Consider the following 57,190-nt stretch of genomic DNA (forward strand, 5'->3'; position numbering starts at 1 on the left):
CAGGTATCTATAGCGGTGCGGAGTTGACGCCGAGGGGCAAGTCGATGATGGGGCTGCAAGGTGCCTCGACGAAGTGATCGCGGGTCGACTTCGCATCGAATTCATAGTTTTTCTATCTGAGTCCGGGCGCAGGGCGAACGGCGAGGGGCAAGAGTATGAGGCCGAGCTTATGTCGATTCTGACTCGCCGTTCAACTCCGCCTGCACCCTCGCTGTACCCTTGCCGGCGGGCACCGAGCCCAGCGACCTCAAGAACGTGGGAGAGCCCGCAAAGTTCGTCCCGACGACGTGAAGCCCATGGTTGCAGGGTTCGGGCTGGCGCAGGCAAGAGTAACGAGATGGTGGCGCATGAATCTGCAAAGTTCAAGCGGCCACGAATGAAACACCTGGCAGTGCTGCCCGGCATCGAGCCCTCTGATTCGTCGATAAGGAGAACAATAACTCATGGCTTTTATCAGCAATGCACCGGTGCGCCACCGAACCGTCGGCATCGATCTGGCAATCAGCGCGGTACAGGTCGCGCAGATCTTTGATGATGGCCGTGCGATTGGCAAACCAATCCGCTTTCGTTTGACTTCAACCGACCTCAGGCGTTTCGTGTCAGCCATCAAGAGCGGCGTCGGTGCGGAAACGCCAATCACGGCAGTGATGGAACCAACCGGCATGGCTTGGTTTCCGGTGGCGAACTGGCTGCAGCGTGCCGGAATCAAGGTCATTCGAGTCAAGGGACAGCGCGTGAAGGCGTTGCGCAAATACCTCAGCGAGCATGCCAAGACCGATGCGGCCGATGCGCATGTATTGGGCGCAATACCCGGCTTTGGTGGTCGTGGCCTCGACCCCGTTCATGTGCCCGGGCCCGAGCAACATGCACTACAGCGACTGACCAAGCAACGTCACCGCTATCAGGAACTAGTATGTTCCGCGCGGCGCCGCGTTCTTGACCTCGTCCGCTGGGCCTGTCCGGCCCTTGAGCCTGTGTTACCCGATACAGTGACGCAGATCACGTTGGCAATTCTCGGCGAGCTATTCGATCCGCGCAAGGTTGTCGCCATGCGGCGCGATGTGCTCGCCCGATTTCTGTCGCGACACGCTTCAGGCAATCATCCCAAGAGCGGCCCCTTTATCGATTCGCTGGTTGAGAAGCTCAAGTCAGCTGCCGAGGAGACCATCGAGCTCCACGGTGATAGTGTCGATTTCGTTGCACTGCAATTCGAGGTGGCACAGGAAGTCGAACATTTGCGATTGTGGGATCGTCACGTCAGCGCGATCGAGCGTGAGGTAGAACAGATCTATCAGCGGGTGCATCCGTCCAATGCGCTTCGAACCATCCCCGGCATTGGGGCGACCCTGGCTCCCTTGCTCATCGGCGTACTCGGCTACGCGAAACGCTTCCGTAACGAGGATCACATCCGTGGCTTCTGCGGCATGTTCCCAACCAGAAGTTCATCTGGTGGCATAGAGAAGCCCGGGCAGAGGCTGACAAAGAGCGGTAGCGATCGCGTCAAGCGGGCGCTGTACATCGCCGCGGACGTCGCACGCAAGATCGATCCAGATCTTGCCGCCGTGTACTGGCGCCTCATGGTGAACAAGGGGCATCACCACAAGCAGGCCATATGCGCAGTTGCTACGCGTTTGATCAACCGGATCTATCGTGTGCTGAAGACCGGCGAGCCGTACGTGCTTCGAGATCAGGAGGGTAACGCGATTACCGTTCAAGAGGGCAAGCGTATCGTTGCTGCGCAATTCACAGTGCCACTCGAAGTCCGCCAGTCTCGCAGGAACCAGCCCATGCCAGAACCGGCGTAGAACCTCGTTTCGAGGCCGCGAATAAGCGTTGACAGTCGGTACGAGATCACCTCGCCCGCTTCGACCTCGACAGCGCGCTCGAAGCCGAGCGGCGCGCAGTCGAACTTCAGCCTGACAACCCGGTCGTGCTCGGCAATCACGGGCAGACACTGCGCGAAGCGCAGCAATGGGAAAACGCCGAGCGCTTCACGTTGGCCGCGCACCGCGCCGCGCCGGACACGCCGTCGCACCTGTCCAACCTGAGCATGATCCACCTGCTGCGCGGCAATTACGCCGACGGCTGGCGCGAGCACGAAGCGCGCTGGGACGGATCGAAGGAACTGGCAGGCAAACGACCGGTGCTGGAAGGGCCCGCCTGGCGCGGCGAATCGCTGGCAGGCAAGACACTGCTGCTTTGGGGCGAACAGGGGATGGGCGATCTGCTGCAATTCTGCCGCTATGTTCCGTTGCTGGCCGAGCGCGTGCATCGCGAAGGCGGACGTCTTGCGTGGAACTCGTTTCCGCAGATGGGCGCGCTGCTCGGACGCTCGCTCGCGCAACATGCCGACGAGTTCACACTGGGCGGCGGCGTCGAGCAGTTGCCGAAGTTCGATTATGAAGTCTCACTGCTCTCGCTGCCTTTGCTGTTCGATACGCGCGAAGAAACGATCCCGTCGACTGTTCCATATCTGCAAGCCGATCCGCTAGCCGTCGACGCATGGCGTCATCGCCTCGTCGGCGAAAAGCGGCTGAAGGTCGGACTCGTGTGGACGGGCAGCCACGGACATCAACGCAATCCGTACCGCCGCGTCGGCCTGGAACGCTATGTCGACGCCTTCCGCGAGCTCGACAACGTCGCCTTCTATTCGCTGCAGCCCGGCGCCGCAGCCGAAGTGGCGGCAGCCCGCACGGCAGGACTGGATATCGCCGACCACACGGCCGAATTCAAAACCTTCGACGACACTGCCGCCTATCTCGGCGCGCTCGATCTGGTGGTCACCGTATGCACGTCCGTCGCGCATCTGAGCGGTGCAATCGGGCAGCGCACGTGGGTGTTGCTCGATGTCAATCCGCATTGGGTCTGGCTGCTCGATCGCACCGACAGCCCGTGGTATCCGAGCGCGAGCTTGTACCGGCAGCCGCAGTTTGCGCAGTGGGAGCCTGTGTTCGACAAACTGACGCGCGATCTTGCGGCGCTGGCGGATTCGCGCACATAGCCTCGTACCACGCCCGCTCGCCGGGGATGCTTCAGTCCGGCGCGGGCGCGGCGCTTCCTTCCATTACGCGCGTCCGCGCGATTGCATCGGCGAGACATTCGGGGCATAGGCAGCCGGTGCTGGCGTCGAGCGCGTCGGTGGGCATCGCCGGCATCGATACGCACCAGCACGCTTCACGGCCGCCACGCGCGCCGCAGTCGAACACACGGCGGCAGCGCGGACAGCGAGCGCTCGACGTTGCGGAAGATCCAATCGATTCGGATGGGGACGGGTTCATGACAGCGAGATGAAACCGGTCAGTGGATTCAAACATGATGCCACTTCCGGCGAGTCAGCAAAACGCCTGCCCGCTCGCCGCCGATTCACTCGTTTGCAAAAATGGCCGGCCTTTCCAGTTGCGCGCGCGAACTAACCAGCCGGGCAATGGCCCAAACCTTCCGTTGCACCGCTGCAAATTGCAGCGTGAATCACGCGTCCGTTGGCGGCGAAATCCGCTTTTCCGCACTGCGGCACAACGGCCACGATCCCCGCGACGGCACACATCAGTTTCACTATTGCACCGCGCCAGTTGTGTACAATCCGGCCTTGTTTTCACCGTTTCCGTGTCCGAGCCGCCGCCATGTCCGAGACTCCCGACCTGTCCCAGATCGCCCCCACGCTGAAGGCTGAAATTCTCGCCGAGGCGCTGCCCTATATCCGCCAGTACCACGGCAAGACCGTCGTCATCAAATACGGCGGCAACGCGATGACGGAAGAGCGCCTGAAACAGGGCTTCGCGCGAGACGTGATCCTGCTGAAGCTGGTCGGCATCAACCCGGTGATCGTGCATGGGGGCGGTCCGCAGATCGATCAGGCGTTGAAGAAGATCGGCAAACAGGGCACGTTCATCCAGGGCATGCGCGTCACCGACGAAGAGACGATGGAAGTCGTCGAATGGGTGCTGGGCGGTGAAGTGCAGCAGGACATCGTCACGCTGATCAACCACTTCGGCGGTCACGCAGTCGGTCTGACGGGCAAGGACGGCGGCCTGATCCACGCGCGCAAGCTGCTGATGCCGGACCGCGACAACCCCGGTCAGTACATCGATATCGGACAAGTCGGCGAAGTCGAGGCGATCAACCCGGCGGTCGTGAAGGCGTTGCAGGACGACGCGTTCATCCCCGTCATTTCGCCGATCGGCTTCGGCGAAGACGGTCTGTCGTACAACATCAACGCGGACCTCGTCGCGGGCAAGCTGGCCGTCGTGCTGAACGCCGAGAAGCTCGTCATGATGACGAACATCCCGGGCGTGATGGACAAGGAAGGCACGCTGCTGACCGATCTGTCCGCGCGCGAAATCGACTCGCTGTTCGCCGACGGCACGATCTCGGGCGGCATGCTGCCGAAAATCTCGTCGGCGCTCGACGCCGCGAAGAGCGGCGTGCGTTCGGTGCATATCATCGACGGCCGCATCGAGCATTCCGTGCTGCTCGAAATTTTGACGGAGCAGCCGTTCGGCACGATGATCCGCTCGCACTGAGCGCGGTCGTCACGTCACGCATCACGCAGGCTCACGCATCACGCGAAGCACGGCACGCTGGCCGCCGTGCTTCGCAGAAGGCATACTGGCCTTCGGTCTTTCGCGCAGTGTCCTGCGCTGTCTCAAGCTTTTCCATTGCACGCATCGCGCGCCGCCCGTCTTGCACGGCAGCGGACCGCCTCGCGCGCTTGATATCTACCACGCCGCAACATCATGCGCACTTTCCGTCCGAAGCGCCGTCGGCCGCAGATTCACGCCGGCACGCCCGTCTGGCTGTTCGATCTCGACAACACGCTGCATCACGCGTCGCACGCGATCTTCCCGGCGATCAACACCGCGATGACGCAGTACATCATCGACGCGCTGCAAGTCGAGCGCGACGAAGCGAACCGTCTGCGCACCGGCTACACGCAGCGCTACGGCGCGGCGCTGCTCGGGCTCACGCGCCATCATGACGTCGATGCGCACGACTTCCTGGAATACGTCCACACGTTTCCCGATCTGCGCGCGATGCTGCGCAGCGAACGCGGCCTGAAACGTCTCGTCGACGCGCTGCCCGGCCGCAAGATCGTGCTGACCAATGCACCCGAAGCGTATGCGCTCGACGTGCTGAAAGAGCTGGGCATCGAGCGGCTGTTCGAGCGCGTGATAGCCATCGAGCATATGCGCGACCGCCGCTACTGGCGCGCCAAGCCCGATCACGCGATGCTGCGCCGTGCGATGCGCGACGCGCACGTCCGTCTCTCGGACGCGGTGCTCGTCGAAGACACGCGCAGCCATTTGAAGAACTACCGGCGGCTCGGCATCCGCACGGTGTGGATCGTCGGCCACCTGCCGCGGGCGGCGCGCGCGGACGGCTCGCTTGCGCGACTGCCGGGCACGGGTCGCCCGCACTATGTCGACAGCCGCATTCGTTCGCTAAAATCGTTGAGACTGGGCACTCGCCCAGGAAGGCCGATCGAACCACTCACGGAGCATCCGGCCTGGCGATAACAGGGACGACAGACATGCAGCCTATCCGCAAGCATGACGAGGACGTAACCGAGGATCAAGCCGCCGCACCGCGCTCGACGCGCCTGAAACCGGGCGAGCGGCGCGTGCATATCCTCCAGACGCTGGCCGCGATGCTGGAGGCGCCGAAGAACGAAAAAATCACCACGGCGGCGCTGGCCGCGCGTATCGGCGTGTCGGAAGCAGCGCTGTACCGCCATTTCGCAAGCAAGGCGCAGATGTTCGAAGGGCTGATCGAGTTCATCGAGCAGACGCTCTTCGGGCTCATCAACCAGATCATCGCGAAAGAGCCGAACGGCGTGCTGCAGGCGCGCGCGATCGCGCTCATGCTGCTCAATTTTTCAGCGAAGAATCCGGGCATGACACGCGTGCTGACCTGCGAAGCGCTCGTCGGCGAACACGAGCGGCTCACCGAGCGGGTCAACCAGTTGCTCGAGCGCGTCGAGGCCTCGCTCAAGCAATGTCTGCGGCTCGGCTTGATGGACGCGTCGAGCCACGCCGAACACAGTGCGATCCCGCTGCCCGCCGACTACGATCCCGTGGCGCGCGCGAGCCTGTTGCTCAGCTACATCATCGGGCGCTGGCATCGCTTCGTGCGCAGCGGCTTCTCGCGCGCGCCGATCGAACAGGCCGACGCGCAATTGCGCCTCATCCTCCAGTAGGGCGGCCCAACGCAGACGCAGCGCATTTTCCGCTATACTCTGCGCTTGACCGTTCTTGACGGTCCAGAATTGCACAACGCGCCGATTTGCTGACTCGATTGCGGGCGCGCGAACCAGCGGATGGAGTTCATCCATCCCGGTTCACTATAAATGCGGCTAAAGAGGTCGTCAGCCGCGCACACGCTCCTTCCGCGCCATCGCCGACACCATTTAGCCGCCCCATGTCAGAAGGCGGAATGAATGGAATCGATCGGGATCGTCACTCCACAAACAATGCATTTCTCCGAGCCGCTGCGCCTGCAGAACGGCAGCTCGCTCGCGAACTACGACCTCGTCGTCGAAACGTACGGCACGCTCAACGCCGCGCGCAGCAATGCCGTGCTCGTATGCCACGCGCTCAACGCGTCGCATCACGTGGCGGGCGTCTACGCGGATGATCCTAAGAACGTCGGCTGGTGGGACAACATGGTCGGCCCGGGCAAGCCGCTCGACACCAACCGCTTCTTCGTGATCGGCGTGAACAACCTCGGTTCGTGCTTCGGCTCGACGGGCCCGATGAGCATCGATCCGTCGACGGGCCGTCCATACGGCGCGAGTTTCCCTGTCGTGACGGTCGAAGACTGGGTGAACGCGCAGGCGCTCGTCGCCGACACGTTCGGCATCGAGAAATTCGCAGCCGTGATGGGCGGCAGTCTCGGCGGCATGCAGGCGCTCGCGTGGAGCATGATGTATCCGGACCGGGTCGCGCATTGCATCGTCGTTGCATCGACGCCGAAGCTCTCCGCGCAAAACATCGCGTTCAACGAAGTGGCGCGCTCGTCGATCCTGTCGGACCCGGACTTTCACGGCGGCAACTACTACGCGCACGGCGTGAAGCCGAAGCGCGGCTTGCGCGTCGCGCGGATGATCGGCCACATCACGTATCTGTCCGACGACGACATGGCCGCGAAGTTCGGCCGCGCGCTGCGTCGCGCGGAAGGCGCCGAAGACGCCTACAACTTCAACTTCGACGTCGAGTTCGAAGTGGAATCGTATCTACGCTACCAGGGCGACAAGTTCGCCGACTACTTCGACGCGAACACGTATCTGCTGATCACGCGCGCGCTCGATTACTTCGATCCCGCCAAGGCGTATGACGGCGATCTCACTGCGGCACTCGCGCATACGAAGGCGAAGTATCTGATCGCGAGCTTCACGACCGACTGGCGTTTCGCGCCCGCGCGCTCGCGCGAGCTGGTGAAGGCGCTGCTCGATCACAAGCGCCAGGTCACGTACGGCGAAATCGACGCGCCGCACGGCCACGACGCCTTTCTCCTCGACGACGCGCGCTATCACAACCTGATGCGCGCCTACTACGAACGCATTGCTGCAGAGGTCAACGCATGAACCAGCGCGCTCTCGATTATCTTGCGACGCGACCGGATTTCCGCGCGATTGCCCGCTGGGTCGAGCCACGCGGAACGGTGCTCGATCTCGGCTGCGGCGACGGCTCGCTGCTGTCGCTGCTGATGGAAGAGCTCGAAGTGACGGGCTACGGCATCGAGATCAACGATGCCGGCGTGCTTGCTTCGACGAAGAACGGCATCAACGTGATCCAGCAGAATCTGGAAGACGGCTTGCGCCTGTTCGAGGACGGCAGCTTCGATTTTGCGATCCTTTCTCAAACGCTGCAGACCATTCACCAGACGGCCGCGATCCTGCGCGAGACGGTGCGTGTCGGCAAGGAATGCATTGTTTCGTTCCCAAATTTCGGATTCTGGACACACCGGCTGTCCGTTTTGCAGGGACGCATGCCCGTGTCGAAGTCGCTGCCTTATCAGTGGCACAACACGCCGAACGTGCGCGTGCTGACCATCAAGGATTTCGAGGCGCTCGCGCCGGAAGTCGGCATCGAGATTCTCGATCGAGTCGTGTTGCATGGCGGCCAGCAGGTGCGATGGGGCGTGAACTGGCGTGGTAGTCTTGCGGTCTATCGCGTCAAGAAAAGCTAACGTCACTCATCTCATGTCGAACCCGCCACACGAGGCGCCTGCACTAACCGCTCACGAAGAACATCCCGGCTGGCGCGCGTTTCTCAACGCGCGCATGCTGATCTGCGTTTTCCTCGGCTTCACGTCGGGGTTGCCGCTGTTCACCCTCGTCTATCTCGTCCAGGCCTGGCTGCGCTCAGAAGGCGTGAACCTGAAGGAAATCGGCCTGTTTGCGCTGATCCAGTTTCCCTATACGTGGAAATTCCTCTGGGCGCCGCTGATGGACCGTTACGTGCCGCGTCTGCCCGGCTGGCGGCCAGGCCGCCGGCGCGGCTGGATGCTCTTCACGCAGATTCTGGTCGCCGGCGCGATCGCGTCGCTCGGCATCGTCTCGCCGCGCGATTCGATCTGGACGGTTGCCGCACTGACCGCGCTCGTCGCGTTCTTCGGCGCAAGCTCGGATATCGTGATCGACGCGTATCGGCGCGAACTGCTGCACGACACCGAGCAAGGCCTCGGCAACGCCGTACACGTGAACGCGTACAAGATCGCGGCGCTCGTGCCCGGTTCGCTCGCGCTGATTCTCTCCGACCATCTGCCGTGGGCGACCGTGTTCATCGTGACGGCCGCTTTCATGCTGCCCGGCATGGTGATGACGCTCGTCGTGAAAGAACCCGAAGTACACGGCGCGCCGCCCAGAAACCTGCGCGAAGCGATCGTCGAGCCCTTCCGCGAATTCATTCTGCGCGACGGCTGGCGCGGCGCGCTGTTCGTGCTCGGCTTCATCTTCCTGTACAAGCTCGGCGATACGATGGCGACCACGCTGTCCACGTCGTTCTTTCTCGACATCGGCTTTTCGCGCACGCAGATCGGCGTGATCGCGAAGACGACGGCGTTCGGCGCGAGTCTGGCGGGCGGCATCATCGGCGGGATTGCGCTGATGCGCATCGGCATCGGTCGCGGCTTGTGGATCTTCGGCATCCTGCAGATGGTGTCGACGCTCGGCTTCGCGTGGCTCGCGCATGTCGGGCCGACGTCGCCGGGACTCACCGTCGTGTACGACATCGCCGTTGCGCTCAGCACGGGCACGACGAAACTGCTGTCGTTGCTCGGCGTCGGCTGGACGGTGCAACTCGATCCGATGTCGGTCGCGCTCGCGCTCGTGTACGGCTTCGAGACATTCACGACAGGCCTCACGCTCGCCGCATTCACCGCGTATATCGCGAGCACGACCGACCCGCGCTATACGGCGACGCAGTTCGCGCTCTTCACGTCGCTGGCTTCCGTGCCGCGCACGCTGGCGTCGGCGGCAAGCGGCTTCGCGGTCGCGCAGATCGGCTGGTTCCACTACTTCCTGGTCTGCACGGCGCTTGCTATACCGGGCATGCTACTGTTGTTCCGGATCGCCCCTTGGAGAAAGCAGTCGTGATGGTGTTTGCGTCGCGGCGCGCTGCCATTGGTCCGGCTTCGCGCGCCGTTTCCCGTCGATCGCCTGCATATCGCATGCGCGGGCGCACCCGTGCGCTGCATCTCGCCGTTCTCGCCGCGTGCGCGGCGTTCGGCGTGACGTCGCCGTGGCAAGCGCACGCGACCGAATCGACGTCGAACGTCAGCGCGCCGCCCGCTGCAAACGCGCCTGCTGCGCCATCCACTCCTTCGACGCCTTCCACGCCAAAGTCAGATGCGCCGTCCGCCACGTCCAGCCCATCCGCGCCGTCGAACGCAGGCACGGCGACGCCGCCAACGCCCGTGACGGCTCGCACGCCGGCACCCACGCCCGCGCTGCCACCGCCTTTCATGCCGAACCAGCAACTGCGCTATGGCGGCTATGCGGTGTTCCGCAATCTGATTCCGTCGCCGATGCTCGAAGCGCAATCGGCTGAGGAGTTCGATCAGATCGCACGCGGCGCAGAGCACATGAGCCGGCTCTATCCGTCATCGGACGCGCACGTAAAGCGCGTGCAGGCGATCGTCGACAAGCTGGTTCCGTATTCGCTGAAATGGAACGACCGCGCGAAGAACTGGAAGTGGGATATCGCGGTGCTGCGTTCGCCGGACATTCGTGTGTACTGTCTGCCAGGCGGCAAGATCGTCGTGTATGGCGGCATGCTCGACAAGGTCAAGCCCAACGACAACGAACTCGGCATGCTGCTCGGCCATGAAATCGCGCACGCGCTGCGTGAGCACGCGCGCGAGCGTCTAGGCGAACAGCAGGCCGCGCAACTTGGATCGGGGACGATTCCGCAACTCTTCGGCCTCGCCGATCTCGGCGAAGCGCCGCTCGGCATCGGCACGCAGTTGCTGGAAATGAAGTACGAACGCGCCGACGAAACGGAAGCCGATGTGATCGGCAGCGACATTGCATCGCGTGCCGGTTACGATCCGCGCGCGGCGATCACGCTATGGGACAAGCTGGCCGTCGCGACGCGCAACAACCGCGATCAGGGCTTCATCTACGTACACCCGTACAACCCGACACGCCGCGCCGACATCATGAAGCGGCTCGCCGACATGCTGCCGCTGTACGCGAAAGCCGTCGGCAAGACCGTCGATGCGTTGCCCGACTATGCGGGCATCGGCCGACCGCGTCGTACGACCACGACCGACTGACGCCGCTTTCGTTTATTTCTTCGCGATCTTGTGCGCGTAGTCGACGGTCACGGGCGCGTGATCGCTGAACTTGATATCGCGGAACACGTCGACGCGCTTCGCCGTCGCCGCAATGCCCGGCGTCGCGATCTGGTAATCGATACGCCACCCCACGTTCTTCGCATACGCCTGGCCGCGATTGCTCCACCACGTGTATTGCTCCGGCCGCTGGTCGAGCGTGCGGAACACGTCCACGTAGCCGACATCGTCGAACAGCTTCGTGAGCCACGCGCGTTCTTCCGGCAGGCAGCCCGAGTTCTTCTGGTTGCCCTTCCAGTTCTTGATGTCGATTTCCTTGTGTACGATGTTCACGTCGCCGCACACGATCACTTCGCGCTCTTTCGACAACTCCGTGAGATGCGGCATGAACTCGTCCATGAAGCGGTACTTCGCCTGCTGACGTTCGTCGCCGCTCGAACCCGACGGCACATACACCGAAATCACCGACAGATTGCCGAAGCGCGCTTCCACGTAGCGACCTTCGGGATCGAACTCTTCGCTGCCGAAGCCGATGATGACCTCATCCGGCTCGTGACGCGTATAGAGACCCGCGCCGCTGTAACCCTTCTTCACCGCATGCTGGAAATAGCCGGTGAAACCGTGCGGCGCGAGGAATTCAGGCGTCATGTCGTCCTGCGAGCATTTGATTTCCTGTACGCACACGACGTCGGCTTTCTGCTCGCCGAACCACTCGAAAAAGCCCTTCTTGGCCGCCGAACGGATGCCGTTCAGGTTGGCGGTGATCACACGCAACATGTTTTTCCTTCGTTATGTTTTCGTCTATTCGACAAGGTGAAAATCATTCGACTATCACGCCCTTCAGCGATTCTTTCGCGGGCGGGAATTCGAGCTTCAACGACTCGAACGCGCGCAGCAGCAATTCGCCGACCATCACGTTGCGATGCGTCTTCGAATCCGCGGGAATCACGTACCACGGCGCGTAATCCGTCGACGTCGCGGCGAGCGCTTCCTCGTACGCGTCCTGATACTTGTCCCACAGCTTGCGTGCGTCGAGATCGGAGACGTCGAATTTCCAGTGCTTGGTCGGATCGTCGATACGCGCTTGCAAGCGCTCGCGCTGCTCGTCCTTCGAAATGTGCAGCATGCATTTGATGATCGTCGTGCCGTTCTGCGCAAGCATCAGCTCGAAATCGCGAATGTGCCGGTAGCGGCGCAGGCGTGCATCTTTGTCGATCGAACCGAGCACGACAGGCACGAGCACGTCTTCGTAATGGCTGCGGTTGAAGATCGTCAGTTCGCCGGCGGCGGGCGCCTGCGAATGGACGCGCCACAGGAAGTCGTGCGCAAGCTCGGTGAGTGTGGGCGCCTTGAACGGCACGATGCGCAGACCGAGCGGATCGACTTCATGAAACACCGCGCGGATCGTGCCGTCCTTGCCGCTCGTGTCCATGCCTTGCAGCACGAGCAGAACGCGCTGCACGCGCTGCGCGTGCAGGCGCTCCTGCTGAGCATCCAGCGCCGCGCCGATCTCGGCGAGCCGTTCGCGGTCGGTATCTTTCGATCCCGTCGTAAACGGCTTCGAGGACGGATCGATGCTGGGGAGTGAAAACTTCGCCTTGTCGTTCCCGTCGAAAAAGGGCACGCGATATTCGTCGAGCTCGTTCTTCTTAGCCATCGTTGTTCCTCCTGTGCGCCGTGCAGTCACGTCGAATGGAAAAGCAAACGGGCCGTTGCGCGACTTTCGATGCGACAACAGCCCGTCATGGCCTTCGCATGCGACATGCCGCACACGAAAGCCGATACCACTACGACACTCAGCCCAGCTTCTTCTTCAACAGCTCGTTGACCTGCTGCGGATTCGCCTTGCCCTTGGTCGCCTTCATCGCCTGGCCGATCAGTGCGTTGAACGCCTTCTCCTTGCCCGCGCGGAATTCCTCGACCGACTTCTGGTTCGCGGCGAGCACTTCGTCGATGATCGCTTCGAGCGCGCCCGTATCCGAAATCTGCTTGAGACCCTTCGCTTCGATGATGCGGTCGGCGGCGGTGTCATCCGTGGCTTTCTCTTCCCAGATCGCGAGGAAGATTTCCTTCGCGATCTTGTTCGAGATCGTACCGTCGGCGATGCGTTGCAGAACGAGCGCGAGTTGCGCAGCCGACACCGGGCTGTTAGCGATGTCGAGGTCTTCGCGGTTCAGTTGCGACGACACTTCGCCCATCAGCCAGTTCGCCGCGACTTTCGCCTGCGCTGCACCGACCTTCGCGACAACGGCTTCGTAGTATGCGGCCATCGCCTTGCTCGACGTGACGACGCCTGCATCGTACGGCGTCAGACCGTATTGCTCGACGAAACGCTGCTGCATCGCCGCCGGCAGTTCCGGCAGTTCGCCCCGCACGCGCTCGACCCACGACGAATCGATCACCAGCGGCATCAGATCGGGATCGGGGAAATAGCGGTAATCGTGCGCGTCCTCCTTGCTGCGCATCGAACGGGTTTCGCGCTTGTCGGGATCGTACAGACGCGTTTCCTGCACCACCGTGCCGCCGTCTTCGATCAGTTCGATCTGACGACGCACTTCGTACTGGATCGCTTCTTCGAGGAAGCGGAACGAGTTCAGGTTCTTGATCTCGGCGCGCGTGCCGAATTCCTTCTGGCCGACGGGGCGCACCGACACGTTCGCGTCGCAGCGGAACGAGCCTTCCTGCATGTTGCCGTCGCAAATGCCGAGCCACACGACGAGACCGTGCAACGCCTTCGCATACGCAACCGCTTCCGCTGCGCTACGCATTTCCGGCTCGGTAACGATTTCGAGCAGCGGCGTGCCCGCGCGATTCAGGTCGATGCCCGTCATGCCCGCAAAGTCTTCGTGCAGCGACTTGCCCGCATCTTCTTCGAGGTGGGCGCGTGTCAGGTTGACGGTCTTTTCGTACGCTTCCTTGCCGGCCTTTTCATTGGCCGGCACCTGAATCGTGATCTGGCCGCCCTGCACGACGGGGATTTCGTACTGGCTGATCTGATAGCCCTTCGGCAGATCAGGGTAGAAGTAGTTCTTGCGCGCGAAGATGCTGCGCGGCGCGATCGTTGCGTCGATGGCGAGACCGAACTGGATCGCGCGCTCGACAGCGCCCCTGTTCATCACAGGCAGCACGCCCGGCAACGCCAGATCGACGGCGCAGGCCTGCGTGTTCGGCGCGGCGCCGAACTGCGTGGCTGCGCCCGAGAAAATCTTCGAGACCGTCGACAACTGCGCGTGGGTCTCGAGACCGATAACGACTTCCCATTGTGTTGCCATGCTTAAACTCCCGCCGGCGCCTTGCGATGCCAGTCCGTGACGCGCTGGAACGCGTCCGCCACTTGCAGCATGCGTGCTTCGTTGAAATAGTTGCCGATGATCTGCAAGCCGACGGGGCGCTGCGCATTCGCGCCCGCGCCGAAGCCGCACGGCACGCTCATACCCGGCAAACCGGCGAGGCTCACCGACAGCGTGTAGATATCCGCGAGATACATCTGCACGGGATCGTCGCCCTTCGCGCCAATATCCCACGCGACGGACGGCGCCACCGGGCCCATGATCACGTCGCACTGCTTGAACGCTTCCTGGAAATCCTGCGCAATGATGCGGCGGATCTTCTGCGCCTGCAGGTAGTACGCGTCGTAGTAGCCGTGCGACAGCACATACGCGCCGACCAGAATGCGGCGCTTCACCTCGGGGCCGAAGCCTTCGGCGCGCGACTTCTTGTACATGTCGAGCAGATCGCGATACTCGGCCGCGCGATGGCCGTAACGCACGCCATCGAAACGCGACAGGTTCGACGACGCTTCCGCCGGCGCGATCACGTAGTACACGGGAATCGACAGTTCCGTCTTCGGAAGCGACACTTCGACGAGCGTCGCGCCGAGCGCTTCGTATTGCTTCAACGCGGCATCGATCGATGCGCGCACGTCGTCGGCAAGGCCCGCGCCGAAGTATTCCTTCGGCAAGCCGATGCGCAGGCCCGCGAGCGGCTTGTCAGCCACGTTGCCTGCGCCCGACCATGTCTGGCCGAGATAGCGCGTGTAGTTTTCGTGATCGTGCGTGAGGCTCGTCGAGTCGCGCTCGTCGAAGCCGCCCATTGCGTTGAGCAGCAGCGCGCAGTCGGCGGCCGTCTGCGCCAGCGGACCGCCCTGATCGAGCGACGACGCAAACGCGATCATCCCGTAACGCGACACGCGGCCATACGTCGGCTTGATGCCCGTAATGCCCGTGAACGACGCCGGCTGGCGGATCGAACCGCCCGTGTCCGTGCCCGTCGCGGCGGGCGCGAGGCGCGCGGCGACAGCCGCCGCCGAACCGCCCGACGAGCCGCCCGGCACGGCCTTGCGATCCCACGGGTTCTGCACCGGGCCGAAGTACGAGTTCTCGTTCGACGAACCCATCGCGAATTCGTCCATATTGGTCTTGCCGACGCACACCATGCCCGCGCGCGCGATCCGCTCGACGACCGTTGCATCGAACGGGCTCGTATAGTTTTCGAGCATCTTCGAGCCGGCCGTGGAGCGCCAGTTGCGCGTGACGAACACGTCCTTGTGCGCGATGGGCAGGCCCGTCAGCGGACCGGCGTTGCCGGCGGCGATCAGCGCGTCGGCGGCTTGCGCCTGCGCGAGCGTCTGTTGCGCATCGACGTGAACGAAGGCGTTCAGCGCCTTGTGATCGTCAATGCGTTTCAGATACGTCTGCGCCAGTTCGACCGCGGAGCATTGCTTCGCGTCGAGCGCGGCGCGCAGTTCGGTCAAGCTTTTTTCATGCATTGCGTTTTTCCTGGAAAGCGCGACGGCGCGCTGCGCCGCCGTGAAGGCTTCCGGCCGCCCGCCGGCGGGCCGGGCCGAACAGAGCGGGTTGTGCTGCGCGCCGAGATTCGCACGCGTGACACACAACCCTGTGCTAAATCATTGAAGCGGCGCTTACTCGATGACCTTCGGCACCAGATACAGGCCGTCCTGCACCGCGGGCGCCGGACGCTGGTAATCATCGCGATTCACGTTTTCGGTCACCGCGTCGTTGCGCAGACGCAGCGCCACGTCTTCGATCTGCTCGATGGGATGCGCGAGCGGCGCGATGCCCGTCGTATCCACCGCCTGCATCTGTTCGACGAGGCCAAAGAAATCGTTGAGCTGGGTCAGCGTGTGCTCGGCATCGGCATCGGGCAGTTCGAGCCGTGCGAGGTGGGCGATGCGTTTCACATCGGTCAGAGTCAGGGCCATGCGATCACCGGAAAAGTGGCAGTCTGCCGCAACGATGAAAAAACGATGCTGCGACAGCGGGTTAGGTCATTGGAGCAAGCCCTCGAAATTGGGGCCCGCGAAGGCAAAAAGTGCCATTCGTTTCCTTTAAATCAAGCAAAATTATAAGGTATCATTACGCGTTCGACCCAAACCCGGACCGTCTTACCAAGGGCTTTCTGACATTTTCAGAGATCGCTGAACGACAGTTCGGCTGCCTTGCGATAGCCTCCGGTACGTTCCCTCGCAGTTTCATGCTTCCTACGGCGCACTTGGCCGGACATGAGGCTGCTAATTTTTTTCCGCTGCCGCCCTACGCTTTCGATGCGAGGGCCGGCCCCCAGCGAGACAGGATTTTGCATGTTCGGTTTTTTGCGCAGCTATTTCTCCAACGATCTGGCCATTGACCTCGGCACGGCCAACACGCTTATCTATATGCGTGGCAAAGGTATCGTTCTCGACGAGCCGTCCGTCGTTTCGATTCGCCAGGAAGGCGGCCCGAATGGCAAGAAGACCATTCAGGCAGTCGGCAAGGAAGCAAAGCAGATGCTCGGCAAGGTGCCGGGCAACATCGAGGCGATCCGCCCGATGAAGGACGGCGTGATCGCCGACTTCACCGTGACCGAACAGATGATCAAGCAGTTCATCAAGACGGCTCACGAATCGCGCATGTTCTCGCCGTCGCCGCGCATCATCATCTGCGTGCCGTGCGGTTCGACCCAGGTCGAGCGCCGTGCCATCAAGGAAGCGGCACACGGTGCGGGCGCATCGCAGGTCTACCTGATCGAAGAGCCGATGGCAGCTGCTATCGGTGCGGGTCTGCCGGTTTCGGAAGCAACGGGCTCGATGGTCGTCGACATCGGCGGCGGCACGACGGAAGTCGGCGTGATCTCGCTGGGCGGCATCGTGTACAAGGGTTCGGTGCGCGTCGGCGGCGACAAGTTCGACGAAGCGATCGTCAACTACATCCGCCGCAACTACGGCATGCTGATCGGCGAACAGACGGCCGAAGCCATCAAGAAGGAAATCGGCTCCGCGTTCCCGGGCTCGGAAGTCAAGGAAATGGAAGTGAAGGGCCGTAACCTGTCGGAAGGCATTCCGCGCAGCTTCACCATTTCGAGCAATGAAATTCTCGAAGCATTGACCGATCCGCTGAACCAGATCGTGTCGTCGGTGAAGATCGCGCTGGAACAGACGCCGCCGGAACTCGGCGCCGACATCGCCGAACGCGGCATGATGCTGACGGGCGGTGGCGCACTGCTGCGCGACCTCGACCGCCTGCTGGCGGAAGAAACGGGCCTGCCCGTGCTGGTCGCAGAAGATCCGCTGACGTGCGTCGTGCGTGGCTCGGGCATGGCGCTCGAACGCATGGACAAGCTCGGCAGCATCTTCTCGTACGAGTAAGGTTGCCAGTCTCCATGTCTGCAGCGCGCACTGAAAGGCTGGCTCCGCCAGCCTTTGCGCGTTGGGCGCGCGCCTAGCGCGCCGCCGTTTCACCCAATCGCTCACGCTCCCGGCGACCATGGAATACAGTCCGCCGCCCCTATTCAAGCAAGGCCCCTCGGCTCTCGCACGACTTATCTTCTTCGTGCTGGTAGCGCTCGCCCTGCTCATTTCCGACGCGCGATTCCGCACGCTCGAGATCGTTCGCGGCGTGCTCGGCGCGGGCTTGTATCCGTTGCAGCGCGCGGCGCTGGTGCCGCGCGACATCTTCATGGGCGCCGCCGATCTCGCCGTCACCAGCGCGTCGCTGCGCGGCGAGAACGACAAGTTGCGCACACGCAATCTGCAGTTGTCGCAGCAGGCCAACCAGGCGGCCCAGCTCGACGCGGAAAACGCGCATCTGCGTAATCTGCTGCAACTGTCGCAACGGATGACAACGCAGTCGATCCCCGCCGAAATCCAGTACGACACGCGCGATCCGTTCACGCAAAAGGTCGTGATCGGCCGTGGATCGCAGCAAGGCATCAGGGACGGTTCGCCCGTCGTCAATGAAGACGGCGTGATCGGCCAGGTGACGCGCGTGTTCCCGATGCAGTCCGAAGTGACGCTGCTCACCGACAAGGACCAGGCCGTCCCCGTGCAGATCGTCCGCACGGGCCTGCGCAGCGTGATCTACGGCACGCCGAAGGGCGACGCGCTCGACCTGCGTTTCGTGCCGATCAGCGCCGATGTGCTGGCCGGCGATGAACTCGTGACGAGCGGTCTCGACGGCATCTATCCGCCGGGGCTGCCTGTCGCGAAGGTGGTGCGCGTCGACAAACAGGCGGACACGGCATTTGCGCGCGTGATCTGCCAGCCCATCGCGCCTGTGCGCGGTGCTCGCGATCTGCTTGTTCTACACTACGAGAACAACGTGCCGCCGCGCCCCGCCGACGAACCCGATCCCGCCGCAGCCGCGAAGGAAGCGAAAAAGAAGAACGCGAAAACGCAGGACAAAGGCAAGTCAGGCGAGAAGGACGCGAAGTCTGCTCCGACGGCCGCCGCATCGGCGCCTGCAGCGGCCGCGGCTGCGGCAAAACCGGCTGCGCCGGCTGTCGCATCGTCGGCCAAGCCTGCTGGCAAGGCATCGACCGAAAAGAAGCCGGCCGCTGAAAAGGGCGCGAAGCCTCAAGCCGCTCAAGGGGCAAATCAGGGGGCCAAGCAATGAATCGCCCGCAGTACATCCTGCAGCCCGTCAATCCTTATTTCATCGCGTTCAGCCTCGCCGCCGCGTTCCTGCTGAACATGATGCCGTGGGGCCGTCTGGTCGGCGTGCCCGATTTCGTCGCGCTCGTGCTGCTGTTCTGGAACGTGCATCAGCCGCGCAAGGTCGGCATGGGTATCGCGTTTATGCTCGGTCTGTTGATGGACGTGCATAACGCCAGCCTGCTCGGCGAACACGCGCTCGCCTACACGCTGTTGTCGTACGGCGCGATCACGATCCACCGCCGCGTGCTGTGGATGTCGATCGGTGTGCAGGTTTTCGCTGTGATGCCGTTGCTCGTCGTCGCGCAACTCGTGCCGTTCGTGATCCGCCTGCTGACGGGCGCGTCGTTTCCGGGCTGGGGTTATCTGATCGACGGGTTCGTCGAAGCAGCACTCTGGCCCGTCGCGAGCATTCTGCTTTTGATGCCGCAACGCCGTCCGGCCGATCCGGACGATACGCGGCCCATCTGACCGCCCGCGCCGCCCGTCCGCTGATGAACGCGCCAGGCTTTTCGCCGCCTTCACGAACGTTCGACGACGCAATGCGCTGCGCAACCGGCCGACGCAGCGCAAAACCCGGCAGCGCACCGGCGCCTCGCCGCCGAATTGAATCAAACCGCATAACCGGCAGTTCCTGCCCAACCGCATGACCGAATTCAAGGACACCCAGCAGCAGCTCACGAAATTCCGCCTGCGCGTCGCGGCGGCGGGGCTGTTCGTGTTTGTCTGCTTCGGGCTGATCGCGTTCCGTTTCCTGTTCCTGCAGGTCTGGCACTACAGCAAATACTCGCTGCAAGCCAACGAAAACCGCATCTCAGTCGCGCCGATCGTGCCGAACCGCGGCATCATCACCGACCGCAACGGCGTCGTACTCGCCAAGAACTACTCGGCTTACACGCTGGAAATCACGCCGTCGAAGCTAAACGACACGCTCGATAACGTAATCGACAGTCTCGCGACCGTCATCAGTATCGACGCGCGCGACCGCCGCCGCTTCCGCAAACTGCAGGAAGACTCGAAGAACTTCGAGAGCCTGCCGATCCGCACGCGCCTCACCGACGACGAAGTCGCGCGCTTCACAGCGCAGCGTTTCCGCTTCCCTGGCGTCGAAGTGCGCGCGCGCCTGTTCCGCCAATATCCGCTCGGACCGACGGCGGCGCATGTAATCGGCTATATCGGGCGCATTTCGCAGCGCGACCAGGACAAGATCGACGACGCCAGCGACCAGAACGACAGCGATCCCGAGCACTACGACGCGCGCCTCGACGCGAACAACTACAAAGGCACCGACTACATCGGCAAGATCGGTGTCGAGCAGAGCTACGAGACAGAGCTGCACGGGCTGACGGGCTTCGAAGAAGTCGAAGTGACGGCGGGCGGGCGACCGGTGCGCACGCTGTCGCGCACGCAGGCGACACCGGGCAACAACCTCGTGCTGTCGCTCGATATCGGCTTGCAGCAGGTCGCCGAGCAGGCGTTTGCGGGCCGCCGCGGCGCGCTCGTCGCGATCGAGCCATCGACGGGCGACGTGCTCGCGTTCGTGTCCGCACCGAGCTTCGATCCGAATTCGTTTGTCGACGGCATCGACCAGCAGACCTGGGACGAACTGAACAACTCGCCCGATCACCCGCTGCTGAATCGTCCGCTACACGGCACGTATCCGCCCGGCTCGACGTACAAGCCGTTCATGGCGCTCGCCGCGCTGACGCTGCACAAGCGCACGCCGCAATGGGGCTTCCAGGATCCGGGCTCGTACACGTTCGGTGGCCACACGTTCCGCAACGACGTGCCGCAGGGTCAGGGCTGGATCGACATGAATCGCGCGATCATGGTGTCGAACGACACCTACTTCTACATGCTCGCGCACGATCTCGGCGTCAACGCGATCGCCGGATTTATGAAGCCGTGGGGCTTCGGCCAGATAACGGGCATCGACATCGCCGGCGAAGCGCGCGGCATTCTGCCTTCGACGGACTGGAAGCGCAAGGCGTATCGCAAGCCCGAACAGCAACGCTGGTACGAAGGCGAGACGATCAGCCTCGGCATTGGTCAGGGCTACAACTCGTACACGATTCTTCAGCTCGCGCATGCGACAGCGACGCTCGCGAACAACGGCACGGTGATGAAGCCGCACCTTGTGAAGGAGATCGAGAATCCGATCACCCGGGCACTGCGCGCTACCGTGCCGAAGGACGACGGACGCATCGACGTGAAGCAGTCCGATATCGACGTCGTGAAGCGTGGCATGGAAAACGTGACGATGAACCCGTCGGGCACTGCGTATCAGGTGTTCCGCAATGCCGCGTATGTGTCGGCGGGCAAGACGGGGACGGCGCAGGTGTTCTCGCTGCAAGGCGCGAAGTACCACGGCCACGCGCTCGCTGAACATCTGCGCGACCACGCGCTCTTCATCGCGTTTGCCCCTGCCGACAACCCGAAAATCGCGGTCGCGCTGATCGTCGAAAACGGCGGCTGGGGTGCGCAAGCGGCGGGCCCGATCGCGCGGCGGGTGCTCGACTATTACCTCGTCGACCGCATGAAACCGGGCGTCGAGCAGGCAGCCGTCGTGGCGGCTGCATCGGCGACGGAGGAAACGTCGGCGCCCGTCATCGGTAGCGCGCCGGTAGCGCCCACCGGCGACATTCAGCCTGTCGCCGTCGCGGCTGGCTTCAAGCCACTGCCGTTGCCCGCGGGCGCACCGACGCCGCATGCGGCGCCTGCGTCGGATGCATCCGGCGCCGTCGCGGCGTCGGGCGCAGCTTCGGCTTCGGCGCCTGTCGCTTCGTCAGCTGCGGCGCCGCGAGCCGCTTCGGCATCGAAGCCGGCCAAGGCGCCGCGCGTCGCGTCGGCCACAGTCGCGCCGTCGCCCGCTGCATCTGACACGGCAGCAACCACGGCTGCGGCACCCGTCAAGGCGTCCGACGCCCGCAAGTCCCCACGCAAACCCCGTCCGGCCAGTGAATCGCGGCCGGTCGCTGCCGCGCCGTCGCGTAACGAGGAATCGCAGGCCGCGCCGCGCGGCCCCGTTTCCGGCGGCATCGACGAGTAAGGAGAAAGGCATGCAAATCGACAAGCGCGCCTGGCTCGAACGCTTCAAGAAGATGTTCGCGGGCTTCGATCGACCGCTCGCACTGATCGTGTTTCTGCTGCTGTGCGTCGGCATCGTGACGCTGTACAGCGCGAGCCTCGACGTGCCCGGCCGCGTCGAAGACCAGCTGCGCAACATCATCCTGACGTTCGCGCTGATGTGGGTGCTGGCCAACATCCCGCCCACGACGCTGATGCGCTTCGCCGTCCCGCTCTACACATTCGGGGTCGCGTTACTGATTGCCGTGGCGCTATTCGGCCTCACGCGCAAGGGCGCCAAGCGCTGGATCAACGTTGGTGTGGTGATCCAGCCATCGGAGATTCTCAAGATCGCGACGCCGCTGATGCTCGCGTGGTACTACCAGCGCCGCGAAGGCAACATCCGCTGGTGGGATTACATCGTCGGCATGCTAATTCTCGCGGTGCCAGTCGGGCTGATCGCGAAACAGCCCGACCTCGGCACGGCCGTGCTCGTGTTCGCATCGGGGTTCTTCGTTATCTATTTCGCGGGGCTGAGCTTCAAGCTGATCGTCCCCGTGCTGATTGCGGGCGTGATTGCCGTCGGCGCGATTGCGACGTTCCAGGACAAGATCTGCCAGCCTGAAGTGCAATGGCCGCTGATGCACGACTACCAGAAGCACCGCATCTGCACGCTGCTCGATCCGACGTCCGACCCGTTGGGCAAAGGCTTCCACACCATTCAGGCCGTGATCGCGATCGGCTCGGGCGGCCCGCTCGGCAAGGGCTGGTTGAAGGGCACGCAGGCGCATCTCGAGTTCATTCCCGAGAAGCACACTGACTTCATCTTCGCGGTGTTCTCAGAGGAGTTCGGCCTGGCCGGCGGCCTTGTATTGCTGACGCTCTATATGGCGCTGATCGCGCGCGGCCTGTACATCGCGGCGAACGGCGCGACGCTATTCGGCCGATTACTGGCCGGCTCGCTGACGATGGCGTTCTTCACCTACGCGTTCGTGAACATCGGCATGGTGAGCGGGATTCTTCCCGTGGTCGGCGTGCCGTTGCCGTTCATGAGTTACGGCGGCACCGCGCTCACGACGCTCGGTTTTGCGATCGGGCTCATCATGAGCGTCGCGCGACAGAAGCGTTTGATGCAAAGCTGACCTGGCAGCACCAACAATACGGACATGCAAAAACAAAACGGCGCCTGAGATTTTCAGGCGCCGTTTTTTTATTGCGGCTTCGCTTCGTGCGATTCGCGTAACTGGGTGCTGAGTTGCTGATACTTGAGCCGCGCCGCCGGGTCGCCCTGTGCAGCCGCCGCGGCGTAATAGGCCCGCGCGACGTTCAGGTTCTGCGTCACGCCATCGCCGCCGCGTTCGTAGAACGAGCCCGTCACGTACTGCGCGGTCATGTCGCCGCCCTCGGCCGCCTTCTTGTACCAATAGAACGCCTGCTGGTTGTCACGTGCGGTGCCGCGCCCATCGAGAAACTGGTTCGCCAGCGCCAGCTCGGCCTGGATATGCCCTTGCTGCGCAGCCTTCAGAAACCATTGATGCGCTTCCGCCGGATCGCGCCCGACGAACTCGCCATCGTCGTACATCTTGCCGTACACGTATTGCGCGTGCGACATGTTCGCGTCGGCGGCTTTGCGCAGCCACTTCTTGCCTTCTTCGACATTCGCAGGACCGCCCTCGCCGTTGAGCAGCATCATCGCGTAGTTGAACTCGGCGAGGCGGCTGCCGCGCTGCGCGGCCTTGCGAAACTCGGCGAGCGCAGACGTGAAGTTGCCTGCGTTGTAATCGGCGACGGCCGTTTGGGTTTCCATATCCGACGCGGGTGGCGTCTTACTCTGCGCGTGTGCCGCCGCACCCGCCGTCAGAGCGGTCAGCACGATGGCACGGCTTGCAATGCGCATCGCGCGTAACGACAACAGCTTCATGACCGAGCCTCCTGCAGTGCCTGTCGCGTGGTGCGCAACAGCCACATCACATCGGCGGCCAGCGCGATGAAGCGAAAGCCTTCCGACCGGTATTGCCGCGCGCTCGCGACGTCCATCGCGAAGATGCCCGTCGCGACACGCGCACGATGCGCGACGTCCAGAATATGCTTCATCGCGTCCTGCACTTCAGGGTGTTTCGAGTCGCCGAGATGACCGAGGCTTGCCGCGAGATCCGCTGGTCCGACGAACAGGCAATCGACACCTCGCGTCGCCGCGATCTGCTCCAGATTTGCGAGCGCGTGTTGCGATTCGATCTGCACGATGTTCGCTATCTGCGCATTCGCGTTCTGCAGATAATCGCGCCGCATGCCATAAGCCGCAGCGCGCACAGCGCCGGCGACGCCGCGCAGACCGTCCGGCGCATCGGCTGTCGCGTATTGCGTCAGGCGAACGGCATGGGCCGCTTCATCGGCCGTCTCGATGTTCGGAAACATCAGCGTACGAGCGCCCGCATCGAGCACGCGCTTGACGAGCCACGGCTCGACGGCGGGCAGACGCACGACGGGCTCGGTCGGCAGATGCGCCGCAGCAATCGCGCGCAGTTGTCCGGTGACGTCGCTGCTGTCGTTGGGCGCATGCTCCATGTCGATCAGCAGCCAGTCGAAACCGGCGTGCGCCAGCGCTTCCGCCGCGCTATCGCTGCCCAGCGAGAGCCACAAGCCGAACAGCGGGTCCGGGTCCTTGAGACGCAGCTTGAGGGGATTCGTAAACGTGCTCATCGCGCGCCTCCGTCGATGCGAGGCGCAGCCGCAATCAGGCTGGAGCAAAAGACGACGCGGCCCGAAAGGCCGACGTCAACAACTAGAGGATGGTGGCGGGCGTCGAGCCCGCAGCGTAGCGCGGTGACCGGCATGTCTCGCTCCGTGTGGTTATCGAAACGATCATACCGTGACAATAACCCGTTTAGTCGCGGACGACGTCGGCCCAGCAATTCGGCGTCTCATAGAGACGCACCTTATGCAGCCGCAGATTGACGCCGTAGTGCGCGTCGTAGACGTTCGCGAGAATGTCGAACGCGACGGCGGCGAGGTTTTCGACGGTCGGAATGCGGTCGAGCACGATCGTCTTGTGACCGGCCATCGATTCGAGAAAGCCGCGCACCTGCGTATCGCCTTCATAGACGAGAAACGCGTGATCCCACTTGTCGACGAGGTGCTCGTTCGCGAGCGCCTTCACGTCGGCGAAATCCATCACCATGCCGCGATCCGGCGCACCTTCCGTTTCGACGAGATCGCCTTGCAGCGTGATTTCGAGCACATAGCGATGACCGTGCAGATTACGGCACTGGCTGCGGTGATCGGGAATGCGGTGACCCGCGTCGAATTCGAGTTTTCGTGTAATCGTCAGCACGGCAAATCAGGGAATGTTCAGGTACTTGTGAGTCTGCATCGACAGCCGCCATTGTGGATGACGCTTGCACCAGTCGATGGCGAGCTTCGTATTGATATCGCGCGACGGGCCGTCCATCGGCTGGACGAGGAAATAGTCGAAGTCGAGCTTCGCATAGTCGGCGAGACGCTGGTTTTCTTGCGGCACGACCACTTTCAGTTCGTTGCCTTTGGTCTGCACGAGCGGTGCGTCGGCCTTCGGGCTCACGCAGATCCAGTCGATCGTGTCGAGCACCGGCAGCGAGCCGTTCGTTTCGATCGCGATTTCAAAGCCCTGCGCGTGCAATGCATCGACGAGCGGCTGGTCGATCTGCAGCATCGGCTCGCCGCCCGTACACACGACAAAACGCTGTCCTTCGCCTTCGGGCCACAACGAGGCAATCTTCGCCGCCAGTTCTTCGGGCGTACGGAATTTGCCGCCGTTCTCGCCGTCGGTGCCGACGAAGTCGGTATCGCAGAACTGGCACACCGCGTCGGCGCGATCTTCTTCGCGGCCCGACCACAGGTTGCATCCGGCGAACCGGCAAAACACGGCCGGACGTCCGGCGTTCGCGCCCTCGCCCTGCAACGTGTAGAAGATTTCCTTGACCGCGTACGTCATGCTGCTTTCTGCCCGATGCTCCGTGAAGCTCTGTTGATGTGCGCTTGTGCCGCGTGCTGTTGCTTGTATAAGCCGCTCAAGCGGGTTCCGTGACCTGTTCGCCGTTCAGATACGCCTCGTAACCGCGCTTGCGCAAGCGGCACGCCGGGCACTCGCCACAACCGAAGCCCCACGCATGCAGTTCCGCGCGCTCGCCGAGATAACACGTGTGCGTCTCGACGCGAATCAGCTCGACCAGTTCTTCGCCGCCCAGCTCATGCGCGAGGCGCCAAGTGTCGGCCTTGTCGATCCACATCAGCGGCGTCTCCAGCACGAAGCGGCTGTCCATGCCGAGGTTCAGCGCGACTTGCAGCGCTTTCATCGTGTCGTCGCGGCAATCCGGGTAGCCGGAGAAATCCGTCTCGCACATGCCGCCGACCAGCACGCGCAATCCGCGACGATACGCAATGGCCGCCGCGATCGTCATGAACATCAGGTTGCGGCCGGGCACGAATGTATTCGGCAGACCGTTCGACGCTGCGTGGATCTCGATCTCGCGCGTCATCGCGGTATCGCTGATGGAGCCGAGCACTGACAGATCGATCATGTGATCGTCGCCGAGCCGCTCACCCCACTCGGGGAACGTGCGCGCCACGGCGCTGCGAAATCCCTCGCGGCATTCGAGTTCGACGCGATGCCGCTGGCCGTAGTCGAAACCCAGCGTTTCGACCGTTTCATATCGATCCAGCGCCCAGGCGAGACACGTGGCCGAATCCTGGCCACCGGAAAACAGCACCAGCGCGCTACTTTTGGCGTCTTTGCGGGTCACCGTGAAACTCCGTGTAGGTTGATTGCGTGCGCCAGCGGCCGCGCGCAAGCGGCGACTCGCGCGCCGGCTTCGCGACCTGTTTGAGACCTTCGGCGCGGGCCGGCACGGACACTGGCTCAAGCAGTATAGGCGGCGGCTTTCGCGCGCCAATCTGCTGTGGCTTATACCGTTGATCGTCCGCCAGAGCGTTTCACGCTACACGATGCCTTGGACCTGAAACGAAAAAGGACTTGCGAAGAACACGTGGCAAGTCCTTGATACAGCGGGATTTTATCATGCGCAGCCGAGGCTCGCTCGCGGCCGCTGCACCGCTCATCCCACGCAGCGAACAATATCTTGCCCGCAAATAGGAAAAGCCCCAGGAATCTTGCGATTTCCTGGGGCCGAATCCTGGTGGCCTGGGGCGGAATCGAACCACCGACACGCGGATTTTCAATCCGCTGCTCTACCAACTGAGCTACCGGGCCAACGAAGAAGCGAGAGTATAGCAAGCACTTTTGGCTTTCTCAAGCCCCTCCCGAAAAAAACTTGAGCGGCGCTTATTCGCCCTTGTTCTTGCCGAGATCGACGCCCAGCTGCTTGAGCTTGCGATACAAATGCGTCCGCTCGAGCCCCGTCTTTTCCGCGACGCGCGTCATGCTGCCGTTCTCGCGCGCGAGGTGATACTCGAAGTACGCGCGCTCGAAGGCATCGCGGGCGTCGCGCAGCGGAATGTCGAATGAAATCGACGCCGTCTGCGCGGACAGCATGCCGCCGCTCAGACTGTCCGCCGACATCATCGGCAGCGCAGCCGCCGATGCCACCGCCGAAGCATTCGTCGCCATCGCAGGCTTCGCTGCCACGCCGCCCGCCGCGGGCGCCGCGCTGCCGCGCGCGAGTCCCTGCTCGACGGCCTTCAGCAGCTTCTGCAGCGCGATCGGCTTTTCAAGGAAGTTGAGCGCGCCGATCTTGGTCGCTTCAACCGCCGTATCGATGGTCGCGTGACCCGACATCATGATGACGGGCATCGTGAGTAGCGCTTGCGCGGCCCATTCCTTGAGCAACGTGACGCCATCGGTATCGGGCATCCAGATGTCGAGCAGCACCAGATCGGGTGCCAGGCGTTGCCGGTAGTCGCGCGCCTCCTGCGCGTTCTCCGCGACCTCCACGACATGCCCTTCGTCGCTCAGGATCTCCGAGAGCAATTCCCGGATGCCCATTTCATCATCTACCACCAGGATGGTTGCCATTTAAGCTGCCCTTGTCTGCACTGTTGCTTTTGTCTTTCCCTGCGATGCACCGCCACTGCCGTGTACCGCCTGCGGCCCGCTTCCAGGCGCCGCAGCCTTGTTGTCTGCGAGTTGTAGGAAGAGGATCGAAATTTGCGCGCCTTCGATCACATCGCCCGCCCTCAGGCGGTTGCGAATGTCGATCCGTGCGCCGTGTTCATCGACGATCTTCTTGACCATGGCGAGTCCAAGACCTGTTCCTTTGGCCTTGGTCGTCACGTAAGGTTCGAACGCGCGCGTGAGGATGCGCGCGGAGAAGCCCGGACCGTTGTCCGACACGGTCAAACGCACCGCGACGCTCACTTTGCCCTCTGCATCGGGATCGCCATATTCTACTGTCCTCGTCTCGAGCAACACACGCGGTTGCCCGATATCGGCGACAGCGTCCTGTGCGTTCTGCAGCAGGTTATGGATCACCTGACGCAATTGCGTCGCGTCACCTCGTATAACGGGCAAGTCCGCCAATTCGACGACAATCGGCGTCTTGCCTTCTTCGATTCCGTACAGCGTCAGCACTTCGCTGACCAGTTCGTTCAATTGCAGGTTCGAAAGCACGGCGGGCGGCGTGCGCGCGTAGTCGCGGAAATCGTCGACCATCTGCTTCATCGCGGCGACCTGATTCACGATTGTAGTGGCACCGCGTTTCAATACGTCTGCATCCGATGGCGAGAGCTTGTCAGTAAGCTTCATCTGCAAGCGCTCCGCCGAAAGCTGGATCGGCGTAAGAGGATTCTTGATCTCGTGCGCGAGACGCCGCGCGACTTCGCCCCATGCGATCGAACGCTGCGCGGAGATCACGTCGGAAATATCGTCGAACACGACGACGTAACCGGACGTCTCTTCATCGTCGCTGTCGCTGCCCGCCGCCGACACCAGCCGCGCGCCGCGCACGAGCAGCGTCAGCGGATCGGCTTCGCCCGGAACCTGCAGCGACATCTGCTGCTGCCAGTGCCCCGTATCGCGCTGATCGTCGCCGCCTGCCGCTTCGAGGTCCGCGAACGCCTTGCGCACCATCGCGCCGAATTCGCTCAACACGCTGATGCGATCCAGCGACGAACCGAACAGCGACGCGAACGGCTGACGGAAGATACGCTCCGCGCCGCGATTGGCCGTGGTCAGGCGGAACTGCCGGTCGAACACGAACACGCCTGCTGTCAGGTTCGCAAGAATGCTTTCGAGGTACGCCTTCGAATGTTCGAGCGCGACGCGGTTCGCTTCGACGGCTGCGCGTGCTTCCGACAGCTGCCGTGTCATCGCGTTGAACGACTGGGTGAGGAAGCCAAGTTCATCGCGCGACTTGATCTCACGCTTTGGCGTGTAGTCGCCTTCCGTCACTTCCTTCGTGCCCTGCGCGAGCAGGAACAACGGCCGCGCGAGCTGATTGCCGAGCGCGAGCGCGAGCATCATCGCGATGAAGGTCGCGAGGAACAGCGCGAGCGTCAGCGTGCCGATATACATCTTGCGCAAGCCCGTGCGCCCAATCGCTTTTTCCTGATATTCGCGATACGCGCGCTGCACGGCATCCGCGTTGCGCGCCAATGATTGCGACACGGGCTGCGTGAGTTGCAGGAAGCGCTCGGTCGGCTGCAACTGCGAGGCGTTGGCGTCGGGAATGCGCTGCACGATACGCAGACGCAATGCGCCCTTCGCGCCACGCGCCTTCGGATCGCCGTCCACTTCGCCTTCGATCGATGCAAAGCCACGGCCACGCGCCTGCTCGATCATGATCGGCGTGGGCAGATCGCTGGGCACCAGCGACGCGTAATTGCTGGTCGCCTGCGCGACCACGTGCATCTCCGGCGTCGGGCCCGACATACTGCGCGACGGCTCGACGATCGTCGCATCCTGCACGCCGAACTGATCGCGCAAACGCAACAGCGTGAGCGTCGTGCCGGCGGAATCCGCGCTCGCGAGCTGCTCGGCCATCAGGCGGCCTTTGGTTTGCAGATCGGACAGCGACGCGTCGAGCATGCCGCGTCCGAGATTCAGCCCGGAGGTCAACGCGGTTTCGACATTCACATCGAACCACGACTCGATACTGCGCGACACGAACTGATACGACACGATGTAGATGATGCCGCCCGGCACGACGCCGACCAGCGCGAAGAAGAACGCGAGCTTCGCCAGCAGCCGCGTGCCGAACTTGCCCTTGCGCAATCGCGTGACGATGATGACGACGAGCACCGCGACGATCAGCATGAAGATCAGCGCGACAACCACGTTGGCCGCGTAGAGCCAGCCGTAGTAGCGATCGAAGAACTCAGTATTCGCACTCGCGGCTGCGAGCAGCACGAGCAGCAGGACGGCCGTGACGGCCACCGTCGACACCAGCACCCGCAGGACGAGGCTGCCGACACTGGTGGCGCGGCGTACTTTATTTAGCACGTTCGGTCACCGTGAAGGTAAAGCGCTTCCAGTCGGAAGCGAGGTTCCAGTCGCGGTTGTTGACCGCGTCGATCTGGAACGGCTTGGGCATCAATGCGATATCGAGCTGCATGCGCACCGATGCAGTGTACGTTTCTCCCGGATGAACCTGATTGCGATCGATCACATGCCATGACGTGACATGCTTGATCACGGACAGCGCCTCGTTCAGCGACGCGAAGCCGAGCTGCAGACCGCCCGTCGATACACGGTACTCGCGCGTGAGCGGCTGGAAAGAAAGCCGGATGCTTTGCGAGACGCTCACCGGCTGTTCGTCGAACCAGTACCAGCGTGGTCGGCTCAGTTCGAAGTCCGTCGTGAAGTAAACCGGTATGCCTTTGTTGACGGCGTCTTCGAGATTGCTGTTCAACTCGAACTCGAAACGCGCATCGAGGCTCCAGCCGCTGCCGTCGGATTGCAGAGACGCACGCTGCACGGCGATCGATTCGGCTCGCGCCGGCCCGGCTGCCGTGAGGCAAAGGGCCAGCGCAATCCAGAGCGCGGCCACGAGCCGAAGCGGAAGAAAGCGTTTGATGATCACCGTTTCTGAAAGCGCGCGTAGAAGAATCCGTCGTGGTCTAAGCTCGAACCAGTGCTTTGTCCGGCGCGGGAGCCAGCCGATACGTCGGCGGGCGCGCGGGCGACTGCTGGGAGCAGTTGCCCCGGCGCGTCCAATCGTACCGCATCCGCGTGCTGGTTTCCAAACCACTGAGCCTGCAACTCGCCTTCTTCGGGAAAGATCGAGCAGGTAACGTACAACAACTCGCCGCCCGTTTTGACAAGCGGCCACAGCGCTTCGAGAATGCGGCGCTGTTCTTCGACGAGCGCGGGAATGTCCGACGCGCGGCGCAGCCAGCGAATGTCCGGATGACGGCGCACGATGCCCGAAGCCGAGCAGGGCACGTCGGCGAGAATGCGATCGAAGGGTTGATCGGCGGCGTGGTGCCATTGCGCGGGATTGCCCGCATCACCGACCCGCACATGCGCGTCCAAACCCAAACGCTGCAGGTTTTCGCCGATGCGTCGTGCGCGCGTCGCGTCGCTTTCGAGCGCGATCAGATCGATATCGGCGAGTTCGAGCAGATGGCCCGTCTTGCCGCCAGGTGCCGCGCATGCATCCAGCACGCGCATGCCGTCGCGCACGCCGAGCAACTGCGCGGCCAGTTGCGCACCGGCGTCCTGCACGGAGACAACGCCTTCGCTGAAACCGGGAATGCGATCGACGGGCATCGGCGTGTCGAGACGCACGGCATGGTCGCCCACCTGAGTCGCGGCGGTCTGATGCTCGCGCAACGTTTGCAGGTATGCATCGACGGTGGAGCGGCGCGCGTTCACGCGCAGCGTCAGCGGACCCTGGCTGTTGCCCGCGGCAAGCATGTCCTGCCATGCGTCGGGCCATGCGTTGCGTACGGCGTCGATCCACCAGACTGGGTAATTCCAGTGAGCGACAGCGTTGTTCTGTGCATCGGCCAGCAACGCCTCGCGCTCGCGCAAGAAGTTGCGCAGGACTGCGTTGACCAGCCCTTTCGCGAACGCGATCTCGCGCCGCCCACCGATCGCTTCCACAGCCTGATCGACGACCGTGAAAGGCGCGTAGGCGGCGTTGCTCTCGTCATCGGCCAGCAATGCGAGCGCGCACGCGAGCACATGCGCGATATGCGGAGGCGGTGCCTTGCGCACGAGTTTCGCGACCAGCCATTCGGCTATGCCGAGTCGGCGCATCGTCCGGTATGCGATGTCCTGCACGGCGCCGCGCGACGCCGTCGCGACGGTTTCCGGCAACGACATGAAGATCGACTGCAACGCGGCCGGCAACGCCGCGCCCTGGCGAACGGCGCCGATGGCTTGCGCCGCAGAGTCGAGCGCGAAGCCGAGGGACTCGGGTGCCAGATGCAGCGCCGTCAGACGGGAGTCGCGCGAACGCTGCGGCGAAGCAGGCTTGGAAGGCTTTCGGGTCATTAAGAGGCGAAAAACGGGCGCGCATGGACAGTGTCGCGCAAACGCCACATTGTAGCGTGACACGGGTCGAGGGCCGGCGGCACAAGGCCGTGCGATTCGAATTTGAAAGGAAAAAGGGGCGAGTTGAACTCGCCCCTTTGCGATGCTGCCGCGAAAGTCCGGCCGAAGCCGACCTGCCCGCTTAGTCGAAACGTCCCGTGCGCGCCATCTCCATCAGACGCGCAATGCGCTCCTCCGTGGCCGGGTGCGTCGAAAACAGGTTCGCGATGCCGCCGCCCGACAGCGGATTCATGATCATCATCTGCGCGGTGGCCGGGTGCGCCTCGGCCGTCGGGAACGGGATGCCGTTCGCATAGCGATGAATCTTGTCCAGCGCCGACGCAAGCGCCTGCGGGTCGCCCGAAATCTGCGCGCCGCCACGGTCCGCTTCGAATTCACGCGCGCGGGAAATCGCCATCTGGATCAGCGCGCCCGCGATAGGCGCAAGCAGCGCGACGGCGATACTCGCGATCGGATTCGACGGACGGCCGTTCTCGTCACGCCCGCCGAAGAACATCGCGAAGTTCGCGAGCGCCGAAATCGCGCCCGCCATCGTCGCCGAAATAGTCGAGATCAGAATGTCGCGGTGCTTCACGTGCGCCAGTTCGTGCGCCATCACGCCGCGCATTTCGCGCTCAGACAGCACGCGCAGAATGCCTGTCGTCGCGGCGACGGCCGCGTGTTCCGGATTGCGGCCCGTTGCGAAGGCATTCGGCTGGTCTTCATCGATCAGGTAGACGCGCGGCATCGGCAGACTGGCGCGTGTCGAGAGTTCGCGCACCATCCGGTAGAACTGCGGCGCGCTCGTTTCGTCGACTTCCTGCGCGTTGTACATGCGCAGGACCATCTTGTCCGAAAACCAGTACGAGAAGAAATTCATCCCGAGCGCGATCAGCAACGCGAGCATCATGCCGCGCTGGCCGCCGATCATGCCGCCGATCACGATGAAGAGTGCCGTGATCGCGGCCATCAGCATCGCGGTTTTCACCCAGTTGAACATTTCAAAGACTCCTTGCCCGCCACGCGGTTCTATATCCGTGCCGCCTGTTCGCGGCGAATGATTGTAAGCAATTTGTTAGATATGGGCGAGCGCGAAAAATTCAATCACCGCGTTGCCGTGGCGAGCCTGATTCCAAGCCCGACGAATGCGCTGCCGACAGTGCGGTCCAGCCACTTCTTGACGCCGGGCTTGCCGGAGAACCGGCGCGTGACGCTGCCCGCAATCCACGCGACAAAGCTGTTCCACGCCATGCTCATCACGACGAACACGACGCCGAGGGTGAGGAAGGCCAAGCTCTTGTTGTTGCTGTCGGCGGACACGAACTGCGGGAAAAACGACACGAAGAACAGCACGACCTTCGGATTCAGCACATTGGTCCAGAAACCCTGCATGAAAAGCTGGCGAAACGACTTCGGCGCGCCGGGCGCGCGCGTTTCGCCCGTGGCCTGACCGGCTTCGGGCTTGACCAGAAGGAGGCGCACGCCGAGATACACGAGATAGATCGCGCCGACGAACTTGATCACGGTGAAAGCCGTGGCCGAGGCGGCCAGCAGCGCGGTCAGCCCGAATGCGCACGCGAGCGAATGGACGCAGCAACCGGCCGAGATACCGAGCGCCGACATCAGCCCCGCGCCGCGCCCCTGCGCGACGCTTCGGCCGACGATATAGGCCGTGTCGGGCCCGGGCGTGACGTTGAGCAGAAAGACAGCGACGACGAAAAACTCGAAATGGGTGATGCCGAACATGAAATCCTCTTCAGGCAGAGTTGCACCGAAGATTTTAACGCGCCGCACGAATGCGGCGCGCCCTGGCCGAGCGGCATATGGTGCGACGGAACACGCGCCGTTATTGTGATTGCGTGAGGTCGAACCGCTGGCCCGTGGCGAGCGTCGAACCGGCAAGGAAATCGCGCACCGGCAGGCGTTTGCCGCCCGGTTTCTGCAGTTGCGTGATGCGCAACGCGCCGTCACCGCATGCCACGACGACGCCTTCGGGCGAAATCTCGACGATCGTGCCAGGTTCGGCCTGGCGCGGAGCGTCAATCGACATGGCGGACCAGATTTTCAGCACTGAGCCGTCGAGCGTCGCCGCGCCACCGGGGAACGGGTCGAACGCGCGAACCTGGCGCGCGAGCTCGACCGCCGGCCGCCGAAAGTCCAGCGCCGCTTCCTGCTTGCCGATTTTTTCGGCGTAGGTAGCGCCGTCGGCGGGCTGTGGCGTCGCGCCGAGCTTGCCGCTGCGCTCCAGTTCGATCAGCGCGTCGACGATCAGCTTCGCGCCCGTTTCGGCGAGACGGTCGTGCAGCGTCGCTGTTGTGTCGGTGTCGTGGATCGGCGTGCGGACTTCGGAAATCATCGCGCCCGTGTCGAGGCCCGCGTCCATCTGCATCAGCGTGATGCCCGTTTCGGCGTCGCCCGCTTCGATTGCGCGGTGAATCGGCGCCGCGCCGCGCCAGCGCGGCAGCAGCGAAGCGTGAATGTTGATGCAGCCGTGCGGTGCGATGTCGAGCACTTCCTGCGGCAGCAGCAGGCCGTAGGCGGCCACGACCATGACGTCGTGTGGGGTGGCGCGCAGCTGGTCGATGGCGGCCGCGGCTTCCGCCGGGAATTTGCCGTTACGGCGCAGCGAAGGCGGCTGCGCGACCTCGATGCCGTGCTCCTGCGCGTAACGCTTGACCGGGCTTGCCTGCAATTTCATGCCGCGGCCCGCCGGCCGGTCCGGCTGGGTCAGGATAAGCGGCACGGGAAAACCGGCCTCGTGGATCGCGGCGAGTGCCGCGGCGGCGAATTCCGGCGTGCCGGCGAAGATGACGCGCAACGAATGACTCATGTGCTGATAGCGGAAGCGGTCGGAAAGCGCGTTACATCGCGTGCGCGAGCTTTTTCATCTTGCTCTTGATACGCGTCTGCTTGAGCGGCGACAGATACTCGACGAACACCTTGCCCATCAGGTGATCCATTTCATGCTGGATGCAGACGGCGAGCAACCCTTCGCAATCCAGTTCGAACGTTTCGCCCTTCTCGTTCAGCGCGCGCACGCGCACCTGCTCGGCGCGCTCGACGTTGTCATAGATGCCCGGCACGGAGAGACAGCCTTCTTCGTGGATCTTTCTCTCGTCGCTCGACCAGATGATCTCGGGGTTGATGAACGCGCGCAGTTCGTCGTGCGCATCGGATACGTCGATCACGATCACGCGCTCATGCACGTCCACCTGCGTCGCGGCGAGGCCCACGCCGGGCGCGGCGTACATCGTCTCGGCCATGTCGGCGACGAGCTTGCGGATACGGTCATTGACCTTTTCAACCGGCTTCGCGACCTTGTGCAGACGCTTGTCCGGGTAGTTGAGGATGTTAAGTAAAGCCATGGTCCTGAAATTGATTGGGCGCCGACGCGGTTGAACAAGTCGCGCGATTGGCCATTCGGCCAGGTTGTTCGCAAGGCGCGACACGCACAGGATAGATAGTGGCCGAACCGTGTTGATTCAACGCCAGTTCGACGTTCGAGCGCATGTCCGCAGGCTCGCGCGGGCGCGGCGCAGCAGTGGTTTCGGAATATTTCGGATGATGAAAATTTTAGCATGGCGACTGAAAGGCCGGTTGCCGTGCGCGAGGACGCCAGCCATGCAGACGCTTCCCCTGACAGACCAGGAACTCGCCGCCTGGTTGCGGCTTTCGACGGCGCCGGGTCTGAACCCGACCGCCCTTCGCCGCTTGCTCGCAGCCTTCGGGCTACCCGAAGCCGTGCTATCGCAGACATTCGCGGCACTCGCCGAAGTCATCGATGAAGCCACCGCCCGAGCCGCGCTCGCGCCGCCGTCCGCGGACTTTCCCGCGCAGCTCGACGCGGTGCGGGCGTGGCGCGAGTCGCCCGGCAACGTGCTCGTCACGCTCGACGATCCCGCTTATCCGCCTCTTTTGCTGACCATGCCCGATCCGCCGCCGCTGCTATATGTAAAGGGACGGGTCGAACTCCTGCACACGCGCAGCATCGCCGTAGTCGGCAGCCGCAGCGCGACGCCGCAGGGTATCGAAGATGCGACCCGCTTCGCCCGCGCCTTTTCCGATGCGGGGTTGACCGTGGTGTCGGGGCTTGCGTCGGGCGTCGATGGCGCGGCGCACCGCGGCGCGCTTCAAGGGCGTGGCAGCACGGTCGCCGTCATCGGCACGGGCGCGGACCTCGTCTACCCCAGCTCGCATCACGCTCTCGCGCACCAGATTGCCGGACACGGCGCGCTCGTGTCGGAATGGCCGCTCGGCACGCCCGCCCGGTCCGCCAATTTTCCGCAGCGTAACCGGCTGATCGCAGGGCTCGTCGGCGGCGTGCTGGTCGTCGAAGCGGCGATGCGCTCCGGCTCGCTGATTACGGCTCGGTTCGCGAACGAGATGGGCCGCGACGTGTTCGCGATTCCGGGTTCCATCCACGCGCCGCTCGCGCGCGGCTGCCATCGGATGATCAAACAGGGCGCGAAACTCGTCGAAACGCCGGAAGAGGTGCTTGAAGAGCTTGGGTTTGCCGCTCCGCCGCCGCCCGCTCCGGTGCAGCCGCCACGGCTCCGGGCAGTCGCGAAGCCGTCTCCCGCAGAGGACGAAACCCTGCCAGAAAGCGGGACGCCAGTGCCAGCGGAGGACAGACGCCTGCTCGACGCGCTCGGCCACGCGCCCGCCACGCTTGAAATCCTGGCCGAACGCACCGACATGGACGACACGCTGCTGCAAAGCACGCTGCTGCGGCTCGAACTGGCGGGCGAACTCTGTGCGCTACCCGGCGGCCGGTACGTCCGCGCGGCGCGCAACGGGTGACGCCTCGTGCTACATTCGCGCCAAATAACCCATGCAATACCGAAGGAAACCGCCATGCCCGCGCTGAACCTGGACACCGACGCGAAACGGATCGCCGAACTCGTGAATGACAGCGAGACGCTTTTCGTTGCGTGTTTGTGTGCGGAATGGTGCGGGACCTGCCGCGAGTACCGCACCGCCTTCGACACGCTCGCGGACAGGCATCCGGATATCTGCTTCGCATGGATCGATATCGAGACTCACGCCGACCGTTTCGACGACCTTGACGTTGAGAATTTCCCCACAATTCTTATAGAAGACAGCGTGACTACCCGTTTTTTCGGAACGGTCTTGCCGCAGGCGTCGATTGTCGAGCGGATGCTGGTCGATCTGACCGCGCTGCCAGGCGTCAAAGGCGCGCCGAAAATGCGCCCGGCTCTGCTCGAAGCCTGAAACGTCTGTGAAACACCGGGATTGTCCCGGCCCCGTTTTTAAAAATACGGGTGAGCGCAGCACAGGGCATTTGCAAAAATCGTTGCGCGACACGGGAAAACCGGCTCGCGATCGACGCGAAACCGCCCTCTGTAGCGCCTGTCACGCGCTTGGCCAATTGATCTGGGCGCAATTAAGATGACCCGCTTTTTTGGGCCCACCGGTTGCCGTTGCGGCGGCGTGTGCTATAAAGCGGTCGTTAATGGGTGCCAAACCCGGGTTGGAAAACCCGAGGTCCCGGCCCGAATCCACCAATTTATTTTCAGTCATGTCCAAAGCACTGATCATCGCCGAAAAGCCATCCGTCGCGAACGACATCGCGCGGGCTTTGGGCGGTTTTACCAAGCATGACGAGTACTTCGAAAACGACGATTTCGTCCTTTCGTCGGCGGTCGGCCATCTCGTGGAGATCGCTGCGCCGGAAGAATATGAAGTCAAACGGGGAAAATGGAGTTTCGCCAATCTCCCCGTTATTCCGCCGCATTTCGATCTGCATCCAATCGCGAAAAGCGAGTCGCGGCTGAAAGTCCTGAACCGGCTGATCAAGCGCAAAGACGTCGATCGCCTGATCAACGCATGTGACGCGGGGCGCGAGGGCGAGCTCATTTTCCGCCTGATCGCGCAGCACGCAAAAGCGAAGCAGCCGGTGCAGCGCCTGTGGCTGCAGTCGATGACGCCCGCCGCGATCCGCGACGGCTTCGCGCAACTGCGCAGCGACAACGACATGCAACCGCTCGCGGATGCCGCACGCTGCCGCTCGGAAGCGGACTGGCTGGTCGGCATCAACGGCACGCGCGCGATGACCGCGTTCAACAGCAAGGGCGGCGGCTTCTTCCTGACCACTGTGGGCCGAGTGCAGACGCCGACGCTGTCGATCGTCGTCGAGCGCGAAGAGAAGATTCGCCGCTTCGTGCCGCGCGACTATTGGGAAGTGAAGGCGGAATTCGTCTGCGCGGCGGGCTTCTACGAAGGCCGATGGTACGACCCGAAGTTCAAGAAAGACGAGTTCGATCCGGAAAAGCGCGATTCGCGTCTGTGGAGCCTGCCGGCTGCCGAAACGATCGTCGCCGCCTGTCGCGGCCAGACGGGCATCGTGACGGAAGAATCGAAGCCGACGACGCAACTGTCGCCTGCGCTCTTCGACCTCACCAGTCTGCAGCGCGAAGCCAACGGACGCTTCGGCTTTTCGGCCAAGAACACGCTCGGGCTCGCCCAGGCGCTGTACGAAAAGCACAAGGTGCTGACCTATCCCCGTACCGACGCGCGCGCGCTGCCGGAAGACTACCAGGAGACGGTCAAGCACACGCTGGAGATGCTCAAGGAGAGCAACAACTATCTGCCGTACGCGAAGCAGGTGTTGGACAAGGGCTGGGTGAAGCCGAACAAGCGCATCTTCGACAATTCGAAGATCAGCGATCACTTCGCAATCATCCCGACACTGCAGGCGCCGAAAGCGCTCTCCGAACCCGAGCAGAAGCTGTACGACCTCGTCGTCAAGCGCTTCCTCGCGGTGTTCTTCCCGGCTGCCGAGTTCCGCGTTACCACGCGTATTACGGAAGTCGTCGGCCATCATTTCAAGACTGAAGGCAAGGTGCTCGTCGAGCCGGGCTGGCTGCAGATCTATGGCCGCGAGACGGCCGGCGAGGACGCGAATCTCGTCCCCGTTCAGAAGGGCGAGAAGGTCAAGACCGACAAGATCGCCGCGCAGCAACTCGTGACGAAGCCGCCCGCACGCTACAACGAAGCGACGCTGTTGTCGGCAATGGAAGGCGCGGGCAAGCTCGTCGAAGACGACGAACTGCGCGAGGCAATGGCCGCAAAGGGTCTGGGCACGCCGGCAACGCGCGCGGCCATCATCGAAGGTCTGCTCGGCGAAAAGTATCTGGTCCGCGAAGGGCGCGAGCTGATTCCGACCGCGAAGGCTTTCCAGCTGATGACGCTGCTGCGCGGCCTCGACGTGAAGGAACTGACCGCGCCGGAACTGACGGGCGAATGGGAATACAAGCTGTCGCAGATGGAGCGCGGCAAGCTGCAGCGCGATGCGTTCATGCAGGAAATCGCCCGCATGACGCAGACCATCGTGAAGCGCGCGAAGGAGTACGACTCCGACACGATTCCCGGCGACTACGCGACTCTGCAAACGCCCTGCCCCAACTGCGGCGGCCAGGTGAAGGAAAACTACCGGCGCTTCGCCTGCACGAAGTGCGAGTTCTCGATCTCGAAGATTCCGGGCGGCCGGCAGTTCGAAATCGAGGAAGTCGAAGAGCTTATGCAGAAGAAGCAAATCGGTCCGCTTTCCGGTTTCCGCAGCAAGATGGGTCGCCCGTTTTCGGCGATCCTCAAGCTCTCGTTCGACGACGAAACGAAGAACTACAAGCTCGAGTTCGACTTCGGCCAGGATCAGGGCGGCGAAGACGGCGAGGCGCCGGACTTCTCCGAGCAAACGCCTGTCGGCGCGTGTCCGAAGTGCGGCGGCAAGGTGTTCGAGCACGGCATGAGCTATGTCTGCGAAAACTCGGTCGCGAATCCGAAGACGTGCGACTTCCGTTCGGGCAAGGTGATCCTGCAACAGGAAATCGCCCGCGAGCAGATGGCGAATTTGCTGGAGAACGGGCGCACCGACCTGCTGACGAACTTCAAGTCGTCGCGCACGGGCCGCAACTTCAAGGCATTCCTCGTCAAGCAGAGCGACGGCAAGATCGGCTTCGAGTTCGAAAAGAAGGAGCCGAAGGAAGGCGCAGCGAAGAAGACGGCCGCGAAGTCCGCAGCCAAGGCGGCGCCCGAATCGGCAAACGACGAGGCAGCGAACGAAGCACCGGCGAAGAAGGTTGCAGCGAAGACGGCTGCTGCCAAGAAAGCGCCTGCGAAGAAAGCGGCTACCAAGACGACAGCGGCGAAAGCCGCAGCGCGCAAGACGGGTTCGTAAAGCCTGTTCGGCGCGCGCCGCCTGATGCGCGTAGCCACGCACGCAAGCAAGCGCGCAGCAAAAAGCGCAGTCACCTTTGACGGTGACTGCGCTTTTTTTATCGTCTATCCGGAACGCCGCGGAGTGCGCCTCAATGCGTCGGCGAAACGATGCCACGTGAACGGTTCAGCGTGCGCGTCGCCGGCTTGGCCGGGATCTCGCCATCCAGCAGGCTCGACAGCGGCTCGGCCCCGTCAAACGCTTCCGGTGGCATCGACACAGCCGTCGATTCGAGCATCGACGGCGCGCGCTCCACGCCGTCCTTCACCCATTGTTCGCCAAGCTTGCTGTTCGGCGTCTGGTTGAAATGCTCGACGAGGTGATCGATAAACGTGCGGACCTTTGCCGGCAAATGCCGACGGCTCGGATACGCGATGTTGATCTCGACCTGCGGCAAACGGTAGTCGCTCAGAAGCCGCACCAGCTTGCCGCGCGTCGTGTCGCGCCCGATCAGATAGCTCGGCAGGATCGCGATGCCCATACCGAGCAACGCGAACTGACGCAGCATTTCCGTATTGTTCGCGACGATCACGTTCGTCGGACGCACGCGCACTTCGCCGTCCGGGCCAGTGAACACGCGCTCGTCGCCCCAGTATTCGGACGGCAACGACAGGCAGGGATGCTCCAGAAGCTGCTCAGGCCGCGTCGGCGTGCCGTGCTTCTCGAGATACGCGGGAGTCGCGCAGACGGTCATACAGCCCGTCGTGAGCCGCCGCGTGACGATGCTCGCGCTGCGCATATGCCGCGCGATCACGACGCCGACGTCAAAGCCTTCTTCGACGAGATCGACCTGCCGGTCGACCAGCGTCACATCGGGAATCACCTTTGGATAGCGCTCGGCGTACGTCTGAAGCACGGGGGCAAGGTTATGCAGACCGAACACGACTGGCGCGACGATGCGTAGCGTGCCAACAGGCTCGTGATTGCGCGCGACGACCATCTGCTCGACGTCTTCGAGCTCGTCGAGAATCTGCCGGGCGCGTTCCAGATAAACCTGACCGGATTCGGTCAGCGAGAGACTACGTGTGGTGCGGTTGAGCAGTCGGGTACCGAGGCGACCTTCCAGATCGGCAACGTGACGGGTGGCGACTGCGTTTGAAATATCCATCGCGCTAGCCGCGCGGGCGAAACTTCCGAGATCCGCCACTTTGACGAAAACTCGCATCGACTGCAAATGATCCATGGACAACTCCTGCCGTATTACCGCTCCCCCGCGAACAGGAAGCACATTTGGGATTTTCCTACGACTAGGGAAATCCTGCAGAAGTTGCCTAAGAAAGCAGAAATTTTATGAAAATTTGAGTCAATATCTTAAGGGACGGAATAGCACATGGCCTATTGTTCCCATTGTTGAAACAATTTGCTGCATCGCGTCGGAATCGCATCGGTAGCTCGAACAGCGAAAGCGACGCGTCGGTGGTAGAAATGGGGTCGAAAGGTGACACCAAAATGGCAGAAATGACGAAAAAGCCGCCCGGAGGCGGCTTCGTCACTCGTTAGTGAACGCTCACAACATCACGCGGCCAGCTTCTTCTCCAGCGCGTTCCGCGTATCTTGCAGTGCGGCAGGCAGGCCTTGCTTCAACGTGTCGAACAATTCGCTATGCAATGCGAGTTCCTTGCGCCACGCGGCATCATCGACGGAAATTACCTGCTCGAACTGCTCGCGGGTGAAGTCGAGCCCGTTCCAGTCGATATCTTCGTAGCGCGGCGAGACCCCAAATGCATGTTCCTCGCCCTGCGACTTGCCTTCGATCCGGCCGATCATCCAGCGCAGCACGCGCATGTTTTCACCGAAACCCGGCCACACGAACTTGCCGTCGTCGCCCTTACGGAACCAGTTGACGCAGAAAATCTTCGGCGTGCGCGCGTTCAACTGCTCCAGTTTCGCGCCCGTCTTTAGCCAGTGGCCAAAGTAGTCGCTCATGTTGTAGCCGCAGAACGGCAGCATCGCGAACGGATCGCGCCGCACGACGCCCTGCTGGCCGGCTGCGGCAGCCGTCGTTTCCGAGCCCATCGTCGCGGCCATGTAGACGCCCTCGACCCAGTCGCGCGCTTCCGTCACGAGCGGCACGGTCGTCGAGCGGCGGCCGCCAAAGACGAACGCGTCGATCGGCACGCCCGCCGGATTCTCCCAATCGGCGTCAATCGACGGGCATTGCGAAGCGGGCGCCGTGAAGCGCGCGTTCGGGTGCGCGGCCTTGCGCCCCGTTTCCTTTGCGATCGCCGGCGTCCAGTCCTTGCCCTGCCAGTCGATCAGATGCGCGGGCGGTTCGTCGGTCATGCCTTCCCACCAGACGTCGCCGTCGTCCGTCAGCGCGACGTTCGTGAAGATCACGTTTTCCTTCAGCGTCGCCATCGCGTTGAAGTTGGTCTTTTCGCTCGTGCCCGGTGCCACGCCGAAATAGCCCGCCTCCGGGTTGATCGCGTAGAGACGCCCGTCCTTGCCCGGCTTGATCCACGCGATGTCGTCGCCGATCGTTGTGATCTTCCAGCCGTTCATGCCTTGCGGCGGAATCAGCATCGCGAAGTTGGTCTTGCCGCACGCCGACGGGAACGCGGCCGCGACGTGATGCTTCTTGCCTTCCGGCGACGTAACGCCGAGCACCAGCATGTGCTCGGCGAGCCAGCCTTCGTCGCGGCCCATCGTCGATGCGATGCGCAGAGCGAAGCACTTCTTGCCGAGCAGCGCGTTGCCGCCATAGCCCGAGCCGTAGCTCCAGATTTCGCGTGATTCGGGGAAATGGACGATGTACTTCGTATCGTTGCACGGCCACGCGACGTCTTTCTGGCCCGCCGCAAGCGGCGCGCCGACGGAATGCACGCACGGGACGAACGCGCCGTCCTCGCCGAGCACGTCGTACACTTTGCGGCCCATGCGCGTCATGATCCGCATATTCGTGACGACGTACGGGCTATCGCTCAACTCGACGCCGATATGCGCGATCGGCGAACCGAGCGGGCCCATCGAGAACGGCACAACGTACATCGTGCGACCGCGCATTGCGCCGTCGAAGAGACCGTCGAGCGTCGCGCGCATTTCAGCGGGCGCGATCCAGTTGTTGGTCGGGCCGGCGTCCTCGCTGTTCTTGGAGCAGATGAACGTGCGATCCTCGACACGCGCGACATCGGACGGATCGGACCACGCGAGATACGAATTGGGCCGTTTGGCCGCGTTGAGCTTCTTGAGGGTGCCAGCTGCGACCATCTGCGCGCTCAGACGGTCGTATTCCTCCTGCGAACCATCGCACCAGACGATCCGTTCCGGTTTTGCCAGCGCGGCCACGCGCTGCACCCACTCGATCAGTTTTTGATGTTTGACCCAGGCAGGCGCTTCGAGGGTCGAATGGCCTGCAAATGCGGGATGATTCATCGAGCTGTCTCCGTTTTGGTAGAAAAAGAAAAACGGTCCTAGCCCAGCGACGCTGCATGCGAGAGGCGATAATCGGCGCGAAGTGCTTTAAGGCGCGCGCGATCCAGCAGTCGTAAGGGCCGTCCAGCCTGTCGCCGACACGTTGAAACCGTCTGTAAAGCGGCTTGCGTGGACATGCAACAAACTGTTAAAAACGAGGGAACTTGCCTCGCCGTCGTGGCTCCGTCATAGCGGCTCCTTGTACGGTAAGGCATTCACAATAAGCATCATGTGGTCCAGGTCACATGATGGGACACCCGAATAAGACTCTCCGTTCCGCACCCGCATGGTGCGTCGCAAAACATATACGCCATGAAGATTGCCATCCTTGACGATTATCAAGACGCCGTCCGCAAGCTCGACTGTTTCCAAATGCTCGCCGACCACGAGGTCAAGGTCTTTAACAACACCGTTCGCGGTCTGGGCCAGCTCGCCAGCCGCCTGTCGGAAGTCGACGCGCTGGTCCTGATTCGCGAACGCACCCGCATCAGCTCGCAACTGCTCGACAAGCTGCCGCATCTGCGCATGATCAGCCAGACAGGCCGTGCAGGAAGCCATATCGACATCACCGCCTGTACCGAGCGCGGCATTGCCGTGCTCGAAGGCGTCGGCTCGCCGATCGCACCCGCCGAACTGACGTGGGCCCTAATCATGGCCGCGCAGCGCCGCATTCCGCAATACGTGGCAAACCTTAAGCAAGGGGCCTGGCAGCAATCCGGTCTGAAAACCTCGGCGCTGCCGCCGAACTTCGGCCTCGGCCAGGTGCTGCGCGGACAGACGCTCGGCATCTGGGGCTACGGCAAGATCGGCCGGCTGGTGGCGGGTTACGGCAAGGCGTTCGGGATGAACGTGCTGATCTGGGGCCGCGATCACACCCGCGAAGCGGCGCTCGCCGACGGCTATCAGGTCGCGGAAAGCCGCGAGGCGCTGTTCGAGCAAAGCGACGTGCTGTCGCTGCATCTGCGCATGCACGACGACACGCGCGGCATCGTCAAGCAGGAAGATCTGATGCGTATGAAGCCGACCGCGCTCTTCGTCAACACGAGCCGCGCCGAGCTGCTCGAAGAGAATGCGTTGATGGGCGCGCTGTCGCACAACCGTCCGGGCATGGTCGCGATCGACGTCTACGAAAGCGAGCCGATCCTGCAGGGCTACAGCCTGCTGCGAATGGAAAACGTGATCTGCTCGCCGCACATCGGCTATGTCGAGAAGGAAAGCTACGAGCTTTATTTCAGCGCGGCGTTCAAGAACATTCTCGCGTTCGATCAGGGCGATACATCGAGCGTCGCGAATCCGGAAGCGCTGCAGGGCGGACGCCGTCGGTAAATGAATGCATGCGGCCCCGCGCGGGCCGCAGCGCCTTTAAGTACGCGTTTCAGTCGTGCGCGGCGGCGTCGAGCAGTTCAGGCACGCGTTGTAGAAACTGCTCGCCGTCCACGCGTCCGAGATTGTATGCGTGCTGCATCTGCGACGGACTCGTGTAGTCCCAGCTCGAAATGGGCACTTTGCGCGACGGCTGCACGTACAGCCGCTGTTGCGTGCCATGCGGCACGACGAACATCTGCGGACGCGGATAGATCCGCGTCACCATCACCAGCACATTGCCGGGCGCCGGATCGAGCGCGCCGACGGGCACATTGTCGACCATCCCGCCATCCAGCACGGGACGCCCATTGCGCCGCAGGACAGGCGTGAACGGCGGCGTACACGACGACTGGAGAATCAGGTCCGCGAGTTCTTCTACGCTCGTGCAATCCTGCGCGCGAACGAATTCCGGATGAAAGCCTAGCGACTGGCCGAGCGTCGGATGCAGCGTCTTGCGGATGTATTTTTCGATGTTGTAGGCGATCAGTCCGGCCGCGACGGCGCTGCGCGCGCCCAGCCAGCGCGGCACGTGCGACACGCCGATACGGATTTCCGGCGCCTTCGCCAATTGCGCGAACTTTTCACCGTAGATATCGAGCAACGCCTGCCGGTAGATCCGGTAATGCGGAAACACCGATTCGCCGCGCAGCAGATTGCCCCAGTACGCGTTCTTCGTGTTGTTGCGAAGTGCGGACTCGTAATAGCGCATCACCCAATCGGCGTCGCGCGTGTAGAGCATGCAGGCCGTGGCCGCGCCCGCAGAAATGCCCGTGATCACGCGTGGCTTGATAGCCAGTTCCGGCTGGACCACGTCCCAGAATCCCGCTTGCCACCAGCAGCGATTGCCGCCGCCGGCGAATACGACCTGATCGAACATCCGTTGCTTCCTTCGATTGCCGCGGCGCGGGCTCGCGCCGTCGACAGGCGCGCTCAGTTGAGCAGCGCGTAAGTGGTGGTGGCGTGGACGGCCATCTTGCCGTCGTCGTCGGTCAGCTCGACTTCGCCGAACACGAGATTGCGGCCCATGCGCAGCACGCGCGCCGTGATGACCACGTCGCCTTTGCGAACGGCGCGCATGAAGCTGATGTTCAGCGAAACGGTAGTCATCGGTTTGAACCCGCCGAGCGCCGCTGAAATGGCGACGACCATCGCCGTATCGGCGGCTGCCATGAAGACCTGGCCGCAGATCACGCCGCCGCTGTGCCTCAGTTCGCCGGAAAATGGCAAGCGCAGGGTCGCGCTTTCATCGTCGACCTTAATGGGCGTGAGCGACAGCGCGCGCACCCACGGCGCGAGCACACGGTCGAGCAATTCCCGGACTTCGGTTTCGTCCATCATGATTTCCCGTTGGGGCCGCGCGGAAGGCTGCACGGCATGGTGTCGCGACATGATACCGGGACGAACGCCCGTGCGCTTCGATAGTGCTTTCGGTGGATGCTGGCGGTCCCGTCCTTTCTGGCGGGGCCTGCTGCGGAATCTTTTTTTAAGAAATTTGCGAGATACACTTGCCAAGCAAGAAAAACTCCTGCATAATTTCGCTTCTGTTGGGGGCGTTAGCTCAGTTGGTAGAGCAGCGGACTCTTAATCCGTAGGTCGAGTGTTCGAGTCACTCACGCCCCACCAAAGAATTCGAAGGCCGGTCAAGCGAAAGCTGACCGGCCTTTTTGTTTTCCCCGCCGCGCGCCCAACAACTTCAATTCCCCGGCACCGCCGCATCCGATGCCGCCTTGGCCATCTTGTTCGCTCTTTCCGCTTTGGCAAGCGCTTGCTTCTTCAGATATTCGACCGTGCCTTGAAACGCCGGACTGACATCGGGATACGAAGCATCCGTGACGAAGTTCAATCCGTTCTGCTGCGCCTCGATCAACTCCTGATACACCTCTGCGCGCGTCTTGCCTTGCGCGAAGACATTCGTCGAACCAAGTGCAGCGACGGCGACAGCCAGCAATGCGAGCATCTTCATTTCCAACTCCTTTGAAAACGTGCGGTACGCACAATGACGAACCACGCGACGCTGCAATCTATTCCCACTCGCCACACTAAAAAATAAATACGGATATCTAACTATCTAAGCGAAAACAAAAGCGGCCGCATCCGAAGATACGGCCGCTCAACGTCAAACCACCACCAACATCAACCCGGCGTCGCCCCAGTCAACTGCGCATACACATCGTGCGCAATCTGCAACATCACCTTGCGATCGATACCACCCGACACCGCATAGCCGAAGTCACCATCGACCCAATAAAAAACATTCACCGGCCCTTCCTGATAAAGCTTGAACGCTGTCGTATTCGCGTTCACCTTTCGATGAGAAATACAAAGCGTCACGCGCTCGCCATTCGCGTTGTGATACATGAACTGCGCAACGGGCCCATCGTCGCCAGGCAATATACGGCCGCCCGCAAGCTCGAATCCGCTTTTCGTGAGCATCGGCGGATGCACATCGGTGCCAAGTTTGTTCGCGAGGTACTGCACGAAATCCTGCTCGTGGTCCTGGCCGATCTGCGCGGGACGACTAACGGTAGGCATGTACACGACATGCGCCAACGCCGCCTTCTGCGCGAACACTTCCGATGCATCCGCACTCACGGGCCGAGTACTCGAGGTCACCGACGGCGCACTCGCCCCCGGCGCAGCTACATCCTTGCCCATGTTCGTGCCGACACCAATGCCGATGCCCAATACCAGCGCCGCCGCCATACCCGCAAACTGCGGCCAGTTCGCCGCGCTGAGCCAGCGACGTTTCTCCGGCATACGCAGACGCGCGGGCACGGGCTCGCTCAGCACGCGGTCATAGCGCTCATGAAACATGTTGTTCAGCGAAAAGTAATCGCTCACGCGCGCCGCCAGCGCGGGATTCAGTTCGATCGCGCGCTCTACCTCTTCACGGCGCTCGTCGGACAGCGTGCCGTCCACGTACGCATGAACGTCTTCTTCGCTGATGGGAGTCTGTTGATCGCTCATCGCACCACCTTCAGTTTCGCGCCGGGCTGTGCGCCCGCCATCAATGCGCGCAAGCGCTCGCGTCCACGCGAGAGCCTCGACATCACGGTACCCACGGGGATGTCGAGTGCAATCGCCACTTCGGCGTAACTCATTTCCTCTAGCCCAACCAGCAAGACAACTTCGCGCTGATCGGCAGGCAGACGCTGCAACGCGTAGTCGAGATCGCGCACTTCGAGCGAACGCGTCTGCTCACCCGACACCGCAAATTCGCTTTCGACGATGCTCTCATCGTCCACCGAAACGTGAACAGCGCGCGACGACGACTTGCGCACCTGATTGACGAACACGTTGTGCATGATGGTGAAAAGCCATGCTCGCAGATCGGTTCCCGCCTCGAACATCTTCATACGCGTGAGCGCGCGTTCAAGCGTGTCCTGCACAAGATCGTCCGCGAGATCGCGATTGCTGATCAGCGCGCGCGCATAGCGGCGCAATCGCGGCACGTGATCCATCAACTCGTTACGGATGTCCATTTGCTCTACCCATCAAATATCGCTTGGCGCGCATTCCGCCGCGCGCGTCGCCTCTTGAAGCAGAGAACACAACCTGCTGTATTTTATTCCGCTTGTTTCGCGGAAACCGCAAAAGCACGTGCGAATCGACAAGCCGTGCATTTGCTAGCGGATCGTCAGCGCGTCAGCAGCGCGCATCAGACCGTGTGTCGTTGCCTTTCCGGCGAGCACGTAGCGCCGGCCTTTCACCGTCCACGACAGCAGCCGCACCTCGCCGATGCGCTGCGCCGCCCAATGCGGCTGGTCCGTCGCAAATGGCGCTGCGCTTGAAAGCAGCACGACAGCTTCGCCATCGGCATTGCGGTAATCGAGTATGTCAATGCTCGCAAAGGCGTTCGGATGACGCGTCTTCGTCGCCATCAGCTTTAGCCCTAAAGGCGTCAGATCGACCGAGTACGGATCGGAGAGTACAGCGTCCGGCGCAGCAGCGGTTCGCGGCCCCGACTCGCGCATCAGCGCCATGACCGCCGCGGCGTCGAGCATTTCCGGCGATACGCGCGACGCAAAAAACCAGCCGCTCGCCGACAGAATCACCAGCGCGATGCCAAGCAGCGCGACACCGATGCGCCGCACAAAGAATCTGCGCATCGCCGAAGGGATATCGACCGTCCGCTTTCGATCACCACCCGGCGCCTGGATGCCTTGCGGAAACGCGCCTTCAAATGCGCTGCGCATCTGCATGTTCAATTGCCGGTAGAACGCAATCCGATCGGCCTCGCCGGGTCGCGCGCCGAGATATTTACGCACGCGCGCCGCCCGATCCGGCGGCAGATTGCCGTCGGCGAATGCCTGCATGTCCGCTTCGGTAAGCGGCTTGTCGGACGGTGGATGGGTGTGGGACATGATCGTCGGTCGTGCAAATATCGGGCTCTTGCTGCGCTAACAGGATCGTTGCACGCTTTATTCCATCCGCTTTCGACGATTCATTCGTCAGACGTTAGACAAAAAGAAACGCGCCGCATGACGTGAGTCATGCGGCGCGTTGCGCGATGCAGCGAAGGTGCTTACTTCGCCGAAACGTCGATATTGCCGAAGTATTTTTCCGCGAGCGTCTTGACTGTGCCGTCCGCCTGCACCTTGGAGATGGCCGCGTTCAACTGGTTGCGCAGCGCCGTGTCACCCTTGCGAATGCCGAACGCAACGCCGCTGCCGAGAATCTTGTCGTCGCGCACCGCCTGACCGACGAACGCGAAGTCCTTGCCGTCAGGACGCGACAGGAAGCCCGTCTGACCCGCCGGCGCAAGCACCAGCGTCGCATCGAGTCGGCCGGCGACGAGATCCGCGTACACCTGGTTCTGATCCTGATACGGCACGACGGTGACGCCAGCGTTTTCCCAATGCGCCTTCGCATACGTTTCCTGGATCGACGCCTGCAACACGCCGACGCGCTTGCCTTTGAGCGACTCGGGCGTCGGTTGCAGCCCGCTATCCTTGCGCGCGATCAGTTGCGTCGGCACACGGTAGATCACGTTGGTGAAGTCGATGGCCTGACGGCGCTTTTCCGTCGCGTTCATCGCCGAGTTGATCGCGTCGAACTTGCGGCCCTGCAGCGCGGGGATCAAGCCGTCGAACGACGTTTCGACCCAGCTGCATTTCAGGTTCGCCGTCTTGCACACTGCATTGCCGACATCGATATCGAAGCCCTGCAACTCGCCATTCGAGCCCTTCGATTCAAACGGCGGATATTGCGCCTCGAGGCCGTAGCGCAGCGACGTCGCATCGGCAGCCATCGCCGACGCCGTCGCCACCGATGCGAACGCGCACGCCAGCATCAGCAGATTCTTCACAAGCTTCATATCGATCTCCTTCCCCTTATGTTCAATGCGGTTCAACGCACGTCAGACGGCGTAGCGATGCGCCGATGCGTGAGCACCGGCAGGCGGTTGCGCGCTTCATCGAGCGCGCTTTGTGTCAGCGTCGCGAGCGCGATGCCGGGTTCATCGTCATGCCGCGCGAGCACTTCGCCCCACGGCCCGATGATCATACTGTGGCCAAAAGTCCGCCAGCCGTTCGAATGCGTGCCGCACTGGCCGGACGCGAGCACGAAGGCCTGGTTCTCGACGGCTCGCGCGCGCAGCAGCAGTTCCCAATGCGCGAGGCCTGTGGTGTACGTGAAAGCGGCGGGCACGGCGATCACATCGGCAGCGGGTTCCGCGCGATACAGTTCGGGAAAGCGCAAGTCGTAGCACACGGACAGACGCAGCGTGCCGAACGGACCCTGCGCCGTGCCGATGCTGTCGCCGCCGACCATCGTGTCGCCTTCCGCGTGCTGCTCCGCGCCCTGATTGAAGCTGAACAGATGGATCTTGTCGTAGCGCGCGGCGCTTTGTCCCGAAGGATCGAACACCAGCGACGTGTTGTACGCATGCGTGCCGGCCTGCGGCCCATGCGACGGCCGGATCGGCACCGTGCCGCCGATCAGCCACGCGCCCGTCTCGCGCGCGAGTTCAGAAAGCGCCTGTTGGATCGGACCATCGCCGAATGCTTCAGCAAGGGCCACGCGCTGCATTTCGTCGTCGCCAATCCAGCAAAAGTATTCGGGCAGGCAGATGAGCGTGGCGCCCTCGCGCGCGGCCTGATGCACCCAGCGACGCGCTTCGCCTAGATTCTGCTGGACGTCCGCGCTGCTGCTCATCTGCACCACGGCTGCCTTGATCGATTCCTGCATCATTGCGTGTCCCTCAGATTGAACGCAAACGGCGCGCGCCTTCGATCAGCGTCTCGTCGTCCTTCGAAAAGCTCAGGCGAATCAGGCCGGAATCCGTGCCGTCCGTGTAGAACGCGGACAGCGGAATGGTCGCAACCTTCGCATCGCGGATCAGACGCAGCACGAAGTCGCTGTCGCTTTCATCCGAGAAGCCACGAAAGCGCGCGAGCATGAAGAAGCTGCCCTCGCTCGGCAACAGCTCGAAGCGCGACTCGCTCAGTTCGCGCGCCAGCAGATCACGCTTGTGCTGATAGAACGCGGACAGGCCCAGATAGCTTTGCGGATTCGATAGTGCTTCGACGAACGCGTACTGCATGGGCGTATCGGCGGAAAACACCATGAACTGGTGTACCTTGCGAATCTCGTCCATCAACGCAGCGGGCGCGAGGCAATAACCGACGCGCCAGCCCGTCACGTGATACGACTTGCCGAACGACGACACGATCACGCTACGTTCCGCGAGTTCGCGATGACACGCCATGCTGTGATGCTTCGCGCCGTCGAACACGACGTGCTCATACACTTCGTCGGACAGAATCACGATATCCGTGTTGCGCGTAACAGCCTTCAGGCGCTCGATATCGGCGTCGCTGAAAATCGTGGCGGTCGGATTGTGCGGCGTGTTGGTGATGATCATCCGCGTTTTCGGCGTGATCGCCGCGGACACTTCGTCCCAGTTCACGCGGAAATCCGTGGAAGACAGCTTGATCGGGATAGGCTTCGCGCCTTGCAGGCGCACGATGGGCGCATAGCTGTCGAACGACGGCTCGAAGTAGATCACCTCGTCGCCAGGATGCACGAGCGCGCTGATCGTCGAATACAGGCCTTCGCTGGCACTGGCGATCACGGTCACTTCCGTCGACGGATCGTAATGCACGCCATACAGCGTTTCGACCTTCGCGGCGAGCGCCGCGCGCAGTGCGCCGATGCCCGCCATCGGCGCGTACTGGTTGTGACCGGCGCGCATGGCTTTAGTCACGCCGTCGACGAGCGCTTCGTCAGGCGAAAAATTCGGCGCGCCCTGTGACAGGTTCAGCGCGTTGTGTTCGGCGGCCAGTTGACCAATCACCGTGAAAATCGTCGTGCCGACGTCCGGCAACTTCGAGCGGGCTTGCAAAGCGCTCTGCATGAGATTCCTCCTCCTCGCTGCAAATCGGCGGGCCACGCAACACGCGTCGGTCCCGTTCAGTTTGAACGATTAGGCAACAACGCGTGCGTGAGAACAATCGAAACTTTGTCATGCGCGGTATGCGTTTCGCTCATGCACGCGGCGACGGAGGCACCGTGGGAGATTGGCACAAACGTGCTTGCCTTTCTGCGGCAATGCGGCATGCAAATGACGGCGTGGCAATCGCGCCGCCATGAAAAGGAGTGATGCCTTCGTCTTGCGCCTATTCGTCTGATGTTTTACTCGCGAAAGACAAAGGCAAGGCTCACTCGTCCATCAAACGCACTTTCACCTTCTTGCCCTTAACCTTGCCCGCACTGAGTTTGCGCAACGCATCACGCGCGATACCGCGCTCGACGGCGACATAAGTCGAAAACTCCGTCACATTGATCTTGCCGATCTGCGTACCGTTGAAACCCGCTTCGCCCGTCAGCGCGCCCAGCACATCGCCGGGACGGATCTTTTCCTTGCGGCCGCCGAGAATCTGCAGCGTCTCCATGGGCGGCAGCAGCGGCTCGTCGTTAGCCGCCTTCAGCTCGGCCAGCGGATGCCATTCGACATCACGCCCTTGCGCCTCTTCGATGCCGCCCACGCGACCCATCTCGTTCATGCTAGCGAGGCTCAGCGCCCAGCCCTCCTGATCCGCGCGACCCGTGCGGCCGATCCGGTGTACGTGTACTTCCGGGTCCGGCGTCACGTCGACGTTGATCACAGCTTCGAGCTGCGCGATGTCGAGACCGCGCGCGGCGACGTCGGTTGCGACGAGCACGGAGCAGCTGCGATTCGCAAACTGGATCAGCACCTGATCGCGCTCACGCTGATCGAGCTCGCCATGCAGTGCGAGCGCGTGGAAACCTTGGGCGCGCAAGACGTCGAGCAGATCGCGGCACTGGTTCTTCGTATTGCAGAACGCGATCGTGCTCACGGGACGGAAGTGATTCAGCAACAGACCGACGGCATGCAGACGCTCGTCTTCCGTCACTTCGTAGAAGCGCTGGCGGATCTTGCTGTCGTCGTGGCGTTCTTCGAGCTTGACGTCCTTCGGGTTGCGCAGGAACTGCTGGCTCAGCTTCGCGATGCCTTCGGGATACGTCGCCGAGAACAGCAGCGTCTGCCGCTCTTTCGGACACTGACGCGCGACCTTCGCGATATCGTCGAAGAACCCCATGTCGAGCATGCGGTCCGCTTCGTCGAGCACGAGCGTGTTGAGCGCGTCGAGCGACAGGCTGCCGCGCTCCAGATGGTCCATGATGCGCCCCGGCGTGCCGACGACGATATGCGCGCCATGCTCGAGGCTGGCGGTTTGCGGACGCATCGGCGTGCCGCCGCACAGCGTCAGCACCTTGATATTCTCTTCGGCGCGCGCGAGGCGCCGGATTTCCTGCGTGACCTGATCGGCGAGTTCGCGCGTCGGGCACAGCACCATCGCTTGCACCGCGTAGCTGCGCGTATCGAGCCGCGCCAGTAATGCGAGCGAAAACGCCGCGGTCTTGCCGCTGCCCGTTTTCGCCTGGGCGATCAGATCCTGGCCGGCAAGCGCGATCGGCAAGCTGGCGGCCTGAATGGGCGTCATCTCGACATAGCCGAGTTGCGTGAGATTCGCGAGCACCGCTTCGGAAAGCGGCAGTTCGCTGAAGGGACGAGCCTTTGTTGTCATGTCGATATCGATGTCGATGTTGGCTTAGTTGTACGGGCGACCTTCGATCTGCTCGTAGACGATCGTGCCGTCGTCGGCGTCGAATCGTTCGACATAGTTGCGCGCGCCGCACATCGGGCAGCGAAACAGCAAACCTTGCCCTTCGTTCTTGATGACGACGTCAGACAGTTCCCACTGCGCGCCGCAGCTCTGGTTGATGCAAGTAAACACGGTGATCTCCAGCTTGAGTCATCCGCGCGACGTCTTCGTGCGCGCAGAGGTCTTTTGATAATAGGTTTACCTGTATGTATACGTAGTAACAGTTAACAAGCGAACTGCTTTTCTGTGGATAACACAGGTTTACCGAAACGAATCAGCGTTTTGCCGGACGCATAACCGCATGTGGTCAGTGTGCGTACCGGATGAAGTTCGATGAACAACTTTTTCCGCTCGTGCGCGAGCGTCGAGTTACCCCGTTTACGTCCACATCGATTCCACACGAGTTCCGCCCCGCTGTCCTTCCGGTTATCCACAGGTCGCTGTGGACACCTTCAAACAGGCCGGCGCGCGTGTCGTTTCGTCGATGAGGATGGTGGGTCGGGCGGCGAGACAGGGCCGCGCATGCCGCAATTCTAGCGGATGCGCAACAGCGGCCAGCCGATGAGGCGTTAGTGAGCCAGCAGCGAACCGGCCGGAGAGTGGACGGTTTTCAGCGTTTCAGAGGGACGCACGCCGAAAAGCTTGCGATAGTCGGTGGCGAACTGGCTCAGATGCCAGAAGCCCCACGCAGCCGCGACGTCCTGCACTGTGCGCTCGCCGGGCGCCGCGCCGCACAGATCGCGGCGCGCGCCGTTCAGACGGATCGCGCGCAGATAGCTCGCGGGCGCAAGGCCCAGCACATCCTGAAAGCAGTATTGCAGCGTGCGGCGGCTGACGTGCAGATGCTCGCACAGTTCCGGCACGCCGATGGGACGGTCGCGATTCGCGAGCACGTAATCGCGCGCCTCGGAAACGATCCACTGCCTGCGCGGACGCGCGGGAATCGCGACGGGTTCAAGCGACGCCGTCGCGCACAGATCGAACAGCGAAGAAAGCACCGACGCTTGCAGATTGTGCCGCGCGCGATCCGGCAGCGCGGCGTTGGCCGCGTCGTCGAGCATGCCGGCGAGGAGCGCGCAGAAGCGCGTCTTGCTTCGCGTATCGATGGGAATGATGCCTGTGTGCGCAGCCTGGTCGATCAGATCGGCGTGCTCGACGAATTCCGCATGCCGATGCAGCACCTCGCCGCGCACGACCACGCCGAAGATCGCGTAGCCGCCGGGCGTCAGCAGTTCGAACTCGACGCCGCCGCGCTGAAAGGCGAGCGAATCGCCGCCGATCGGTTGCGGACCAATGCGGCCGACACGCTGATCGTCGGCGGGAATGCCGAACCAGCAGGCGTCGGGCGGCACTTCGCAGGTCTGCCGCAGCGTCTGGCTGGTGGTTTCGCAGAACACGTGCATGTCGTCGAGATGCAGGCCCGTCAGCCTCCCGACGAAGCGGCCCGCCGTGAGCTGGTCGTAGGTCTGCGTCCAGCCGTGGAGACTGCGCGCCTGCTCATCGGCGTCGTGCGCGACGCTTGTTTCGAATCGGCAGGCAGTCGCTCGCGGCAACGGAGAAGAAAGGTCGATGGTCATATGGGGCGTCGATGATGAACATGCACCTGCATGTGACATTGAACTAACGAGCGCAAAGCGACGCAAGTCCCATGCCGATCGGATCACCACACCGTGCGCCGGTGTAGCACGCCGCCCTGTTCATTCGGTGAACACTCGCGTTTCGAACTGCTCATGGATGCAACGTCATCCAGATGCTCACCCGCGCTCGAAAAACGGCGTGCCTCGCGACAGTGCTGCATGCACCGGCATTGTCCAACCTCTCACCCACGTTGGCACGCTTCTGGCGATAAGCACACGCGGCAGCGGAATAGCGCCAAGCCGGGTGATATATCCAATCGAATACATCGACGTCCGATCATGTGAGGAGCACACAGATGAATCACGCAGAGATGAAGTTTCTGACAACCGAGTTCCCGTTCAAGAAGCAGTACGCGAATTTCATCGGCGGTGAATGGGTCAAGCCGGTTGGCGGCGAGTACTTCGACAACATCTCGCCGATTACGGGCGAGCCGTTCACGTCGATACCGCGTTCGCGCGAAGCCGACATCGAACTCGCCCTCGACGCCGCGCATCGCGCCAAGGCCGCCTGGGGCAAGACATCGACCACCGACCGCGCCAACATCCTCAACAAGATCGCCGACCGCATGGAGGCGAACCTGCAGCGCCTCGCCGTCGCGGAGACGATCGACAACGGCAAGCCGCTACGCGAAACGATGGCGGCCGACATTCCCCTCGCAATCGATCACTTCCGCTATTTCGCGGGCACCGTGCGCGCGCAGGAAGGCGGCATTTCGGAGATCGATCACGACACGGTCGCATATCACTTTCATGAGCCTCTCGGCGTAGTCGGTCAGATCATTCCGTGGAACTTCCCGATCCTGATGGCCACGTGGAAGCTTGCGCCCGCGCTCGCGGCAGGCAATTGCGTCGTGCTGAAGCCCGCTGAACAGACGCCCGCTTCGATCCTCGTGCTGCTCGAACTGATTCAGGATCTGCTGCCGGCGGGCGTGCTGAACGTCGTCAATGGATTCGGTCTCGAAGCGGGCAAGCCGCTCGCGTCGAACAAGCGCATCGCGAAGATCGCCTTCACGGGGGAAACGACGACGGGCCGCCTGATCATGCAGTACGCGAGCCAGAACATCATTCCCGTGACGCTGGAGCTCGGCGGCAAGAGCCCGAACATCTTCTTCGCCGACGTGCTCGACAAGGACGACAGCTTCTTCGACAAGGCACTCG

At 62.6% G+C, this 57,190-nt stretch carries 51 protein-coding genes, 2 tRNA genes and 1 pseudogene (1 of these 54 cut by a window edge); 20 read left to right on the forward strand and 34 right to left on the reverse strand.

Annotated features, from left to right (window positions below; translation table 11 throughout):
- The first annotated feature begins 443 nt into the window (after window positions 1–443).
- Both BLT65_RS14275 and BLT65_RS14280 read left to right on the forward strand, forming a co-directional pair.
- Complete coding sequence (locus tag BLT65_RS14275; protein ID WP_091778625.1) at window positions 444–1,805, forward strand: IS110 family RNA-guided transposase; 1,362 nt, start codon at window positions 444–446, stop codon at window positions 1,803–1,805.
- A gap of 50 nt (window positions 1,806–1,855) precedes the next feature.
- A pseudogene (locus tag BLT65_RS14280) lies at window positions 1,856–3,001 on the forward strand (tetratricopeptide repeat protein); the annotation flags it as partial.
- Window positions 3,002–3,032: 31 nt separating this feature from the next.
- Here BLT65_RS14280 and BLT65_RS14285 read toward each other — a convergent pair.
- Complete coding sequence (locus tag BLT65_RS14285; protein ID WP_425273127.1) at window positions 3,033–3,314, reverse strand: cysteine-rich CWC family protein; 282 nt, start codon at window positions 3,312–3,314, stop codon at window positions 3,033–3,035.
- A 306-nt stretch (window positions 3,315–3,620) separates the two neighbouring features.
- Here BLT65_RS14285 and argB point away from each other — a divergent pair, with 306 nt between their 5' ends.
- From argB to BLT65_RS14320, 7 genes are all read left to right on the forward strand, one after another.
- Window positions 3,621–4,520 (forward strand): acetylglutamate kinase, encoded by a 900-nt coding sequence (gene argB / locus BLT65_RS14290; protein ID WP_007582059.1) that lies wholly within the window; start codon window positions 3,621–3,623, stop codon window positions 4,518–4,520.
- A gap of 213 nt (window positions 4,521–4,733) precedes the next feature.
- Entirely contained in the window at window positions 4,734–5,513 is a 780-nt protein-coding gene (locus BLT65_RS14295; protein ID WP_091778627.1) for a pyrimidine 5'-nucleotidase, read from the forward strand.
- Between the two features lie 14 nt (window positions 5,514–5,527).
- Window positions 5,528–6,193: a nucleoid occlusion factor SlmA gene (gene slmA / locus BLT65_RS14300; RefSeq protein ID WP_091778629.1), complete on the forward strand. Its 666-nt coding sequence runs from the start codon at window positions 5,528–5,530 to the stop codon at window positions 6,191–6,193.
- A gap of 240 nt (window positions 6,194–6,433) precedes the next feature.
- Entirely contained in the window at window positions 6,434–7,579 is a 1,146-nt protein-coding gene (gene metX / locus BLT65_RS14305) for a homoserine O-succinyltransferase MetX (protein WP_091778631.1), read from the forward strand.
- Window positions 7,576–8,184 carry a methionine biosynthesis protein MetW gene (metW, locus tag BLT65_RS14310; protein ID WP_007582053.1) on the forward strand — a complete coding sequence of 203 codons (609 nt, stop codon included), beginning with the start codon at window positions 7,576–7,578 and terminating at the stop codon, window positions 8,182–8,184. The genes metX and metW overlap by 4 nt, the downstream gene beginning before the upstream one ends.
- 13 nt (window positions 8,185–8,197) lie before the next feature.
- A complete protein-coding gene (locus BLT65_RS14315) occupies window positions 8,198–9,592 on the forward strand; it encodes an AmpG family muropeptide MFS transporter (protein WP_091778633.1) in 1,395 nt (464 codons plus the stop codon).
- Entirely contained in the window at window positions 9,592–10,773 is a 1,182-nt protein-coding gene (locus BLT65_RS14320; RefSeq protein ID WP_091778634.1) for a M48 family metallopeptidase, read from the forward strand. Before BLT65_RS14315 ends, BLT65_RS14320 begins: the two co-directional genes overlap by 1 nt.
- Before the next feature lie 12 nt (window positions 10,774–10,785).
- Here the strand turns inward: BLT65_RS14320 and BLT65_RS14325 are convergent, their stop codons facing one another.
- The 5 genes from BLT65_RS14325 to gatC form a co-directional block, all read right to left on the reverse strand.
- Window positions 10,786–11,568, reverse strand: coding sequence for an exodeoxyribonuclease III (locus BLT65_RS14325; protein ID WP_007582049.1), 783 nt, complete (start codon window positions 11,566–11,568; stop codon window positions 10,786–10,788).
- A gap of 43 nt (window positions 11,569–11,611) precedes the next feature.
- Window positions 11,612–12,448: a PPK2 family polyphosphate kinase gene (locus BLT65_RS14330; RefSeq protein WP_091778636.1), complete on the reverse strand. Its 837-nt coding sequence runs from the start codon at window positions 12,446–12,448 to the stop codon at window positions 11,612–11,614.
- 139 nt (window positions 12,449–12,587) lie between these two features.
- Window positions 12,588–14,063 carry an Asp-tRNA(Asn)/Glu-tRNA(Gln) amidotransferase subunit GatB gene (gatB, locus tag BLT65_RS14335; protein WP_042305014.1) on the reverse strand — a complete coding sequence of 492 codons (1,476 nt, stop codon included), beginning with the start codon at window positions 14,061–14,063 and terminating at the stop codon, window positions 12,588–12,590.
- A 2-nt stretch (window positions 14,064–14,065) separates the two neighbouring features.
- Window positions 14,066–15,559: an Asp-tRNA(Asn)/Glu-tRNA(Gln) amidotransferase subunit GatA gene (gene gatA, locus BLT65_RS14340; protein ID WP_091778982.1), complete on the reverse strand. Its 1,494-nt coding sequence runs from the start codon at window positions 15,557–15,559 to the stop codon at window positions 14,066–14,068.
- 153 nt (window positions 15,560–15,712) lie between these two features.
- Window positions 15,713–16,012: an Asp-tRNA(Asn)/Glu-tRNA(Gln) amidotransferase subunit GatC gene (gatC, locus tag BLT65_RS14345; protein WP_007582035.1), complete on the reverse strand. Its 300-nt coding sequence runs from the start codon at window positions 16,010–16,012 to the stop codon at window positions 15,713–15,715.
- Window positions 16,013–16,390: 378 nt separating this feature from the next.
- Here gatC and BLT65_RS14350 point away from each other — a divergent pair, with 378 nt between their 5' ends.
- From BLT65_RS14350 to rodA, 5 genes are all read left to right on the forward strand, one after another.
- Window positions 16,391–17,434, forward strand: coding sequence for a rod shape-determining protein (locus BLT65_RS14350; protein WP_004189550.1), 1,044 nt, complete (start codon window positions 16,391–16,393; stop codon window positions 17,432–17,434).
- Between the two features lie 118 nt (window positions 17,435–17,552).
- On the forward strand, window positions 17,553–18,680 hold the full coding sequence (gene mreC / locus BLT65_RS14355; protein WP_042305015.1) for a rod shape-determining protein MreC: 1,128 nt from the start codon (window positions 17,553–17,555) through the stop codon (window positions 18,678–18,680).
- Complete coding sequence (gene mreD / locus BLT65_RS14360; RefSeq protein WP_042305016.1) at window positions 18,677–19,189, forward strand: rod shape-determining protein MreD; 513 nt, start codon at window positions 18,677–18,679, stop codon at window positions 19,187–19,189. The genes mreC and mreD overlap by 4 nt, the downstream gene beginning before the upstream one ends.
- Window positions 19,190–19,364: 175 nt before the next feature.
- Window positions 19,365–21,767 carry a penicillin-binding protein 2 gene (gene mrdA, locus BLT65_RS14365; RefSeq protein ID WP_091778638.1) on the forward strand — a complete coding sequence of 801 codons (2,403 nt, stop codon included), beginning with the start codon at window positions 19,365–19,367 and terminating at the stop codon, window positions 21,765–21,767.
- 10 nt (window positions 21,768–21,777) lie between these two features.
- A complete protein-coding gene (rodA, locus tag BLT65_RS14370) occupies window positions 21,778–22,926 on the forward strand; it encodes a rod shape-determining protein RodA (protein ID WP_042305018.1) in 1,149 nt (382 codons plus the stop codon).
- A 68-nt stretch (window positions 22,927–22,994) separates the two neighbouring features.
- On the opposite strand, the gene BLT65_RS14375 is transcribed toward rodA, so the two are convergent.
- The 14 genes from BLT65_RS14375 to def all read right to left on the reverse strand — a co-directional run bounded on the left by BLT65_RS14375 (window position 22,995) and on the right by def (window position 35,617).
- Entirely contained in the window at window positions 22,995–23,705 is a 711-nt protein-coding gene (locus BLT65_RS14375; protein WP_091778640.1) for a tetratricopeptide repeat protein, read from the reverse strand.
- A complete protein-coding gene (locus tag BLT65_RS14380) occupies window positions 23,702–24,484 on the reverse strand; it encodes an HpcH/HpaI aldolase family protein (RefSeq protein ID WP_042305020.1) in 783 nt (260 codons plus the stop codon). Before BLT65_RS14380 ends, BLT65_RS14375 begins: the two co-directional genes overlap by 4 nt.
- 184 nt (window positions 24,485–24,668) lie before the next feature.
- Window positions 24,669–25,112: a 6-carboxytetrahydropterin synthase QueD gene (gene queD, locus BLT65_RS14385; RefSeq protein ID WP_085954608.1), complete on the reverse strand. Its 444-nt coding sequence runs from the start codon at window positions 25,110–25,112 to the stop codon at window positions 24,669–24,671.
- Window positions 25,113–25,121: 9 nt separating this feature from the next.
- Window positions 25,122–25,754 (reverse strand): 7-carboxy-7-deazaguanine synthase, encoded by a 633-nt coding sequence (queE, locus tag BLT65_RS14390; protein ID WP_042305021.1) that lies wholly within the window; start codon window positions 25,752–25,754, stop codon window positions 25,122–25,124.
- A gap of 76 nt (window positions 25,755–25,830) precedes the next feature.
- Complete coding sequence (gene queC, locus BLT65_RS14395; RefSeq protein WP_035987203.1) at window positions 25,831–26,562, reverse strand: 7-cyano-7-deazaguanine synthase QueC; 732 nt, start codon at window positions 26,560–26,562, stop codon at window positions 25,831–25,833.
- A 391-nt stretch (window positions 26,563–26,953) separates the two neighbouring features.
- Window positions 26,954–27,029, reverse strand: a tRNA-Phe gene (locus BLT65_RS14400).
- Between the two features lie 72 nt (window positions 27,030–27,101).
- The gene (gene esaR, locus BLT65_RS14405) at window positions 27,102–27,791 is read right to left on the reverse strand and encodes a response regulator transcription factor EsaR (protein WP_091778641.1); all 690 of its coding nucleotides are present in this window, start codon (window positions 27,789–27,791) and stop codon (window positions 27,102–27,104) included.
- Window positions 27,792–30,215 (reverse strand): sensor histidine kinase, encoded by a 2,424-nt coding sequence (locus BLT65_RS14410; protein ID WP_091778643.1) that lies wholly within the window; start codon window positions 30,213–30,215, stop codon window positions 27,792–27,794. It lies immediately after the preceding gene.
- Complete coding sequence (locus BLT65_RS14415) at window positions 30,205–30,795, reverse strand: DUF4390 domain-containing protein (RefSeq protein ID WP_007581966.1); 591 nt, start codon at window positions 30,793–30,795, stop codon at window positions 30,205–30,207. Before BLT65_RS14415 ends, BLT65_RS14410 begins: the two co-directional genes overlap by 11 nt.
- Complete coding sequence (gene rsmB, locus BLT65_RS14420) at window positions 30,792–32,213, reverse strand: 16S rRNA (cytosine(967)-C(5))-methyltransferase RsmB (RefSeq protein WP_091778645.1); 1,422 nt, start codon at window positions 32,211–32,213, stop codon at window positions 30,792–30,794. Before rsmB ends, BLT65_RS14415 begins: the two co-directional genes overlap by 4 nt.
- Before the next feature lie 181 nt (window positions 32,214–32,394).
- A complete protein-coding gene (htpX, locus tag BLT65_RS14425) occupies window positions 32,395–33,252 on the reverse strand; it encodes a zinc metalloprotease HtpX (RefSeq protein ID WP_091778647.1) in 858 nt (285 codons plus the stop codon).
- A gap of 104 nt (window positions 33,253–33,356) precedes the next feature.
- Window positions 33,357–33,998 (reverse strand): LysE family translocator, encoded by a 642-nt coding sequence (locus tag BLT65_RS14430; RefSeq protein WP_091778649.1) that lies wholly within the window; start codon window positions 33,996–33,998, stop codon window positions 33,357–33,359.
- Between the two features lie 100 nt (window positions 33,999–34,098).
- Entirely contained in the window at window positions 34,099–35,082 is a 984-nt protein-coding gene (fmt, locus tag BLT65_RS14435) for a methionyl-tRNA formyltransferase (RefSeq protein WP_042305027.1), read from the reverse strand.
- A gap of 31 nt (window positions 35,083–35,113) precedes the next feature.
- On the reverse strand, window positions 35,114–35,617 hold the full coding sequence (def, locus tag BLT65_RS14440) for a peptide deformylase (protein WP_042305028.1): 504 nt from the start codon (window positions 35,615–35,617) through the stop codon (window positions 35,114–35,116).
- Between the two features lie 256 nt (window positions 35,618–35,873).
- On the opposite strand from def, the gene dprA reads away from it, so the two are divergent.
- The 3 genes from dprA to BLT65_RS14455 all read left to right on the forward strand — a co-directional run bounded on the left by dprA (window position 35,874) and on the right by BLT65_RS14455 (window position 40,449).
- On the forward strand, window positions 35,874–37,052 hold the full coding sequence (gene dprA, locus BLT65_RS14445) for a DNA-processing protein DprA (protein ID WP_091778651.1): 1,179 nt from the start codon (window positions 35,874–35,876) through the stop codon (window positions 37,050–37,052).
- Window positions 37,053–37,106: 54 nt separating this feature from the next.
- Window positions 37,107–37,484 carry a thioredoxin family protein gene (locus tag BLT65_RS14450; protein ID WP_042305030.1) on the forward strand — a complete coding sequence of 126 codons (378 nt, stop codon included), beginning with the start codon at window positions 37,107–37,109 and terminating at the stop codon, window positions 37,482–37,484.
- A gap of 307 nt (window positions 37,485–37,791) precedes the next feature.
- Window positions 37,792–40,449, forward strand: coding sequence for a DNA topoisomerase III (locus BLT65_RS14455; RefSeq protein ID WP_091778653.1), 2,658 nt, complete (start codon window positions 37,792–37,794; stop codon window positions 40,447–40,449).
- Between the two features lie 130 nt (window positions 40,450–40,579).
- Here the strand turns inward: BLT65_RS14455 and BLT65_RS14460 are convergent, their stop codons facing one another.
- On the reverse strand, window positions 40,580–41,671 hold the full coding sequence (locus BLT65_RS14460) for a LysR family transcriptional regulator (protein WP_007581949.1): 1,092 nt from the start codon (window positions 41,669–41,671) through the stop codon (window positions 40,580–40,582).
- A gap of 332 nt (window positions 41,672–42,003) precedes the next feature.
- Window positions 42,004–43,860: a phosphoenolpyruvate carboxykinase (GTP) gene (locus tag BLT65_RS14465; protein ID WP_091778655.1), complete on the reverse strand. Its 1,857-nt coding sequence runs from the start codon at window positions 43,858–43,860 to the stop codon at window positions 42,004–42,006.
- A 351-nt stretch (window positions 43,861–44,211) separates the two neighbouring features.
- On the opposite strand from BLT65_RS14465, the gene BLT65_RS14470 reads away from it, so the two are divergent.
- Window positions 44,212–45,225: a D-2-hydroxyacid dehydrogenase family protein gene (locus BLT65_RS14470; protein WP_091778657.1), complete on the forward strand. Its 1,014-nt coding sequence runs from the start codon at window positions 44,212–44,214 to the stop codon at window positions 45,223–45,225.
- Between the two features lie 49 nt (window positions 45,226–45,274).
- On the opposite strand, the gene BLT65_RS14475 is transcribed toward BLT65_RS14470, so the two are convergent.
- Entirely contained in the window at window positions 45,275–46,141 is an 867-nt protein-coding gene (locus BLT65_RS14475) for a patatin-like phospholipase family protein (protein ID WP_079483923.1), read from the reverse strand.
- Window positions 46,142–46,194: 53 nt separating this feature from the next.
- Complete coding sequence (locus BLT65_RS14480) at window positions 46,195–46,599, reverse strand: PaaI family thioesterase (RefSeq protein ID WP_007581942.1); 405 nt, start codon at window positions 46,597–46,599, stop codon at window positions 46,195–46,197.
- A 212-nt stretch (window positions 46,600–46,811) separates the two neighbouring features.
- Between BLT65_RS14480 and BLT65_RS14485 the strand changes: the two genes are divergently transcribed.
- Window positions 46,812–46,887 (forward strand) — tRNA-Lys (locus tag BLT65_RS14485).
- A gap of 70 nt (window positions 46,888–46,957) precedes the next feature.
- Here BLT65_RS14485 and BLT65_RS14490 read toward each other — a convergent pair.
- From BLT65_RS14490 to BLT65_RS14535, 10 genes are all read right to left on the reverse strand, one after another.
- Complete coding sequence (locus BLT65_RS14490; protein ID WP_007581939.1) at window positions 46,958–47,227, reverse strand: DUF4148 domain-containing protein; 270 nt, start codon at window positions 47,225–47,227, stop codon at window positions 46,958–46,960.
- 170 nt (window positions 47,228–47,397) lie between these two features.
- Entirely contained in the window at window positions 47,398–48,231 is an 834-nt protein-coding gene (locus BLT65_RS14495) for an anti-sigma factor family protein (protein WP_042305035.1), read from the reverse strand.
- A complete protein-coding gene (locus BLT65_RS14500) occupies window positions 48,228–48,746 on the reverse strand; it encodes an RNA polymerase sigma factor (RefSeq protein WP_042305036.1) in 519 nt (172 codons plus the stop codon). The genes BLT65_RS14495 and BLT65_RS14500 overlap by 4 nt, the downstream gene beginning before the upstream one ends.
- Window positions 48,747–48,890: 144 nt before the next feature.
- Window positions 48,891–49,628, reverse strand: a complete 738-nt coding sequence (locus tag BLT65_RS14505; RefSeq protein ID WP_091778659.1) for an anti-sigma factor family protein — start codon at window positions 49,626–49,628, stop codon at window positions 48,891–48,893.
- 161 nt (window positions 49,629–49,789) lie between these two features.
- Window positions 49,790–50,581: an ABC transporter substrate-binding protein gene (locus tag BLT65_RS14510; RefSeq protein ID WP_042305159.1), complete on the reverse strand. Its 792-nt coding sequence runs from the start codon at window positions 50,579–50,581 to the stop codon at window positions 49,790–49,792.
- 32 nt (window positions 50,582–50,613) lie between these two features.
- Window positions 50,614–51,456 carry a carbon-nitrogen hydrolase family protein gene (locus tag BLT65_RS14515; protein WP_091778660.1) on the reverse strand — a complete coding sequence of 281 codons (843 nt, stop codon included), beginning with the start codon at window positions 51,454–51,456 and terminating at the stop codon, window positions 50,614–50,616.
- A gap of 10 nt (window positions 51,457–51,466) precedes the next feature.
- Window positions 51,467–52,621 (reverse strand): pyridoxal phosphate-dependent aminotransferase, encoded by a 1,155-nt coding sequence (locus tag BLT65_RS14520; protein WP_091778662.1) that lies wholly within the window; start codon window positions 52,619–52,621, stop codon window positions 51,467–51,469.
- A gap of 304 nt (window positions 52,622–52,925) precedes the next feature.
- Window positions 52,926–54,317, reverse strand: coding sequence for an ATP-dependent RNA helicase DbpA (gene dbpA, locus BLT65_RS14525; protein ID WP_091778664.1), 1,392 nt, complete (start codon window positions 54,315–54,317; stop codon window positions 52,926–52,928).
- A gap of 24 nt (window positions 54,318–54,341) precedes the next feature.
- The gene (locus BLT65_RS14530; RefSeq protein WP_007581925.1) at window positions 54,342–54,527 is read right to left on the reverse strand and encodes a hypothetical protein; all 186 of its coding nucleotides are present in this window, start codon (window positions 54,525–54,527) and stop codon (window positions 54,342–54,344) included.
- 437 nt (window positions 54,528–54,964) lie between these two features.
- Window positions 54,965–55,972, reverse strand: coding sequence for a helix-turn-helix domain-containing protein (locus BLT65_RS14535; RefSeq protein ID WP_091778666.1), 1,008 nt, complete (start codon window positions 55,970–55,972; stop codon window positions 54,965–54,967).
- Between the two features lie 356 nt (window positions 55,973–56,328).
- Here BLT65_RS14535 and adh point away from each other — a divergent pair, with 356 nt between their 5' ends.
- A protein-coding gene (adh, locus tag BLT65_RS14540; protein ID WP_042305042.1) for an aldehyde dehydrogenase crosses the window boundary here: on the forward strand, window positions 56,329–57,190 show its 5' portion. It continues 659 nt past the right edge of the window; only the first 862 of its 1,521 coding nucleotides appear in the window; the start codon lies at window positions 56,329–56,331; the stop codon falls past the right edge of the window.

It is taken from the genome of Paraburkholderia steynii, assembly GCF_900100565.1.
Classification (GTDB): Bacteria; Pseudomonadota; Gammaproteobacteria; order Burkholderiales; family Burkholderiaceae; genus Paraburkholderia; species Paraburkholderia terrae.

What these genes read in the sequence shown, in the direction of transcription:
- BLT65_RS14275 (WP_091778625.1), top strand. Translation starts at nt 444, where the DNA reads ATGGCTTTTATCAGCAATGCACCGGTGCGCCACCGAACCGTCGGCATC.
- BLT65_RS14285 (WP_425273127.1), bottom strand. Translation starts at nt 3,314, where the DNA reads ATGTTTGAATCCACTGACCGGTTTCATCTCGCTGTCATGAACCCGTCC.
- argB (WP_007582059.1), top strand. Translation starts at nt 3,621, where the DNA reads ATGTCCGAGACTCCCGACCTGTCCCAGATCGCCCCCACGCTGAAGGCT.
- BLT65_RS14295 (WP_091778627.1), top strand. Translation starts at nt 4,734, where the DNA reads ATGCGCACTTTCCGTCCGAAGCGCCGTCGGCCGCAGATTCACGCCGGC.
- slmA (WP_091778629.1), top strand. Translation starts at nt 5,528, where the DNA reads ATGCAGCCTATCCGCAAGCATGACGAGGACGTAACCGAGGATCAAGCC.
- metX (WP_091778631.1), top strand. Translation starts at nt 6,434, where the DNA reads ATGGAATCGATCGGGATCGTCACTCCACAAACAATGCATTTCTCCGAG.
- metW (WP_007582053.1), top strand. Translation starts at nt 7,576, where the DNA reads ATGAACCAGCGCGCTCTCGATTATCTTGCGACGCGACCGGATTTCCGC.
- BLT65_RS14315 (WP_091778633.1), top strand. Translation starts at nt 8,198, where the DNA reads ATGTCGAACCCGCCACACGAGGCGCCTGCACTAACCGCTCACGAAGAA.
- BLT65_RS14320 (WP_091778634.1), top strand. Translation starts at nt 9,592, where the DNA reads ATGGTGTTTGCGTCGCGGCGCGCTGCCATTGGTCCGGCTTCGCGCGCC.
- BLT65_RS14325 (WP_007582049.1), bottom strand. Translation starts at nt 11,568, where the DNA reads ATGTTGCGTGTGATCACCGCCAACCTGAACGGCATCCGTTCGGCGGCC.
- BLT65_RS14330 (WP_091778636.1), bottom strand. Translation starts at nt 12,448, where the DNA reads ATGGCTAAGAAGAACGAGCTCGACGAATATCGCGTGCCCTTTTTCGAC.
- gatB (WP_042305014.1), bottom strand. Translation starts at nt 14,063, where the DNA reads ATGGCAACACAATGGGAAGTCGTTATCGGTCTCGAGACCCACGCGCAG.
- gatA (WP_091778982.1), bottom strand. Translation starts at nt 15,559, where the DNA reads ATGCATGAAAAAAGCTTGACCGAACTGCGCGCCGCGCTCGACGCGAAG.
- gatC (WP_007582035.1), bottom strand. Translation starts at nt 16,012, where the DNA reads ATGGCCCTGACTCTGACCGATGTGAAACGCATCGCCCACCTCGCACGG.
- BLT65_RS14350 (WP_004189550.1), top strand. Translation starts at nt 16,391, where the DNA reads ATGTTCGGTTTTTTGCGCAGCTATTTCTCCAACGATCTGGCCATTGAC.
- mreC (WP_042305015.1), top strand. Translation starts at nt 17,553, where the DNA reads ATGGAATACAGTCCGCCGCCCCTATTCAAGCAAGGCCCCTCGGCTCTC.
- mreD (WP_042305016.1), top strand. Translation starts at nt 18,677, where the DNA reads ATGAATCGCCCGCAGTACATCCTGCAGCCCGTCAATCCTTATTTCATC.
- mrdA (WP_091778638.1), top strand. Translation starts at nt 19,365, where the DNA reads ATGACCGAATTCAAGGACACCCAGCAGCAGCTCACGAAATTCCGCCTG.
- rodA (WP_042305018.1), top strand. Translation starts at nt 21,778, where the DNA reads ATGCAAATCGACAAGCGCGCCTGGCTCGAACGCTTCAAGAAGATGTTC.
- BLT65_RS14375 (WP_091778640.1), bottom strand. Translation starts at nt 23,705, where the DNA reads ATGAAGCTGTTGTCGTTACGCGCGATGCGCATTGCAAGCCGTGCCATC.
- BLT65_RS14380 (WP_042305020.1), bottom strand. Translation starts at nt 24,484, where the DNA reads ATGAGCACGTTTACGAATCCCCTCAAGCTGCGTCTCAAGGACCCGGAC.
- queE (WP_042305021.1), bottom strand. Translation starts at nt 25,754, where the DNA reads ATGACGTACGCGGTCAAGGAAATCTTCTACACGTTGCAGGGCGAGGGC.
- esaR (WP_091778641.1), bottom strand. Translation starts at nt 27,791, where the DNA reads ATGGCAACCATCCTGGTGGTAGATGATGAAATGGGCATCCGGGAATTG.
- rsmB (WP_091778645.1), bottom strand. Translation starts at nt 32,213, where the DNA reads ATGACCCGAAAGCCTTCCAAGCCTGCTTCGCCGCAGCGTTCGCGCGAC.
- htpX (WP_091778647.1), bottom strand. Translation starts at nt 33,252, where the DNA reads ATGTTCAACTGGGTGAAAACCGCGATGCTGATGGCCGCGATCACGGCA.
- BLT65_RS14430 (WP_091778649.1), bottom strand. Translation starts at nt 33,998, where the DNA reads ATGTTCGGCATCACCCATTTCGAGTTTTTCGTCGTCGCTGTCTTTCTG.
- fmt (WP_042305027.1), bottom strand. Translation starts at nt 35,082, where the DNA reads ATGAGTCATTCGTTGCGCGTCATCTTCGCCGGCACGCCGGAATTCGCC.
- def (WP_042305028.1), bottom strand. Translation starts at nt 35,617, where the DNA reads ATGGCTTTACTTAACATCCTCAACTACCCGGACAAGCGTCTGCACAAG.
- dprA (WP_091778651.1), top strand. Translation starts at nt 35,874, where the DNA reads ATGCAGACGCTTCCCCTGACAGACCAGGAACTCGCCGCCTGGTTGCGG.
- BLT65_RS14450 (WP_042305030.1), top strand. Translation starts at nt 37,107, where the DNA reads ATGCCCGCGCTGAACCTGGACACCGACGCGAAACGGATCGCCGAACTC.
- BLT65_RS14455 (WP_091778653.1), top strand. Translation starts at nt 37,792, where the DNA reads ATGTCCAAAGCACTGATCATCGCCGAAAAGCCATCCGTCGCGAACGAC.
- BLT65_RS14460 (WP_007581949.1), bottom strand. Translation starts at nt 41,671, where the DNA reads ATGGATCATTTGCAGTCGATGCGAGTTTTCGTCAAAGTGGCGGATCTC.
- BLT65_RS14465 (WP_091778655.1), bottom strand. Translation starts at nt 43,860, where the DNA reads ATGAATCATCCCGCATTTGCAGGCCATTCGACCCTCGAAGCGCCTGCC.
- BLT65_RS14470 (WP_091778657.1), top strand. Translation starts at nt 44,212, where the DNA reads ATGAAGATTGCCATCCTTGACGATTATCAAGACGCCGTCCGCAAGCTC.
- BLT65_RS14475 (WP_079483923.1), bottom strand. Translation starts at nt 46,141, where the DNA reads ATGTTCGATCAGGTCGTATTCGCCGGCGGCGGCAATCGCTGCTGGTGG.
- BLT65_RS14480 (WP_007581942.1), bottom strand. Translation starts at nt 46,599, where the DNA reads ATGGACGAAACCGAAGTCCGGGAATTGCTCGACCGTGTGCTCGCGCCG.
- BLT65_RS14490 (WP_007581939.1), bottom strand. Translation starts at nt 47,227, where the DNA reads ATGAAGATGCTCGCATTGCTGGCTGTCGCCGTCGCTGCACTTGGTTCG.
- BLT65_RS14495 (WP_042305035.1), bottom strand. Translation starts at nt 48,231, where the DNA reads ATGAGCGATCAACAGACTCCCATCAGCGAAGAAGACGTTCATGCGTAC.
- BLT65_RS14500 (WP_042305036.1), bottom strand. Translation starts at nt 48,746, where the DNA reads ATGGACATCCGTAACGAGTTGATGGATCACGTGCCGCGATTGCGCCGC.
- BLT65_RS14505 (WP_091778659.1), bottom strand. Translation starts at nt 49,628, where the DNA reads ATGTCCCACACCCATCCACCGTCCGACAAGCCGCTTACCGAAGCGGAC.
- BLT65_RS14510 (WP_042305159.1), bottom strand. Translation starts at nt 50,581, where the DNA reads ATGAAGCTTGTGAAGAATCTGCTGATGCTGGCGTGCGCGTTCGCATCG.
- BLT65_RS14515 (WP_091778660.1), bottom strand. Translation starts at nt 51,456, where the DNA reads ATGATGCAGGAATCGATCAAGGCAGCCGTGGTGCAGATGAGCAGCAGC.
- BLT65_RS14520 (WP_091778662.1), bottom strand. Translation starts at nt 52,621, where the DNA reads ATGCAGAGCGCTTTGCAAGCCCGCTCGAAGTTGCCGGACGTCGGCACG.
- dbpA (WP_091778664.1), bottom strand. Translation starts at nt 54,317, where the DNA reads ATGACAACAAAGGCTCGTCCCTTCAGCGAACTGCCGCTTTCCGAAGCG.
- BLT65_RS14535 (WP_091778666.1), bottom strand. Translation starts at nt 55,972, where the DNA reads ATGACCATCGACCTTTCTTCTCCGTTGCCGCGAGCGACTGCCTGCCGA.